General features: G+C 69.1%; 48 protein-coding genes and 7 pseudogenes. 23 read left to right on the top strand and 32 right to left on the bottom strand.

Translation table 11 applies throughout. The annotated features are described in order from the left end of the window. Positions 1-74: 74 nt before the first annotated feature. Positions 75-317, top strand: coding sequence for a hypothetical protein (locus ACFY30_RS37395; RefSeq protein ID WP_390849603.1), 243 nt, complete (start codon positions 75-77; stop codon positions 315-317). 418 nt (positions 318-735) lie between these two features. On the opposite strand, the gene ACFY30_RS37390 is transcribed toward ACFY30_RS37395, so the two are convergent. Further along, on the bottom strand, positions 736-1,779 hold the full coding sequence (locus ACFY30_RS37390) for a PP2C family protein-serine/threonine phosphatase (RefSeq protein ID WP_390849602.1): 1,044 nt from the start codon (positions 1,777-1,779) through the stop codon (positions 736-738). 352 nt (positions 1,780-2,131) lie between these two features. Here ACFY30_RS37390 and ACFY30_RS37385 point away from each other — a divergent pair, with 352 nt between their 5' ends. The 7 genes and pseudogenes from ACFY30_RS37385 to ACFY30_RS37355 form a co-directional block, all read left to right on the top strand. Further along, positions 2,132-4,930 carry a SpoIIE family protein phosphatase gene (locus ACFY30_RS37385; protein ID WP_390849601.1) on the top strand — a complete coding sequence of 933 codons (2,799 nt, stop codon included), beginning with the start codon at positions 2,132-2,134 and terminating at the stop codon, positions 4,928-4,930. A 470-nt stretch (positions 4,931-5,400) separates the two neighbouring features. Beyond that, positions 5,401-5,631, top strand: coding sequence for a hypothetical protein (locus ACFY30_RS37380; RefSeq protein ID WP_390849600.1), 231 nt, complete (start codon positions 5,401-5,403; stop codon positions 5,629-5,631). 512 nt (positions 5,632-6,143) lie between these two features. Beyond that, complete coding sequence (locus tag ACFY30_RS37375) at positions 6,144-6,596, top strand: DUF5707 domain-containing protein (protein WP_390849599.1); 453 nt, start codon at positions 6,144-6,146, stop codon at positions 6,594-6,596. Between the two features lie 910 nt (positions 6,597-7,506). Then, positions 7,507-7,791: an amidohydrolase family protein gene (locus ACFY30_RS37370; protein WP_390849598.1), complete on the top strand. Its 285-nt coding sequence runs from the start codon at positions 7,507-7,509 to the stop codon at positions 7,789-7,791. 90 nt (positions 7,792-7,881) lie between these two features. Further along, on the top strand, positions 7,882-8,721 hold the full coding sequence (locus ACFY30_RS37365) for a polysaccharide deacetylase family protein (RefSeq protein WP_390849597.1): 840 nt from the start codon (positions 7,882-7,884) through the stop codon (positions 8,719-8,721). A 220-nt stretch (positions 8,722-8,941) separates the two neighbouring features. Beyond that, positions 8,942-9,250: a transposase gene (locus ACFY30_RS37360; RefSeq protein WP_390849595.1), complete on the top strand. Its 309-nt coding sequence runs from the start codon at positions 8,942-8,944 to the stop codon at positions 9,248-9,250. Positions 9,251-9,381: 131 nt separating this feature from the next. Then, a pseudogene (locus ACFY30_RS37355) lies at positions 9,382-10,119 on the top strand (IS3 family transposase); the annotation flags it as partial. Positions 10,120-10,478: 359 nt separating this feature from the next. Here the strand turns inward: ACFY30_RS37355 and ACFY30_RS37350 are convergent. The 9 genes from ACFY30_RS37350 to ACFY30_RS37310 all read right to left on the bottom strand — a co-directional run bounded on the left by ACFY30_RS37350 (position 10,479) and on the right by ACFY30_RS37310 (position 20,139). Next, complete coding sequence (locus tag ACFY30_RS37350) at positions 10,479-11,552, bottom strand: histidinol-phosphate transaminase (RefSeq protein WP_390849593.1); 1,074 nt, start codon at positions 11,550-11,552, stop codon at positions 10,479-10,481. A 3-nt stretch (positions 11,553-11,555) separates the two neighbouring features. After that, positions 11,556-12,575, bottom strand: a complete 1,020-nt coding sequence (locus tag ACFY30_RS37345; RefSeq protein WP_390849592.1) for a 3-oxoacyl-ACP synthase III family protein — start codon at positions 12,573-12,575, stop codon at positions 11,556-11,558. Continuing rightward, positions 12,572-13,204 (bottom strand): SRPBCC family protein, encoded by a 633-nt coding sequence (locus ACFY30_RS37340; protein WP_390849591.1) that lies wholly within the window; start codon positions 13,202-13,204, stop codon positions 12,572-12,574. The genes ACFY30_RS37345 and ACFY30_RS37340 overlap by 4 nt, the downstream gene beginning before the upstream one ends. Further along, complete coding sequence (locus ACFY30_RS37335; protein WP_390849590.1) at positions 13,197-14,969, bottom strand: thiamine pyrophosphate-binding protein; 1,773 nt, start codon at positions 14,967-14,969, stop codon at positions 13,197-13,199. The genes ACFY30_RS37340 and ACFY30_RS37335 overlap by 8 nt, the downstream gene beginning before the upstream one ends. Continuing rightward, complete coding sequence (locus ACFY30_RS37330; protein WP_390849649.1) at positions 14,966-15,961, bottom strand: GlxA family transcriptional regulator; 996 nt, start codon at positions 15,959-15,961, stop codon at positions 14,966-14,968. The genes ACFY30_RS37335 and ACFY30_RS37330 overlap by 4 nt, the downstream gene beginning before the upstream one ends. A gap of 863 nt (positions 15,962-16,824) precedes the next feature. Continuing rightward, positions 16,825-17,394: a DUF6434 domain-containing protein gene (locus ACFY30_RS37325; protein WP_390849589.1), complete on the bottom strand. Its 570-nt coding sequence runs from the start codon at positions 17,392-17,394 to the stop codon at positions 16,825-16,827. A 405-nt stretch (positions 17,395-17,799) separates the two neighbouring features. Next, positions 17,800-18,444, bottom strand: coding sequence for a GAP family protein (locus ACFY30_RS37320; protein WP_390849588.1), 645 nt, complete (start codon positions 18,442-18,444; stop codon positions 17,800-17,802). Between the two features lie 225 nt (positions 18,445-18,669). Beyond that, complete coding sequence (locus ACFY30_RS37315) at positions 18,670-19,608, bottom strand: alpha/beta hydrolase family esterase (RefSeq protein ID WP_390849587.1); 939 nt, start codon at positions 19,606-19,608, stop codon at positions 18,670-18,672. A gap of 171 nt (positions 19,609-19,779) precedes the next feature. Next, the gene (locus tag ACFY30_RS37310; protein WP_390849586.1) at positions 19,780-20,139 is read right to left on the bottom strand and encodes an arabinofuranosidase catalytic domain-containing protein; all 360 of its coding nucleotides are present in this window, start codon (positions 20,137-20,139) and stop codon (positions 19,780-19,782) included. An 896-nt stretch (positions 20,140-21,035) separates the two neighbouring features. Here ACFY30_RS37310 and ACFY30_RS37305 point away from each other — a divergent pair. Beyond that, on the top strand, positions 21,036-21,260 hold the full coding sequence (locus tag ACFY30_RS37305; RefSeq protein WP_390849585.1) for a hypothetical protein: 225 nt from the start codon (positions 21,036-21,038) through the stop codon (positions 21,258-21,260). A gap of 307 nt (positions 21,261-21,567) precedes the next feature. Next, a complete protein-coding gene (locus ACFY30_RS37300; RefSeq protein ID WP_390849584.1) occupies positions 21,568-21,771 on the top strand; it encodes a hypothetical protein in 204 nt (67 codons plus the stop codon). A gap of 132 nt (positions 21,772-21,903) precedes the next feature. Here ACFY30_RS37300 and ACFY30_RS37295 read toward each other — a convergent pair whose 3' ends face one another. From ACFY30_RS37295 to ACFY30_RS37285, 3 genes are all read right to left on the bottom strand, one after another. Continuing rightward, a complete protein-coding gene (locus ACFY30_RS37295; protein ID WP_390849583.1) occupies positions 21,904-22,293 on the bottom strand; it encodes a DUF4440 domain-containing protein in 390 nt (129 codons plus the stop codon). Positions 22,294-23,796: 1,503 nt separating this feature from the next. After that, complete coding sequence (locus ACFY30_RS37290) at positions 23,797-24,147, bottom strand: hypothetical protein (RefSeq protein ID WP_390849582.1); 351 nt, start codon at positions 24,145-24,147, stop codon at positions 23,797-23,799. 1,255 nt (positions 24,148-25,402) lie between these two features. Further along, entirely contained in the window at positions 25,403-26,842 is a 1,440-nt protein-coding gene (locus ACFY30_RS37285) for a carboxylesterase/lipase family protein (RefSeq protein ID WP_390849581.1), read from the bottom strand. 1,397 nt (positions 26,843-28,239) lie between these two features. On the opposite strand from ACFY30_RS37285, the gene ACFY30_RS37280 reads away from it, so the two are divergent. Further along, positions 28,240-30,000, top strand: a complete 1,761-nt coding sequence (locus ACFY30_RS37280; RefSeq protein WP_390849580.1) for a S8 family serine peptidase — start codon at positions 28,240-28,242, stop codon at positions 29,998-30,000. A gap of 2,002 nt (positions 30,001-32,002) precedes the next feature. Here the strand turns inward: ACFY30_RS37280 and ACFY30_RS37275 are convergent. The 8 genes and pseudogenes from ACFY30_RS37275 to ACFY30_RS37240 form a co-directional block, all read right to left on the bottom strand. Next, the gene (locus ACFY30_RS37275) at positions 32,003-32,410 is read right to left on the bottom strand and encodes a hypothetical protein (RefSeq protein WP_390849579.1); all 408 of its coding nucleotides are present in this window, start codon (positions 32,408-32,410) and stop codon (positions 32,003-32,005) included. Positions 32,411-32,816: 406 nt separating this feature from the next. Further along, entirely contained in the window at positions 32,817-33,032 is a 216-nt protein-coding gene (locus tag ACFY30_RS37270) for a hypothetical protein (RefSeq protein ID WP_390849578.1), read from the bottom strand. A gap of 499 nt (positions 33,033-33,531) precedes the next feature. Further along, positions 33,532-33,903: a Mu transposase C-terminal domain-containing protein gene (locus ACFY30_RS37265; RefSeq protein ID WP_390849577.1), complete on the bottom strand. Its 372-nt coding sequence runs from the start codon at positions 33,901-33,903 to the stop codon at positions 33,532-33,534. Positions 33,904-33,993: 90 nt separating this feature from the next. Next, a complete protein-coding gene (locus ACFY30_RS37260; protein WP_390849576.1) occupies positions 33,994-34,929 on the bottom strand; it encodes a hypothetical protein in 936 nt (311 codons plus the stop codon). A 68-nt stretch (positions 34,930-34,997) separates the two neighbouring features. Next, positions 34,998-35,489, bottom strand: a pseudogene (locus ACFY30_RS37255) (replication initiator); the annotation flags it as partial. Positions 35,490-35,638: 149 nt separating this feature from the next. Continuing rightward, positions 35,639-36,076, bottom strand: coding sequence for a transposase (locus ACFY30_RS37250; RefSeq protein ID WP_390849575.1), 438 nt, complete (start codon positions 36,074-36,076; stop codon positions 35,639-35,641). A gap of 27 nt (positions 36,077-36,103) precedes the next feature. Beyond that, positions 36,104-36,631: a transposase gene (locus ACFY30_RS37245; protein WP_390849574.1), complete on the bottom strand. Its 528-nt coding sequence runs from the start codon at positions 36,629-36,631 to the stop codon at positions 36,104-36,106. Positions 36,632-36,683: 52 nt separating this feature from the next. After that, the gene (locus tag ACFY30_RS37240; protein ID WP_390849573.1) at positions 36,684-37,235 is read right to left on the bottom strand and encodes a DUF3995 domain-containing protein; all 552 of its coding nucleotides are present in this window, start codon (positions 37,233-37,235) and stop codon (positions 36,684-36,686) included. Between the two features lie 97 nt (positions 37,236-37,332). On the opposite strand from ACFY30_RS37240, the gene ACFY30_RS37235 reads away from it, so the two are divergent. After that, positions 37,333-37,914 (top strand): TetR/AcrR family transcriptional regulator, encoded by a 582-nt coding sequence (locus ACFY30_RS37235; protein ID WP_390849572.1) that lies wholly within the window; start codon positions 37,333-37,335, stop codon positions 37,912-37,914. 294 nt (positions 37,915-38,208) lie between these two features. On the opposite strand, the gene ACFY30_RS37230 is transcribed toward ACFY30_RS37235, so the two are convergent. From ACFY30_RS37230 to ACFY30_RS37190, 9 genes and pseudogenes are all read right to left on the bottom strand, one after another. Further along, the gene (locus ACFY30_RS37230) at positions 38,209-38,751 is read right to left on the bottom strand and encodes a hypothetical protein (RefSeq protein WP_390849571.1); all 543 of its coding nucleotides are present in this window, start codon (positions 38,749-38,751) and stop codon (positions 38,209-38,211) included. A 286-nt stretch (positions 38,752-39,037) separates the two neighbouring features. After that, a complete protein-coding gene (locus tag ACFY30_RS37225; protein WP_390849570.1) occupies positions 39,038-39,388 on the bottom strand; it encodes an STAS domain-containing protein in 351 nt (116 codons plus the stop codon). A gap of 453 nt (positions 39,389-39,841) precedes the next feature. After that, positions 39,842-39,976 (bottom strand): annotated as a pseudogene (locus ACFY30_RS37220) (metallophosphoesterase); the annotation flags it as partial. Next, positions 39,915-40,226: an alpha/beta fold hydrolase gene (locus ACFY30_RS37215; protein WP_390849655.1), complete on the bottom strand. Its 312-nt coding sequence runs from the start codon at positions 40,224-40,226 to the stop codon at positions 39,915-39,917. The pseudogene ACFY30_RS37220 and the gene ACFY30_RS37215, both read right to left, overlap by 62 nt. A 204-nt stretch (positions 40,227-40,430) precedes the next feature. Then, positions 40,431-40,750: pseudogene (locus ACFY30_RS37210) on the bottom strand (NAD(P)-dependent oxidoreductase); the annotation flags it as partial. A 166-nt stretch (positions 40,751-40,916) separates the two neighbouring features. Next, entirely contained in the window at positions 40,917-41,786 is an 870-nt protein-coding gene (locus ACFY30_RS37205) for an IS701 family transposase (RefSeq protein ID WP_390849569.1), read from the bottom strand. Positions 41,787-41,974: 188 nt separating this feature from the next. Beyond that, complete coding sequence (locus ACFY30_RS37200; RefSeq protein WP_390849648.1) at positions 41,975-42,715, bottom strand: SDR family NAD(P)-dependent oxidoreductase; 741 nt, start codon at positions 42,713-42,715, stop codon at positions 41,975-41,977. 222 nt (positions 42,716-42,937) lie between these two features. Beyond that, positions 42,938-43,600, bottom strand: a pseudogene (locus ACFY30_RS37195) (alcohol dehydrogenase catalytic domain-containing protein); the annotation flags it as partial. Positions 43,601-43,845: 245 nt separating this feature from the next. Continuing rightward, the gene (locus tag ACFY30_RS37190) at positions 43,846-44,052 is read right to left on the bottom strand and encodes a TetR family transcriptional regulator C-terminal domain-containing protein (RefSeq protein WP_390849568.1); all 207 of its coding nucleotides are present in this window, start codon (positions 44,050-44,052) and stop codon (positions 43,846-43,848) included. A 213-nt stretch (positions 44,053-44,265) separates the two neighbouring features. Here ACFY30_RS37190 and ACFY30_RS37185 point away from each other — a divergent pair, with 213 nt between their 5' ends. The 4 genes from ACFY30_RS37185 to ACFY30_RS37170 all read left to right on the top strand — a co-directional run bounded on the left by ACFY30_RS37185 (position 44,266) and on the right by ACFY30_RS37170 (position 48,087). Further along, on the top strand, positions 44,266-44,523 hold the full coding sequence (locus tag ACFY30_RS37185) for a hypothetical protein (RefSeq protein ID WP_390849567.1): 258 nt from the start codon (positions 44,266-44,268) through the stop codon (positions 44,521-44,523). Between the two features lie 330 nt (positions 44,524-44,853). Then, positions 44,854-45,894 carry a 2-hydroxyacid dehydrogenase gene (locus tag ACFY30_RS37180; protein ID WP_390849647.1) on the top strand — a complete coding sequence of 347 codons (1,041 nt, stop codon included), beginning with the start codon at positions 44,854-44,856 and terminating at the stop codon, positions 45,892-45,894. A gap of 3 nt (positions 45,895-45,897) precedes the next feature. Then, positions 45,898-47,409 carry an FGGY-family carbohydrate kinase gene (locus ACFY30_RS37175; RefSeq protein ID WP_390849566.1) on the top strand — a complete coding sequence of 504 codons (1,512 nt, stop codon included), beginning with the start codon at positions 45,898-45,900 and terminating at the stop codon, positions 47,407-47,409. Positions 47,410-47,583: 174 nt separating this feature from the next. Further along, positions 47,584-48,087 (top strand): ATP-binding protein, encoded by a 504-nt coding sequence (locus ACFY30_RS37170; protein WP_390661678.1) that lies wholly within the window; start codon positions 47,584-47,586, stop codon positions 48,085-48,087. Positions 48,088-48,144: 57 nt separating this feature from the next. Here the strand turns inward: ACFY30_RS37170 and ACFY30_RS37165 are convergent, their stop codons facing one another. Beyond that, a complete protein-coding gene (locus tag ACFY30_RS37165) occupies positions 48,145-49,140 on the bottom strand; it encodes a carbohydrate kinase (protein ID WP_390849565.1) in 996 nt (331 codons plus the stop codon). Positions 49,141-49,511: 371 nt separating this feature from the next. Here ACFY30_RS37165 and ACFY30_RS37160 point away from each other — a divergent pair, with 371 nt between their 5' ends. The 7 genes and pseudogenes from ACFY30_RS37160 to ACFY30_RS37130 form a co-directional block, all read left to right on the top strand. Then, the gene (locus ACFY30_RS37160) at positions 49,512-50,879 is read left to right on the top strand and encodes an ABC transporter substrate-binding protein (RefSeq protein WP_390849564.1); all 1,368 of its coding nucleotides are present in this window, start codon (positions 49,512-49,514) and stop codon (positions 50,877-50,879) included. Positions 50,880-50,960: 81 nt separating this feature from the next. After that, on the top strand, positions 50,961-51,923 hold the full coding sequence (locus tag ACFY30_RS37155; RefSeq protein WP_390824352.1) for a carbohydrate ABC transporter permease: 963 nt from the start codon (positions 50,961-50,963) through the stop codon (positions 51,921-51,923). Continuing rightward, complete coding sequence (locus tag ACFY30_RS37150) at positions 51,920-52,816, top strand: carbohydrate ABC transporter permease (protein ID WP_390661682.1); 897 nt, start codon at positions 51,920-51,922, stop codon at positions 52,814-52,816. Before ACFY30_RS37155 ends, ACFY30_RS37150 begins: the two co-directional genes overlap by 4 nt. Positions 52,817-53,030: 214 nt before the next feature. Then, the gene (locus ACFY30_RS37145; RefSeq protein ID WP_390849563.1) at positions 53,031-54,065 is read left to right on the top strand and encodes a zinc-binding dehydrogenase; all 1,035 of its coding nucleotides are present in this window, start codon (positions 53,031-53,033) and stop codon (positions 54,063-54,065) included. Between the two features lie 228 nt (positions 54,066-54,293). Further along, the gene (locus tag ACFY30_RS37140; protein ID WP_390849562.1) at positions 54,294-55,103 is read left to right on the top strand and encodes a DeoR/GlpR family DNA-binding transcription regulator; all 810 of its coding nucleotides are present in this window, start codon (positions 54,294-54,296) and stop codon (positions 55,101-55,103) included. A gap of 53 nt (positions 55,104-55,156) precedes the next feature. Then, complete coding sequence (locus ACFY30_RS37135) at positions 55,157-55,867, top strand: HAD family hydrolase (protein ID WP_390661685.1); 711 nt, start codon at positions 55,157-55,159, stop codon at positions 55,865-55,867. Between the two features lie 20 nt (positions 55,868-55,887). Then, a pseudogene (locus ACFY30_RS37130) lies at positions 55,888-56,140 on the top strand (transposase); the annotation flags it as partial. A 236-nt stretch (positions 56,141-56,376) separates the two neighbouring features. On the opposite strand, the pseudogene ACFY30_RS37125 reads toward ACFY30_RS37130, so the two are convergent. Continuing rightward, positions 56,377-57,107 (bottom strand): annotated as a pseudogene (locus ACFY30_RS37125) (TniB family NTP-binding protein); the annotation flags it as partial.

The following is a 57,107-nucleotide window of genomic DNA, read 5'->3' as shown; positions in this document are numbered from 1 at the left end:
CGTCGACGAGACGTAGCCCTCGAGCCGCTGGCTTCCACTCGTGCCGCCGCTGTGTCCCGGCCGACGACCGGCCGGTGGCCGCGCAACGGCGGCACGAGGACGCCGCCGTCAACGGCATCGACGCAGCTTCGTCCAGCCTGGGCCGCTTCCTCGGCCGTCCCATCTCCGGGCCGTCCTTCTTCACCAAGTTCCTGTACTTCGGCGGCACCGCTCTGCCGCCCGCCCACGGCCTGCGGCCGCTGCCTGTGCCCGGGTGGGGGCAGGCTTCCCTGGAGGGCGCGCCGCCCCGCGTTGATCGCAGGCCACGAAGTGCCTGAACGAGGGGGTTCGACGCTCGGCCAGAAGGCCACGATCACCGCGTGTGGCGAGCCCACCGCTTGTGTGCGGAGCCTCCGCCTCCGTATGTAACGGGCCTGGAAATCAATCGCGTTCACTGCCCGGGCGACGACCCTCAGGGTGGACAGCTGACGGACCGGAAGAAGGAGATGTTCCTCTGTTGGGACGGGCCTGGCGCACAGGTCCGACGCGGCGCGTCCGCCAACCGGGCCGGGCGGAACGGCATCGTGCCAGCGCCCGAAGGTGGGCTGTGGCCGGACGCTGGTGGCCCGAGTCGGGCAGGAGAGACCAGGGACGACCGCAGCTGACCAGGCGCCCACGGCTCCGTGAGCAGCCGTCGTCCCTCGCAGCAACGCGTCACCCGTCGCCCTCCAGGCCGGTTCGCCGCCCCGGCCCCGCCTACAGGCGGTCCTCCCTGGCCCAGGCGTCCGGGCAGCGCACGACAAGGGCGGCGACGTCGTCGTCGAGCTTTCCGCCGCTGTAGTGGAGCAGGGCCGCGTGAAGCCGGTCGAGCAGCTCGCGGGGCGGCGTCGGGCCCTGCAGCTGAGTCCAGTCCGGCAGGGGGAAGAACGTGCCGGTGCGGTCCCGGGCCTCCGTCACCCCGTCGGTGTACAGGAGCAGCTGGTCACCGGGGGTGAAGTCGAAGGTGTCCACGCGGTGGTGCTCGCCGACGAGCGTCGTCAGGTTGAGCGGCGGCGAGGGGGTGGTGGCCTCCAGCAGCCGGGTCTTCCCCTGGTGGACGAGCAGGGGAGGTGGGTGCCCGCAGTTGAGGAGTCTGACCTGGCCGCCGGCCTGGGGGATCTCGGTGATGAGGGCCGTGGCGAAGTGCTCCGGCCGGTCCGGGGCGGGGAACGCGGCACCGTGACGGGTGATGGTGATCTCCAGGCGATGAATGATGCCGCTGAGATCGGGCTCGTCGTACGCGGCCTCCCTGAAGCAGCTGATCAGCGCGGAGGCCGCTCCCACTGCGGACAGGCCCTTGCCGCGCACGTCGCCGATGAGCAGCCGGATCCCGTACGGCGTGTCGGCCGCCTCGTAGAAGTCGCCACCGATCCGGGCCTCCTCCTGGGCCGCCAGGTACAGCGCCTCGATCTCGATGTTGTTCATGCGGCGCGGCAGGGGGCGCAGCAGCACCTCCTGGGCGGCCTCGGCGACAAGCCGGACGTGGAACAGCGTCTCCTCGCGCTGCAGCCGGATATGGCTGGCGTAGGCGGCCGCCAGGGTGACCGCGGCAATGGCTGCCGACGTGTAGGGCGTTCCCAGGTCGGTGTAGACGAAGCTGAGGCTGATCATGACCAGGAGGCAGAACAGTCCGAGCAGGAGCGTGGGAAGCATGGGCCACATGGCGGCGGCAAGGGCGGGAGCGGTGGGAAGGAGGCGGCTGATGGCGATCTCCCGTGGGGTGGAGAACGCCAGAACGGCGATGAGGACGGTGAGGATCACCGGTGACAGCGTGGCCGCTTCCCACCGGCCGCCGCGGAGAGGATGCCGATGCCACGGCCGCCCAGTCCCGATCACAAAATGCATCATAACGATAGAAACCAGGCATCGAGCTCGGATGGAAGACGCGGCTCATTCTTGGTGATCAGACACGTGCGGCAAGGATGCGTCGCCATCCGGCCGACGGGAGCCGCGCGCCGGGCCCGGCCGGGGTCGCCGGCACTCCTCACCCGGCCGGCCGCTCGGGCCGTCCCCCGTCACGGCGCTCCGGCTGCTTGTCCCGCCCCGGGTTCGCCCTCTTCGGACAGGCGTCGTAAGTCGTCCCAGGTCTGCGCAGAGGTGTTATCAAGGGTGTATGGAGGGATATCTCCGCAGATTGCGGACCCCACGGCCTCCACCCGCCGGTGGCCGGCGGACCCGGCGCCTGTCCGGGCTGAGCCCGCGCAGCGCGGCGGGGCAGGTGTTCCTCGTCCAGAGCGTGATCGTGGTGCTGCTGGTGGTCGCCGCGGTGGCGAGCATCATGCTGCAGGCGGCGCGCGACGCACTGCGGCAGGGGCGCCGGGAGTCGGTGGTGGCCGCCCAGTCGTTCGCCAGCGCCCCCGGTGTGAGCCTGGCGCTGCGCAGCCCAGACCCGACCGCAGTGCTGCAACCGCGAGCCGAGGAGGCGCGCAAGCGGGCGGGCGTGGACTTCATCGTCGTCATGAGCACGGACGGAATCCGGTACACGTATCCCTACCCATCGGAGATCGGGAAGAAATTCGTCGGCGCCATCGAGCCGGCGCTCGAAGGCCGTACCGTCGTCGAGCAGGCGGGCGGTCCGCCTCTGCCGGCGGGCAAGGGGACGGCCATCCAGGCGGTCGTCCCGGTGACCGACGCGCGCGGCACGGTCGTCGGCCTGGTCTCCGCCGGGATCACCGTCAGGAATGTGTCGCGACTGTGGATGCCGCAGCTGCCGATCGTCCTGGGCACCGGCGCGACCATGCTGGTGCTGGCCGCGGCGGGGACGACAGCAGTGTCCCGGCGACTGCTGCGGCAGACCCACGGGCTGGCCCCGACGGAGCTGGCGCGGCTGTACGAGCACCACCAGGCCGTGCTGCACGCGGTGCGGGAGGGGGTACTGATCATCGGCGAGGACCGACGGCTGCTGCTGGCCAACGACGAGGCGAAGCGGCTGCTGGGTCTGCCGGCGGACACACAGGGGCGGCACGTGCGGGAGCTGGGGCTTCCCGAGCAGATGGCGCGCGTGCTCGCATCCCCGGAAAGGGTCACCGACGAGGTGTACCTCGCCAACGACCGGTTGCTGGCGGTGAACAAGCGGCCCACGTTCCCGGAGAGCGACCACGCGGGCAGCGTGGTGACGCTGCGGGACACCACGGAGCTGGCGGTGGTGTCGGGGCGGGCCGAAGTGGCGCTCGGGCAGCTGAAGCTGCTGTACGAGGCGGGGATGCGGATCGGGACCACGCTGGATGTGGAGCGCACGGCCGAGGAGCTGGCCGACGTGGCGGTGCCCCGTTTCGCCGACGTCGTCGCGGTGGATCTGCTGGACTCGGTCGTGCGCGGCTCGGAGCCGACGACGGAGGGCTGGCGCCATCTGCGGCGGACTGCGATCAGCGGAGATCAGCGGATGCTGCCGGTCTACCGGCTGGGTGAAGTGATCACGTTCTCGCCGGAGACTCCGCAGATGCTGGCGCTGGAACAGAGCCGGGGTGTCCTGGAGGCAGACCTGCGGCAGGCCCACGGCTGGCAGGAACAGGATCCGGAACGGGCTCGACGGGCGCTGGAGCTTGGGTTGCACTCCCTGGTGACCATGCCGCTGCGGGCGCGGGGGGTGCCCCTGGGCCTCGCGCACTTCTACCGGAGGGAGGGCTCGCCCGCGTTCGAGCCGGAGGACGTGGCCTTCGCGGAAGAGCTGGGCGCGCGGGCGGCGGTGGCCATCGACAACGCCCGGAGGTTCACCCGCGAGCACGCGATGGCGGTGACGCTGCAGCGCAGTCTGCTGCCGCGGGGCCAGCCGGAGCAGGACGCCCTGGAAGTGGCTTGGCGGTACCTGCCGTCGGAGGCTGGAGTGGGCGGGGACTGGTTCGACGTCATTCCGCTGCCGGGCGGACGTGTGGCTCTGGTGATGGGCGACGTCGTCGGCCACGGGCTGCACGCCTCGGCGACGATGGGGCGACTGCGCACCGCTGTGCACAACTTCGCCACGCTGGACCTCCCCGTCGACGAGGTCCTCGGCAAGCTGGACGATCTGGTCGTCCGCCTGGACGACGAGGACGACTCCGGCGGTACCCCCGACGGCCAGGAGGGGGTGGGGGTGACCGGCGCGACGTGCCTGTATGCGATCTACGACCCGGTGGAGGGGATCTGCACGATGGCCCGTGCGGGGCATCCCGGCCCCGTGGTGGTGAACCCGGACGGGACGGTCGTCTGCCCCGAGGTGCCGGCCTCGCCCCCGTTCGGCCTCGGAGGCTACCCCTTCGAAACCGCCGACGTGCACCTGGCGGAGGGTTCCCAGCTGATCCTGTACACCGACGGGCTGGTCAAGAACTCCGCCCGCGACATCGACTCCGGTCTCGACGGGCTGCGCCGGGCGCTGGGCGGGGCCGGGGAGCGCACCCCGGAGGAGACCTGCCGGGCGGTGATCGGGGCGTTGAAGCCGGCCCAGCTCTTGGACGACATCGCACTGCTGGCAGCGCGGACCCGGCGGGTCCCGTCCTCGTCGGTGGCCGAGTGGGATGTGCCCTCGGACACGGCGGTGGTGCCCTCGGTGCGGGCCGAGTGCAGGACGGTGCTGAGCGGGTGGGGGCTGGAAGAGACCGCGTTCACCACGGAGCTGATCCTCAGCGAGCTGGTCACGAACGCGATCCGGTACGGATCGCCACCCGTGAAGGTGCGCCTGCTGCACGGACGCTGTCTGATCTGTGAGGTGTCGGACGGTTCCAGCACCTCTCCGCGACTGCGGCGGGCGGCGACCACGGACGAGGGCGGGCGGGGGCTGTTCCTCGTGGCGCAGTTCGCCCAGCGGTGGGGGACGCGGTACACGTCCCGCGGCAAGGTCATCTGGGCGGAGCAGATCCTGCATGACGGCACGTCCGGTCCCGCGGACCACACCCCGATCGACGTTCTCCTCGAACAGTTCGGGGATCCCCTGATGTGAGGAGGCGCCGGTGCCGGTGCCTCGGGACGATTTTCGATCGAGGTCGAACCGGAGGAAATCAGGCGATTGGGGTGGTGTCGAGGCATGCCCGCGGGGGGATGCGCCGGCGGGAGCACAGCAAGCGCGACCATGAGGCTCCCCCCGGTCGGAGTGGTGATCGCGGGAGCGTGGTACCGGAACTACTGCTCCAACCCGCTTCGAAGGGAGGAGTACCGCCTGTGCGAAGAGAGAGCACGTAGGCCGTTCGTGTGGCTTACGGCCCGGCCACCCGACAACCTCACGGCTGATCGTTGTCGTTGTCCAGATCGTCTGCGGCCGGGCCGCACAGCCGACCCCGGGCCACCGCCGGACGGGACGCAGGCGGGAGCCATGGCAACCCGGGTAGTTGAGATTCGCGTGTTTGAGCGGCACGCTCCAGGCCGTGCGGTGACGCTCGACCGTAGGCAGCACCAGCGCCCTTCTCGCCAGTGGTGACAGGTCGCAGCCAGGTCGTGAAGGGGGCGACCGCCTTCAGGCCGGCCGTCGAACGTTTCCTGGCCTGGATCATGCACCCCTGCCGCGACACATGGGACTACGAACAGCCCCTCCAGCCCTCCGAGTCGCTGATCGACTGGACCGCGCTCACTCACATGACCCGGCGCATCACCCCGCCGAAGCTTCCGCAAGCCGAGCCGGACCCGGGCGGAGCCCAACGGGACTGATCGTCTGCAAGGGGATCGTCATGACCTTGGCTTGGAACGGCCCGAACTGCGGCCCGGGCACAGTTCTTCCACCGCATTGCTCAGTATGGCGGCCGATCAGTCCGATGCTCCAAGGCCTTCGAGGGGAAAACAAGGATCATCTGCCAGGACAGGACGGTTACCAAACCCAGCGGTTTCCAGTCCCACGCCGACGAGGACCGCAACCGCTCTGGTGCACGCATGTCACGCTGTGCAAAGCGCACAACCCAGCGCGGTCACGGCGTCGTAGACCAAGCGCTCTGGCTCAAGGGAACGTCTCCCTGCTCACGCGCGTGTCTCCATCGCTCTCACGTGGCTGATCGCCGAAGGAGCCTGTCGGGCTGGGACGTGGGTGCATGGGTGCAACGGCCGCTACTCAGGCTGCAGTTGAGTACGCGTGCTCATACCCGGCGGGTGCAGCGCGGCCAGTATGGGAACGCGGCGCCGCCGAGAGCGCCGGTGGGATCCAGCTGAGCCTGTCAGGAGAACTTCTCATGTCGCGTCGTATCACCGTGTCCGTTGCCGCCGGTGCCGTCGTTCTCGCGGGCGCTGGTGCGGCCGCTCTCGCCTATGCCGGGGACCAGCCCCCGGCGCTGGCGCACAGCACGGCCCGCTACACCGCTCCCGCCGCGGACCGCGACGGCTCGCTGGCCTTTACCACCGACGTCACGGCGCCCTCCGAGGTCAAGAGTGTGAAGGTGCTGGCCTGGCCGGCGAACTCGTCCTTCGCGACGAAGGGGCTGACGGCCAAGGACATGGCCGGTGCGGAGTCGGCCGTCTGCACGCCTTCGGGCGGGGACAAGCAGCGGTGCACCTACAACGTGGCTGTCACCCGCACTGACGCCGAAGGCTCCCCGAAGGGTCTGTGGCACCTGGCCGTCCTGGTCACTGCCAAGGACGGTGACACAACCCTTGACACCAAGGCGGCCGACTTCACGGTGGTCTGATCCGAACGATCTGAACCGCTCCGGGTCTGATGCAGGCTCGGGAGTGCCCCGAGTCAGGTGGAGCCGACGGCCTGCGCCGCGTTGCGTGGAGTCGGGCCAGCTGATTTCACGCTACAGGTGTTGTGCGCAGCTCGTACTCCACGGGAGTGAGGATCTCCAGCGCGGAGCGGAACGCCTCGCCGAAATCGAGCCGACCTTTGGCTGCGACGCTTCTCATGATCTCGCTGTCGACCCGGTCGAGCAGGAATCGAGCTCGGGCCAGAGTGAAATGCTCATAGCAGTGATCTTCGTAGCCGGGCGGCCGCCTCCCGTCCCGCGATCCGCGTCCGGCTCACCCGCACGGTCGGTAAGAGCACCGCAACATCGTGGAACGGGTGCTTCAACCGCCTCAAGCAGTTGCGCGGGACAGCCACCCGGTACGACAAGACTGCGCTGTCCTACGAAGCAGCCGTCACCCTCGCCCCACTCTTGATGTGGACCTGACGGCACCGCCCCAGAAGGGCGGCTCCTGGGAGTACCCGTTCTCGCGAGGAACGGATTCGGTCTTTGCTTCGGCGGCCTGCTGTTTGGCGGCGCGCTGCTCGGCCACGGTGGGGTGGGCGGCTATGGCCTCGGCGGCCCGTCCTTGCCGGAGCAGGACCTCGAACAGGGCTTCACGTGCCTTGATCGTGTCGAGGTCCTGCAGTTCGATGGCGGCGGCAGCGAGGTGGCCGGCGGTGCTGAGGAGGCCGGCTCGGACGATGCGGGAATCGGCCGGGGGTCCGGGTGGGCTGCGACCACGGCGATCGCGTCCTCGGCGCGGCCGAGACTGGCGAGGGCGAAGGCCCGCCACCGGTGCTGGAACTCCACGTGGCCGTGGTGGGGGACGGTGAGGGGATGGTCCAGGAGGTAGAGCAGTTCCTGAGCTCCTGTGCTGCGCGCTCCGCCCAGAACCACTCGCCGCGCTCTTCCGCCGCTCGGATCACGGAAAGAAACGAGCGGCCCCGAACAGCGCGTGACGCTCGCCGACGCTCTGCGTGCCTATACGCCCGCGTGGCAGGACTTCGCCGGCGACTGGAAGGGCACGATCGAGCCGGGCGGGGCAGCGGACCTGTGCGTTCTGGACCGCCCACTTCTGGACCTCGACCCGCACGACATCACCGGCGTCCAGGTCGACCTCACCGTCTTCGATGGCCGCGTCGTCCACGAACACTGAATCCTCGATCCCCCGTTCGGAACCGCTGACAACCGTTCGCCATCAAGCAGGTGGACAGGCTGTGGCGCACGGATGGCATGGGGGAACCCGATGGACAGGCGGATCAGGGGAGCGGCCTTGGCCTGCGCCCTTCTATCGGCAGGCTGCACGGTCGGGCCCTCGGCCGACCCTCGCCCCGCTGCGCCGTCTGGCTCTGCGGTGTCCGCACAGCCTTCCCACGGTGCCTCGGATGCGAGCGCGGCCGTCGAGGCCGCCTACCGCAAGTGGGGCCTGAAGCCGCTGGCCGCTCCGCCCGCACCACCCGCTGCCAAGCCGGTGCAACTCCGGGCCGGCGGCGGCCAGGTGCCGGTGATCAGCGAGATACCCACCGACAAGAAGATCGTTTTTCTCACCTTCGACGACGGGGCGGAGAAGGACCCGCGGTTCGTGACGATGATGCGGGAGCTGAAGATCCCCTTCACGATGTTCCTCACGGACTCCGCCATACGCTCCGACTACGGCTACTTCAAGAAGCTCCAGGCCCTCGGCAACGGCGTCCAGAACCACACGCTGACGCACCCGAACCTGCGCACCCTGGGCGCGTCTGCTCAGAAACAGGAAGTCTGTGGCCAGCAGAGCAAGCTGAAAGACCATTACGGGACCATGCCGCGTCTGATGCGTCCGCCCTACGGCAACTGGAACGAGGACACCCGCGCCGCCGCCGCGTCTTGCGACATCCAGGCGATCGTCCTGTGGCGCGAGTCCATGCAGATCACGAACATGCAGTACCAGCGCCCCGGCAGGAAGCTCCACCCGGGCGACATCATCCTTGCCCACTTCCGCGGACCGTCCGAACTCAAGGGCACGACGATGACCGAGATGACGGCCAACCTGCTGCGTCACATCCAGGAACAGGGTTACACGGTCGCCCGTCTGGAGAACTACCTGTAATCCCGGTGCCCCACACCGAACGGCCGAGGGCACGGGGCCTCTCTGGCTCGGCAGTTCCCGTCGGCGGTGGCGTTCACGGAGCCGACATGTTGCCTCGGGTGGCCTTGAAGTAGGGGCAGATCCGGTGGGTGGCGGCGGCCAGTTCCGTGGCTGTCTCTGGGCTTGATCCGCTTTGGCGGACATCCGAGATCAGGGGTTCGGCCCCGGGAGGATGTCCATCATGGAGAGCATGGGGAAGAAGAAGCCTCGCCCTCGTCGCTCGTTCACGCCGGAGTTCAAGGCGGAGATCGTCGCGCTGTGCCGACGCGGTGACCGCTCGGTCGGTCAGATCGCCAAGGACTTCGATCTGACCGAAACCGCGGTGCGTGACTGGGTGAAGCAGGCCGAGGTCGATGCGGGCGAGCGGGACGGCCTGACCAGCAGCGAACGCGAGGAACTGGCCGCACTGCGGCGGGAGAACCGCCGTCTGCGCGAGGACGTCGACATCCTCAAGCGGGCCACGGCTTTCTTCGCGAAGGAGACCCGGTGACGGTGCACCCGTTCATCGAGGCGGAGAAGCGTGCAGGTCACAGCGTCAAACCGGCGTGTGAGCTGCTGTAGGTCTCCCGGACCGCCTTCTATGCCCGCCGCGCTGCGAAGCCCCGCCCCCGCGCGGTCCGTGACGCCGAACTGGCGGAACAGATCGCCGACGTCCACACGAGATCGCGGGGAACCTACGGCGCCCCACGCGTCCATGCCGTACTCAAGCGGGCAGGCGCCGGATGCGGCCGCCGACGTGTCGCGCGGCTGATGCGGACTGCCGGCCTGCAGGGCCGACACCGCAGACGACGACACCAGACGACGGTCCCCGATCCACGAGCTGCCCTGCGGCCCGATCTCGTCGCGCGGGACTTCCAGCCCGACCCCGCGAGCCTGGATGCCCGCTGGTGCGGCGACATCACCTACATCGCCACGGAAGAGGGCCGGCTCCATCTGGCCACCGTCATCGACATCGCTTCCCGTCGCGTGGTCGGCTGGGCGACGGCCGACCACCTGCGGACTGATCTGGTCGCCGATGCCCTCACGGCCGCCTGCCGCAAACGCCGCCCCACCCGTCCGGTGATCTTTCACTCGGACCGTGGCTGTCAGTACACCAGCCAGCAATTCGCCGTGCTGGCAGACCAGTTGGGGGTATGTCTGTCGGTCGGCCGCACCGGACAGTGCTGGGACAACGCACTCGCCGAGTCGTTCTTCGCCACCATCAAGAGGGAGTTGCTCAGCACCGGCCCCTGGCCCAGCCGGGTCGCCGCCCGCACCGCGATCTTCGACTTCATCGAGGGCTGGTACAACTTGCACCGTCTGCACAGCAGCCTGGGCTACCGCAGTCCCGCCGAATACGAGACCGCACTCGCAGCCTGACCACCACACCAATGGTGTCCGTCGAAGCGGAACAAGCTCACCACCCCAGACCTCCGCGGTGGCCCGGGGATCGCCTGCGGTCAGACGTGTCTCAAGGTGCTCGGCCTGGTGAGCGGGGTCGTCTGCGGAGATCGGGAGCGCCATCCCGGATTGGAGCCAGGGTCGGTCCGCCTCGCTCCGGATACGGGGATGCACCTGGACGAGGTGGATCCGATCGGGTTCCGTGCGGGAGGCCCAGACGCCTTCCAACTCCTCCCACTTGGCCCGCCAGTCCACGCGTCCCCTCAGCCTCGCCTCAAGCAGCCCTGCGACCGGTCCGGCCGGACCAGGCGCCGTCAGGATCGGTGCATCTGTGCTCTCTACCCGCTCACCCGCAGATACGCGGAGACCGCCTCGTCCGCCGGTGCGTTCGGCGCACGTCTGTCTGACGCCTCGGGACGTCCCACGCTCGCCAGCGCCGCGACCACGGCGTCGTTGGCCTCCCGGCTGCCGATGGTGACCCGGAGTCCCTCGCCGGGGTAGTGGCGTGCCTGAACGCCGGCCGCGGTGAGTGCCATGGCGCCCTCGTCGACCGGATCGGGCGCGTGGAGCCAGAGGGAGTTGGCGTGGCTCGGGTGTACGCGCCAGCCGAGGTCGAGGAGTCCGTGCCGCAGCCGTTCGCGTTCGGCGACGACAGCGTCCACGCGCCGGCGCAGCTCGCTGCCGGCCCGTAGCGAGGCCTTGACCGCAGCCGTTGCCACCGCGTTGATCCCGAAGGGCAGCTGTTGTCGGCGGATCCGCGCCACCAGGTCGGGGACGCCGAGTCCGTAGCCGACCCGGAGGGCTGCGAGGCCGTAAGCCTTGGAGAAGGTGCGCAGGACGAGCAGGTTGGGGTGCGAGTCCAAGAGGGCGTGCGTGTCCGGCAGAGCGGAGTGGCGGGCGAACTCCACGTATGCCTCGTCGAGCAGCACGGTGACGTGTCGCGGCACCTGCCGCAGGAATGCCGACAGGATGTCCGCGGTGATGAGGCTTCCGGTGGGGTTGTGGGGATTGCACAGCACCACGACGCGGGTGCGGTGGTCGAGCGCCGCGAGCAGGGCGCCCAGGTCCTGGTGTCCGTCCGGTGACAGGGGCACGGGGACAGGGTGCGCGCCGACCATCGTGGCCAGGAGGGGATAGGCGTCGAACGTGCGCCAGCCGTAGGCCACTGCGTCGCCGGGTCGGACCACTGTCCGGAGCAACTGCAGGGCCACGCCCACCGATCCGCTGCCGACCATGACGCGGTCGGAGGTCACCTGGCACCATGCGGCGATCCGCTCGGTGAGGTCGTCGGGATGGAACTGCGGGTAGCGGTGGGCCTGTGCGACGGCTCGTTGCATCGCCCTGCGTACCGAGGGCAGTGGGGGATACGGGCTCTCGTTCAGGGCAAGTCGGTGCAGCACCGGGATGTCCATCGCTCAGCCCCGTCCGCCGTGCCAGCGGACGGCAACGGCACCGGCGAAGTCGCCCGCGTGGGCGAATCCTCCGAGCACCATCAGGTTGCCGTCCTCGACCTGCCGGGAACTGATCGCGCGGTCCAGGGTGATCGGGATCGCCGCGCCGAACAGATTCCCGTACTCGTCGAAGGTGTTCAGGTGCCGTTCGGCCGGCAGTTGCAGCGCCTCCCGCCAGTTCCGCAGAAAGGTGCGGTTGGGCTGGTTGGTGATGAGGACGTCGATGTCGGTCGTCGCCACGCCGAGCCGCCGGCACAGGTCCGCGACCACCTCGGGAACCAGACGGTTCCCGCGAGCGAGGACCTTGGCGACGCTGGCGTCGGTGAAGCCGATTCGCAGTTGGGACTCTCCCGGTTCCCAGTACTTGCGGCCGTCGTCGAGCGCTACGGTCATGTCTCCGGCATACTCCCCGATGTGCCGGGTCTCCACGTCGAGGATCGGCGCGTCGGACGACGTCGTCACATACCCCACACCGCAGCCGTCGCCCGGGATCGCCGCCTGTGCGAGCCTGCGCACCTGAGACTGGGTGAAACACTGGCCCGCGGCGCTTTGGGCATTGCAGATCAGGGCGGTCTTCGCATCGGTGGTGGTGAGGAGCTGTCGGGCCAGCTTCAGCATGTACACGAAAGATGCGCAGCCCGCGTTGCCAACGTCGACGAGCCACTCCGGCGTGAGGCCCAGTCGACGCGCCACCTCGGTGCCGGCGCCCACGAACGGCAGGTCCGGCAGCTGGCTGTGCACCAACAGCACGTCGACGCCTCGGATCTCGTCCCTGCCGTGCCGTTCGATCAGAGGCTGCACGGCGCGTTCGATCATGTCCGCGTTGGTCTCGTCCGCGGCCACGTGGTGCCGTAACGGCGGGACCTTGAACATGGGGTGGTTGCGGAGCTTGTCCTCGGCTCCGGGGTACTCGGTGTAGAACTCCGCGGGGACCGGCTCGCCGGGAAGGTAGCTCGCGACGTCGGTCAGGCTGGCCGTCGTCACTGCTCCACCGCCCGTGCCGGAGCCACGCTGACCGGCAGGCCGTTGCGGTGGCGGTGTTCCAGGATCGCCTTGAGGTTGTTCATCTCCACGGTGTGCCCTGCGTAGAAGAGGTCCCAGTAGTCGCCGACCCAGGGCCGGTCCGGGCGGGGTGCCTTCTCGGGATGTGGGTTGGCGTCGTAGTAGGGGTGCCGGCAGTTGGTCCAGGTGATCACAGAACCCGGCTTGTCCAGCACCAGACGGGCCGGGACGACGCGCATCAGGTAGATCATCCACAGCTTTTCGCCCTGGTCCCAGGAGCAGTGGTAGTCCACGGTCATGGTCTCGGGGCTGGCGACCACCTTGCAATAGATCCTGGTGTCGTCCTCAAGCCGGTCGTGGCCGATCCACAGCCCCGGCGTGCCGGAGGGTGCGAAGTCCCTCAGGCTGCAGGTCCACTCCTCCAGGTGGTGCCCCTGGCGCAGATAGTCGTAGGCCGACTCCGGGGGGCAGTCGACGTACGTGTGGATGGTGCAGTACTGCCCGTAGACCTGATGGTGTGGGTAGACGGAATGGGTGAGCTCCATGCAATGGGCGGTCAGTTCGTCCTTGCCGGGGTTCTCGATCCGCATCAGACCTGGGATGTCAGCCAACGTGGGCGCTTCCTCGCTCATTTGAACTCTCCCTGCTCTCGGTGTTGTTGGTGCTCTCGCTGATTTCGGTGAAGGACTGGAAGGGAAGGAACGGCGGAATCTCCCGCGGGTCGCAGTTCACCGCGACGAACGCCGGGCCGCTGCCCGCATTGCCGCGCAGCAGCGCCGTGCGCAGTTGCGCGGCGTCGCGGGCCCCTGTGGCGTAGAGGGACGGGAAGGCGGCGGCCACACCGGCGGCGAGGTCGGTCCGTGCGAAGAGGTCGTCGTTGCGGACGCCGCCCTGGAAGAACTCCTCACGCAGCGCGCACATGGCGTGGGCGTTGTTGTTGAAGATCACGAAGGTCACGGGTGCGGCGTACTCCACGGCGGTGTGCACCTCCATCCCGTGCATGAAGAAGGCCCCGTCTCCCGCGACGACGTAGGTGCGTCGGCCGGTGGCGAGCGCGGCGCCGAGGCCGGCACCGAAGGTGTAGCCCATCCCGCCCATGCCGACCGCCACCACGAAGCGGCCGTGGCGCGGTGCCGGGAGCAGATGGACGGCGCTGGCGCCTGCGTTGCCGGCGTCCACGAAGACGTGCGCGTCCTGGGGGAGTGCCGCCTCTACCGCGGCGACCGCCTGGACATAGGGGATGGTTTGCCCACGGGCCTGCGAAAGCCGGCTCGGCACGGAGGCGGGAAGGGGACCAGCGTGCGGCGGACAGGGACGCGGCCCGGGCGGTAGGCGGCCGGTCACCGCACGCAGCGCGTCCCGCAGGTTCCCGCCCAGCGCGGTGCCTGCCACGAACGGCGGTTCGGGGCCGAGGCAGACGACGTCGGTGGTGGCCAGGGCCCGCTCGAGACCACCGCGCGCCAGGAGCGGCAGTCGGGTACCGACCAGCAGGCATACGTCGGCTTGCCGCAGACAGTCTTCGACGTTGGCGTGGCCCATCACTCCGGCCACGCCTGCGAATCGGGGATCACGGTTGTCGAAGACGTCCTTGGCGTCCGGAGTGACCGCCACCCATGCCCCCAGGCGCCGGGCCAGTTCGGCCAGCTCCGTACCCGCGTCGGCGGCGGCCACATCTTCACCGGCGACGACGAGAACGCGGCCGGCCTTGCGAAGGGTGTCCGACACGGTGGTGAGGGTGGCTCCGTCGAGCCGCGCCGCCGGTGTCGTCGGCGTCGGCACGCACGGCTTCGAGCCCGCTCCGCGTCCGGGCATCTGGATCTGTGCCCGCTGCACATCTTTGGGCAGTAACAACACGGCCGGCCCGCGTGGATCGGCCTGGGCCGCCGCCACTGCCCGGGGCAGCAACTCCGCGAGCGAGTCGGCGTCATCCACTCGGGCGCAGAACCGGGAGACAGGTGCGAAAACCTCCCGAGCATCGAAGGAGCCCGCCTTGCCGCTGGAGTCCTGGAACGCCCCGTGGCCTTCCTGGCCGGTCGGCGGCTGGCCCACGAGAGCCAGCACGGGCACGCGCGAGGCATGGGCCTCCGCCAGACCCGGTACGAGATTCATCGCCCCACCGCCGGAGGTGGCGGCAACAACGCCGATGCGCCTGGTGGTACGTGCGTATCCGTCAGCCATCGTGACGGCGGAGAACTCGTGTTTGGCGACGATACCACGGACGGTGCCGCAGCGGTGCACGGCGTCATACAGGTCCTCGATGTTCGCGCCGCCGACGCCGAACACGTGGGTGACGCCGGCCCTGGCGAGTTCCGCGACCAGATAGTCGACCAGGCGTACGGTTTCGGCCTCGTGCAAGTTCGAGGTCGTGCTGGTCATACGGGGCTCCTCTCTTCCTGGTGGTTCCGGTCGATGAGGCCGGATGGCGAGATGACCTGGAAGCGGTGCCGGTATTCCTTGGGAGTGAGTCCCAGGGTTCTTCCGAAGGAGCGGAAGAACGTCTCGGTCGCGGTGAATCCGCAACGGCCGGCTATCTGGCTGATCGCCAGATCGGTGGTCTCCAGCAGCTCGCGGGCGCGGGCGATGCGTGTCCGCTCGACGTACTGGCCGGGTGTCGTGCCCACCTCGCGCCGGAAAACACGGGCAAAGTTGCGCTGACTCATGTTGGCCTGCCGCGCGATCTCGGCCACGGGCAGCGGGTGGTCCAGGTTCCCCAGAATCCACTCCTGTGCTGCCCGGATCGGCGGGTGGTCGGCCAACTGGGCATCGAGTACGGCGCTGTACTGGGACTGTCCTCCGTGGCGCTTGAGAAACAGCACCAGAAACCGTGCCGTCTCCAGCGCGAGCGCCGCACCGTGATCGGCCTCCACCAGAGCAAGCGCCATGTCGATACCCGTCGACACGCCCGCGGAGGTCACGAAGGGGCCGTCCCAGACGAAGATCGGCTCGGCGTCCACCGTCACATCCGGATAGCGGCACGCCATCGCCTCGCTGTACGCCCAGTGCGTGGTGGCGCGTCTGCCGTCGAGAAGGCCCGCCTCGGCCAGCAGAAAGGATCCGCCGCATACGGAGGCGATTCTGCGCGACCGGGCTGCTGCCCCGCCGATCCAGGAGATCAGCCCCCGGTCCCGAAGCGCGTTGTGCAGACTCCAGCCGCCGGGCACGAGGAGCGTGTCGATCGGCCCCTGCCCCGCCTCCAGAGGGGAGGCTCCCACCACCACTCCTGAACTCGTCCGCACCAGTGGTGCGTCGGCGGAGACGCAGTCGATGCGATAAGGGGCGCCCGACGAATCGAGGAGCCGGTTGGCGGTATCGAACACTTCAATCGGTCCGGTGATGTCCAGGGCCATCGCGCCCTCGTACACCACCACAACAACACGTCGCTCCAACACAGTCACAGCCTGTATCGATCGTCGCACTGGCTGCAATGACAGATTACTGACGGATCCTGCCAACGAGCGGTCGGTAGACGGGGGAGAGGGGTGCTGGCCAGGCGGTTCGTATGTCCGGCCGCCCAGCGCTGCGTGAGGCAGCTCACAGAGCGTCGGTGCAGTGGGGCCGCCGCGCCCACGCACGGCGCCGTAGGGAGACGCGTGCCACCCACGAGTTCCACTGTGTGTGCTGAGCCGACCTCGGACCACGGCCGCGGCCGTCGACCTGGTCGGCGGAGGGTGGTGGTGTTCGCTCACCCGGCTGCGGTCAACGGTCGGCCCGGGGCGGATGACATGCCCGCTTCCTGACCGAACCCTCCCGCATCCGCGCCGTGTGGCCTGCCGGTGGACCCGTGTGCTGACCCCTGTGGTCTCGTGCGCGGGACAAGCACGAGACCTGTCATGGATGGATCAGGACCAGGCACTCACCCCCGATCACTACGAGGCCTGGCTCGACCACACCACCAAGACCCCGGGCAGCTAGGCGCTCTGCTCGATCGGCACTCAGGCCACCACCTGGACGCCAGACCCATCCCCCGGCCGTCAACAACGTCCGCTACAAAGGCCCTCAGCGTCTCGAAGAGGTCGCTCTGTAGCCCTCCCAGAGGCCGATGCGACGCCCGACACCGCCATCGATGTTTCACCGCGATGCTCTTGTCCTGAGCATCGATGGGGCTGCACGCTCCAGTGCCCGCGAGATGCGGTCCGGTGACATTCTCAGACGAGTTGGCCTTCACGGAAGGAATCGCACGACTGGGATCCGGCTCCCAGGCACTCGGCGCCCTGGCATGGCTGTGGGTCGGTCACCCCGCGGCCGGACCACGAGGCCGGTCGCGGTGAGCACGCCAGGCAGCGAGCGCTTCGGTCCTGCGGCCGGCCGGATGCTCGGCATGCCAGTCACGCAGGAAGCGGTTGAGTTCGAACTGCGATCCGATCTCCTGAAGCTGCGCAGCGGCCTGGCGTGTGGTGCGCCAGTGGGCAACGGCGTCGGCCAGGGTGCGCCCCGCGCCTTCGGCTACGAACGTCCGCATGTGGGCGTCGAAATGGAAGCCCGGGCCGATCTCGCGGCGGAAGTACTCGCGCAGCACCTGACTGCACCGCTGGCCCTCGGGAATCACGGTGGACGCGCTCACTGGCGCGGTGAGCTGGCGGCCGGCGCTGCGGGTCCGGGGCGGCGCAGACGGCGGGGCGACACCGTCCAATGCCGCCCGTAGCCGCTCCGTCAGCGCCGCTTTCCGGCCGCCCCGCGGCACCCCGAGCTCCCGGGCAAGCACGGTCAGTTCGGCCAGTGTCCAATACCAGCGGGCCAACTCGTCACCGCTCAACGCGGCACTCAGCTCTGGTCGCACCTCAGCACCTGAATTCGAACCCATGTTCCCATAATAGGAGGGGCGGTAAGCTCAACGCTCGGCGAGACGAACCGGCGGCCAGCCGCGGCGCAGTGAGAATCTGGCAGCTCGCATGAGGCCGAGCGAGAATCCGACAGCTTCACTGCGACAGGACGGGGCAGGGGTGCCGCTAGCGAACGGCGAACCAAGTGCCATGCAGCTCAATGTGGTGCTCACCGAGTGGATCGTAGCTTCGACCTTGGCGGGAGGGCGGTAGTGGCTGTCGGATCCGCCTGTCGCTCCCGCGTTCAGGAGACGTGTCGGACCGGTTCTGCTCCGGTTTGGATCAAGAAGTCGGTGATTACTTGGGCTGCTTCCGCCGCCCCCTGATCGGGAGGGCTCGCCCTGCAGGGCCTCCCTTTCCTTCCGGCCCGGGGTGGGGTGGCCCTGTCAGGCGGTCAGCTCGAAGATGCTCCGAGCCGTGAGCCACAGGCCGACAAGCAGGGAAAGCGTGACAATCAGCTGTTCCTGGCGCTGCGCGAGTCCGCTCCGCAGGGCGTTGAGCCGGGCGTTCGCGACGGCGGGCGCCCGGAGCATGTACAGCTGCATGACGATGAGACTGGCAGTGGCCAGGAGACAGTAGCCGGCCAAAGTGATCCAGGCGGCAGCGGTGGAGAGGTTCGCGTCGACGGCGGTCGCCGCGCCCGCGGCGACCAGCGCCCAGGGCTGCAGCATCCACGCCAGTCCGGCCGCAGCGGCCGGGGAGGCGTTGTCGATCCGGGCGGTCCACCGCGGCGGCCCGTGAGGGCGGGGAGGACGCCGGTGACGGTGAGCGCCGTACACGACCAGTGCAAGGCCAATGGCGAGTTTCGCGGCGATCACGGCGGTGGAGGGCACCGTGTGGAGGGCTGGGGGCTGACCACCCGTCAGGAGCAACACACAGGCGATGACCACGATCAGGTTGGCCAGCCATGACAGCAGGAACGCCGCCCCCTGCCGAACGCCGTGCCGCGTGGAGAGCAGCAGGATGAAGGCGCTGTTGTGCAAAGGCCCCAGGGTGACGGCCGTACCGATCACCAGCAGGTCGAGGACCATCGGGTCAGCCGCTCCACGGCGTCGGGGCCGTCAGCCGCCTGTGGAGGGGCGAGCCGGCCGGCAGGGTGAGGCGGTGCTGCGGTGTCACACCTCGACTCTGTCGGCGGTGAACCGCCTGGTCAAGCAAGCCACACCCGCTCGGCGGCACCGGCTGGAGGGGCCCGGGGTCACCGAAGGTCCACTCCAGCCGGGCGTCAGGTTTGCCTGACTCCGTCGCTGCGACGGTCAGATCAGACCCATGAACTGCAGGGCCAGCGGTTGCATGCCGCTCTGCGGCAGGCCGTGGCCCACGCCCTGGACGCTGATTGCTTCGACCGGTGCGGTGGTGCCGGTGCCGCCGTACCGGGTTCGGGTCCAGTTCGACTTCGGGTGGTCGGTGAGGGCGGGCGTCTGGTTCACCCCGAGGACGTTGGTCCACTGCTTGATCTCTTCACCGAACTCGACGTAGCTCAGTGTGGTGTCCTGCGTGCCGTGCCACACCTGCATGCGCGGGCGGGGCCCGGTGTAGCCCGGATAGGCGGTGCGCACGAGGTCGCCCCACTGCTGGGGCGTTTTGGTGATCCTTCCGCCGGAGCAGTCGCTGTTCCACTCCGAGCCGTTCGTGGTGGCGAAGCAGCCGAAGGGCACGCCGGAGAACGCCGAGCCGGCCTTGAACACGTCGGGGTAGTCGCCGAGCAGGACGTTCGTCTCCATCGCTCCGGAGGAGAAGCCGGTGGCGTAGACCCGGTTCGGGTCGGCGCCCCGGTGCTGCTCTTCCCACCGCACCATCGACACGATGCCTGCGGGGTCACTGCTGCCGTTGTGGGTCAGGGCGCGTGGTGACGACACGTCGAAGCACTTGCTGCTGCGGGTGACCGACGGGTACACGACGATGAACCCGTGCTGGTTGGCCAGCGAGGCGAACTCGCTGCCCGAGTACATGGCCGGTCCGGAGCCTCCGCAGTAGTGGTTGGCGACAAGGAGCGCCGGGTGCGCACCGGCGTTCTGCGGCACGTATTCGTACATCCTCAGGCTGGACGGGTTGTAGCCGAAGCCGGTGACTTCGGTCAGCGTTCCCGCTGCCGGCGTCGCCGCTGAAGCCGGCACCGGTGCCGGCAGCGCACCTGTTGCCACCGCCAGGCACGTGGCGAGGAGCCCGATCAGCGTCGGAAGTAACCTCTTCATGGGTGGGATGTCTCCGTTTCTGTGGGGGGTCCGTTGCCCCGGGCCGCGCGTTCCGGCGGCGCCTTGGGAGCTCGGCGGTGTGTGCCGCACGGGTCGCAGCCGTGAGCGCGTCGCTCATCAGTGAGCTTGCTCGGCGGTGAGCGGTCGTCTCACCCGCTGCGGGAAGGGGCTTCAGAACTGTGTGAAGAGTTCCCAGACCTCGTCCGGCACCCAGGTCCTGGAGCCGCTGTCACCGGCGGCGCCGTCCTGGGGTGCGGCGATGTGGCCTTCGTCGAATGCGGCCCACCTCACGGGGTGCCCGGCGGAGCATCCTGAGTAGGAGGTGACGCGGTGGGTCCGGCTGCCCTGTGCGGGCTCGGGTGGGTTCTGGGCGGAGCAGCCGGTGGAGGCGTACAGGGCGCGCACGGTGCTGTGCGCCGCGACGCACGGTGTCCCACCGGCGGCGTAGAGGTCACAGGGGCCCGAGGCGTCCGCCGACGCCGGGCCCGGCGGGATCAGGGCGGCAAGCAGCGTGGCCGGGAGAGTCGCCACACACGCGGCTGCCTTGGCCGCCGAATGACGGGCGCTGGGTGCGCGACTCGGTGGGGGGACGACGAAAAGGGGCGGGAAGGAGCGTTGGGCTGCTGGGGGCATGCCGGACTCCAGGGTGTGGTGAGCGGCTTCGCTCCCACACCGAGGGCTGATCCGTACTCACCGGCGAGGAGCAGAAGGGCCGTACCGGAAGGGGCGGTGCTGGTGCAGCGGGAGCTGTCGCGCGTGCGCCGTACGGGATCCGGAGGTGTCGACACCGGTCCCGGCTCAGTTGTCCGAAAAATCGAACGCCGCTCGGTGTTTCGGACTCTTTGGATGATAGGCATCCGATCGCAATCGTCAATGGCCGTCGCCTGATTTCGCGACGGCACAGTGGCGGACATCAGCCACTGCGGTGACGTGCCCCTCTTGACCTGTCCGGCATCCGGCTCGCTTCACCCTGATACATGTGATGACTTCCTGTGGCGCAATCAAGCCCATCTCCGCCGTCCCTGTCATTACGGGATCGGTTCAGATGTCCGGTCCGGTCGCTTGCCGCAGGCCCGCCGTGCACCCGACGTTCCCCGTAGACACCGAACCATCGTTCGGTCGATGCGGCGCTCAGTACTGGAGGCGAGTCCGGGACAATGCCTGGGCATCGCGTCGAGGACCGCCTCGGGCGGCATCGGCAAAGTGTTCGTGGCCAAGCTGGCCGGACCGAAGCCAAGGCGTGCGTTCATGGACGCGGCACGGCCAACGCCCCCTCCCCACGACACAACGGTGGGACTCGTGCTCAGTTCTTCCTCAAATGATCTCCCGAACGGTCGGCTGCACGGCGATGATCGAACAGAAGCCGAGCAGGAGCGACGGAGTGGCGACGGCCCAGCCACGGTGCTGGGCAAGGCAAGGGGGATGCGATGGCCAAAGCGGTGCGAGCCTCACTGGGCGAGATGTGGATCACGTGTCAGGTCTGCAAGAGCGATCTCTTCCGCGAACGAGGGGTAAAGCTCAACAGCACGGGCGGGGAGTTGTTCAATCTGGCCTGGGCAGATGAGACCGCCACGGGGCTGATCTGTCTGCGTTGCGGTTTCGTGCACCTCTTCGTCAATCGGCAGATACAACTGCACCGCGCCAAGGCCTAGGAGGGCGGTTCGTGAGGTGATGGCGGTCGTAATGCGGGATGTCGTGCTTTTGTTTCGGCCCGAGACCGTCATCCAGCCCATCGGCCCACCGCTGCTGACCACCCGGGGGAGCTGGGACCTGCTCGGCTCCGCGCGGCTGTACCGGCCGGCCGCAGTAAGGACGACAAGGTCCTCGTCGATCCGAAGTGGGCCGACATCCTCACCGACGCGGACCGGCGGGCGGTGTCCCCCTACGGCCGGTTCGAGCTCGACATGAACGGCCGCCTCGACCTGCACCTGACCACCGGTGTTCGCGGAGTTCCACCGCGTGCCGGCTCCAGGCGGCCACCTGCTGATCGCCTTCAAGGCCGGTGACGAACTCCGACGTCTGGATAAGGCATACGGGCATGAGCTGTGCCTCGACGTCTACTGGGTCTCTCCCGACCGCATCGCCGAGCTGCTGAGTCAGACCGGGCTGGCGGTGGACGCCCGGCTGATCCGCGAGCCGAATGAGCAGGAGAAGCCCCGGTGAGGTCGGCAGGCGTACTCCTGGCCCGAAAGCTGGTGTGGACGGGAACAAGAGCCGGCGACTGCGTCGGGGGTAGGAGCCCGCGCCACCCTCCGCCTCCCCCGGCCGAACACCCCGTCACAGCAGGGGTGTTCATCACTCGGGGACGGGGGTGCCCTGGTGGTAGTAGAGCCGCCATCCGGTGTCGCTCTCGCCCTTGCGCCACAGGGAGCTGCGGCGGGCCCGGCGGCCGGCGATGACGCTCTCGTACGTCAGGTGCACGAGGTCCGGGGCGAGGAGCACCCCGCGCATGCCGGAGACCTCGATGCGCGGGCCGTCCGCTCCGCCGTGCAGGGTGGGCAGGGCCGCGACCATCTCCTCGTACGTCCAGCGTCGCCCGGAGGCGCCGATCTCGATGAACTCGGGGTCGAACAGCCGGACGCCGACCGCGGAAGCCCGGACGGCGGGGTCGTGGAGGCGCAGTTCGCCGTCCTTCGCTGCGGCGATCGCGGCCTGTTCCTCGGAGTTCCCATTCGTGTCGATCATGGACGCATCCTCTCCCGCTCCGGAGCCCTCGGCAAAGGGGCGTCGGGTCCCTGTCCGTTGACCGAAGTGGAGGACATGGCATTCCGGGCCGCAGCGTGCCTGGTCGCTTCTGCAGTTGCGTCACGGAGTTGAACCGGGGGGATACGCCGAGGTGAGCCCGGAAGCCGCCACTATTTGATCTTGAAGCCTCTCGCGGGCAGCCGCCGAGGCAGCCCGGTTCAACCCCGTCGGCGGGCAGAGGGTCCCGCTCGGCGACATGTCGGGCGGCTGCGTCGCCGCGGGGCGGGCGTACCGCTCCAGCCAGCGCACGGAGGCGTGGCGGGAGCGGGCCGGCAGCATCGGTGTGGAGGGGCCGCCCTCCGCGTCGTGCGTGAGCGCGGAGTGCCGCAGCCGTTACAGGGTCCAGCCGTCCAGGTCCTCGATGCCCTCGGGTGAGGCGAGCGGGTTGGCCAGCAGTCGGGAGTTCTCCTCGAAAATCTTCTCGGCCCACCGGTAGGAGAGCCGGGCCCGGCCGGTCCCGGGGCCTACGTCGAGCGTCGGCGTTCCGGCGGGAGCTTTGCGGTCGGTGAGGAACAGCGGGCCGCTGATGCGGCGGGCGATCAGTCGGGGTAGCAGCTGGGCGGTGCCGGGCTGCCAGTGAATCCAGCGCGCCGCCCCTGGCAGTGATCCAGCCGCGTTTGTCCTGCTGGTGTAGGTCTTTCACGATCAGGCACAGCACCTCGTCGGCCCGAGCGGCGGAATCGTAGAGTATTTCCAGAACGTCTTCTCCCGTAGGGCGACGTCCAGGCGCCATAGGGTGGCGATCTGATCTTCCGCCAGGGCCTTGGTGCGGTCTGGGTGCCGGCCGCCGCTCGATGCCGATTGTCGGACCACCTTCGATCCAGCCCTGGCGCTGCTACCAGCCGATCGCCTTGCGCGCGATGGACAGTTCCCGGTTGACGGTGTCGGCGTCCATCTCGCCCGCCCGCCCGCCCGCGCCGCCGCCAGTTCGGCCGGCACCTCCGGCAACGCCGGGCCGTGGATCGCCGTGACGGGGAAGACAGGCGGCTTCGCGCCCCGGCGGGCGGGTCCGGTCGGGGCCGCTCCGCCGACGAACATCCAGCCCCACGTTGCCACTGAGATCCGGTAGAACCGCGCGGAGGACTTCGCGATGCCCGCGCCGGTGAGGGAGCGCTCGACCGCCGCGGTGTACGACGCGGGAGGGGTGGACAGGGGTACCACTCGGAGCGGAGTTGCCGCCACCGCCAATCGCTGTAACGCCGGCCCTCGCCGCACCGGGGCCGGCCTAACCTAGCCCCGAGCATCACCCTGCGCGACATGTCTGTTCGCCGTAGCCATACGAGAACGGGGCCTACGAAGGGCGCACCGCGCTGCCCACCAGCCAGCGCGAGAGCGATCCCGCGCACCCCCCGGCTGGTCTTCCCCATCGAGTCGGGGCTGCCTGCATCCGCGCACCGGTGTCGGGTACTTGGGTGTGGTCCCTCGGCTGCCCGACGGTCGTGCTCAGACTGACTTCGTTGGCTGGCTCCGTTGGAGGCGCCGGCAGCCTAGTTCCACTGGATGTCGGCGAGGCTTCCAGCGGCGCCCGATCGGCCACGGCTTCGGGACGGCCAGGGTGTCGCCCTTGTGCAGTGCGGCCGGGAAGAGGAGCTGGGTGCGCTTCTCGAGTTCGCCGAGGGTGACCTGGAAGACGCGGAACTCGTCGAGGTCGAGGGCTTCGAGCTGGTCCAGGTTCTGGGTGAGCAGGAATGCTTTGGCCTTCAGGGTGCCCTGCTCGGTGAAGGTGATGACTGACGGACGCCGGTTGCATCGCCGAGGGCCCGCGCATGGGGCGAAGACTTCATGATGGCCCACGGTGCGATCACTCCTCGGGGGCGACAGAGTGTTTCTGCTGCCGGGTGACCGCGTGTCCGACCCGCCGTCGGCAAGCCGCCGAGCATCACCGAGGTGCATTCCTCAGTCGTCTTTGCGTTGGGCATCGTGGGCGCACTGGTTCCGGAGATCGCCCGGCTTTACGGAATCGTCGATTCGTATCTGAACGGGTTGTAGCGTGAACCCCGGCGCGGTACGAGACCCGGATCGGTGTCGGCGACACGGTAGTGGTCTGCCGACCCCATCAGCTGCGTGAGACGGCGATCTTGGTTTCCTGCCTGCCGACCGCCTGCCGCTTGTCGTCACCCTCGAGGCGCCGCCGATGCCGGAGGCGGGAGATGACCGCGTGTGAGGCGATCGCGCACACGCTGCTACGGGCCGGGATCGAACGCTCCTACCTGTACTTGGGAACCACCGCCGGGCGGCTGGACTCGTCGCGCGGCCGGGCTGTTCCCAACGGTGAGACCGCACTGGCCGCCTGCTCGATGCTCGCTGACGCCGCTGTCGACTCCGACCACGAAGTGGCGCGCGTGCTGCTCCAGGAGATCACGGTGCTTCGGCGGGTCGCCGAGGGCACTGCGTACGGCACACGGCAGCGTATGTGGACGCCTTGCTCGGCGAGTTGGGAACGCTCGCCATGCACCCACACGGCGGTCGGCGGCATAGGCGGTGGTGGCGTCGGCGGGGATAGGCCCTCTGATGCTTGGAGGGGGCCTGGTGGTGTACAAGGCTGTCGAGGTGGCCGATGAGGTCGGCTTCGCCGGATGCTGAGCGTGGCCTTGCGTGGGTGATGTGGTGGCCCTCGAGGAAGCGGTGGAGGCCGAGGTTGTAGACCTCTTCGCCGTTGAAGAGGTTCGCCTTGAAGCGGGTGTAGAGCTCGTCGCGGTCGAACCACTCGATGCGGGTGCGGTAGCGCTCGAGGGTGGGATGCTGCTTTCTGCGCCGACGCGTTCGCTGAGGTGGTCGAAGAGGGCTGGAGGATGTCTTCGGCGCACTTCCGCCAGCTGCCGTGGAAGTTCCTCTTGTTGCTGTATCCGCTCGCGATGCGCCGGCTGGATGGCTTAGTTGATCTCTGGGGCCGGCGTTTGTTGGCCGGTTCCGGAGGTAGTTCGTGATCACCGGTTTCATGAATGTCGAGGAGACGTGACGGCACTGGCTGGGGGTGTTGCTGAGCGGGGTCTCAAGCTGCCGTCGGTTGGTCTTGGAGTGGGCCGGCGACTTCAGAAGTCCTCAACCGCTACTGGTCGGCGGCAGATGGCTGTGTCTGGCTCCAGATGCGGCGGGAGTCCGATAGGGGGTATGCGGTGTCGGTGGGGGCGGTGTTCCAGATGCGTGTGGTGAGGAGGTGGGCGTCGAAGGGTGCCCACCCGGGGTCGCCGGTGGCAGCGAAGGAGGTCCATGCGGTGCGGATCTGGTGGGACAGGGCGGCAAAGTCGGCAGGGGTGGGGGTGCCGAGGAAGCGAGTGGCATAACGGGTCTGGGGCAGGCCGAAGATGAACGGGATGTCGATTCCGTGGGCGGCGCCGATCGGTCCCTGCCAGGCGAAGTCGTAGAGCCAGGTGCGACCGCCGGTCTGGGCGTGTGCTTCTGCGGTGAGGGTGGTCGGCATGCGGACCAGGCCGTCGGACATGAGGGTGGTGAACAATTCGGCGGTGGTGCTGTCGGGATAGGCCGCTCGGTAGGCGGGTGCGGCGTCGGGAGCGAGGCCGAAGTGGGTGGCGGTGGCTCCGAGATCGATCCGGGCCGGGTCGGCAGTGGGCGGGAAGCCACGGTATTCGTCGTGAGTGAAGCCGCAGAGCAGATCGATATGGCGGGCGGCCCGTCCGTCGGCGAGGGCCTGCCAAGGAGCGGCGGTGACCAGCTCTGTGTCGATGACCGGGGCGAAGGCACTACCGGGGCGTCCGCCGGTCAGCTGCCTGTCCGGCACATCCAGGAGAGCTTCAGGGGGCAGTGCGGCCAGGCCGTCCCGGGTGGGCGTGGTGCCGACGGCTGCTGCGAGCCGTTCGGTGACCTGCTGGGCGGTGGGCGCGCTGAGGTGGCCGGTGGGAAGGCTTTGCACGATGCACCGTCGGAACAGGCCGGCGGCTGCTGGCGCGGCGGCGAGCAGGGCTGCGGAGGCGCCGCCTGCGGACTGGCCGAAGACGGTGACGTTGCCGGGGTCGCCTCCGAAGGCGGCGATGTTGTCCTGAACCCAGGCCAGTGCGGCGAGCTGGTCCAGCAGGCCGCGATTGTCGGGGGTGCCGGGCAGGTGGCCGAAGCCCTCGAAGCCGGTGCGATAGTTGAAGGTCACGATGACCACGCCGGATCTGGCAAGAACGGAGCCGTCGTAGTGCGGCATGGATGAGGCGCCGTACGTCCACTGACCGCCGTAGATCCACACCATCACGGGCAGGCGCGCGGTTCCGGGGGATGGGGTCCAGACGTTCACCGTCAGGCAGTCCAGGCCGTCGCCGGACTGCCACACGGCCGGAACTCCTGGGGCCGGCGGTTGTTGCGGCGGCGCGCTGCCGAAGGCGTCGGCTTCCCGAGCTCCGTCCCAGGCATCTGCGGGCTGGGGCGGCAGGAAACGCCGGGCACCGTCGGGGGCGGCAGCGTACGGGATGCCCTTGAACGAGGCGATGCCGTCGTGGGTGCGGCCGCGGACCAGGCCTTGCTGGGTCTTGACCGTGTCGTGCATGTGTTTCCTTTCGGGGAGAGCCCTCGCGTGACCTGCCCTGGCAGCGAGTGTGGCGTTGTCAGGGTGTTTCGCGTCAGCTCAGGGACTGCCGACGACGCGGCGTGCGAAGCGCAGCATTTCCAGACGAGACGGCGACTCATCGTTCACGCGTTCGATTCTAGGGGATGGGCTCCCTGCACCGCCGACCCGGCCCCGCCCGGCCCGACGTGTGCCGACTGGCTCGCACGCATCGACATCCACTCGCCCGACCGCCGCCGCTGCTGCTACGGGGTGCTCGCGGTCACGACACGAGTCGTCGACCCTCCCGCCCTGGGGCGACGATGCCACGGCCAGTGCCGGGACCGAGTGATCGCCGGACTCCGGCAGAACTGGGAGGCCGGCCGATCCAGGCAGCGCCGTTACCGGGTCACCCTGTGGGCAGAAGGCCGGCCGATGCTGAAAGGCTGGTGTGACGCCCCGGCCGCCGCGGAGGACAAAACAACGCGGCGGATCGGTGCGTGCGGAGGCCGGGACGGAGCCCGCATCACCCTCGACCACGAGGCGACGGGCACCCGGCTGATGAGCTGGCCGCCATATTCCCTTTGTCCTTGGCCCGGCGGCTGCCGAGCGCGGGTCATGCGCCGGCGTCCGGGCGCAGGTCGATGAAGCCGGCGCAGCCGCACGTTCCGGGCGGATCGACTGGGAGTATGGGGGTGCCGACTCGACACTCGCCCCGTGGACGAATACTGCAGCTCTCGATTACCACTACTCCACCAGTGGCATGTCGACACGTGGACATGGAGATCGTGGCGATCGCGGGCTCCCCGGCCCGCCCCGCTTACCTCGTCGTCCGGCTCCCGGACGGCACCCTCGCCCAGGCCGCGCAGCTGGACAGCAGACAGCGCGCCGCCGTCGGCCGGGCGCTCGCCGCCGGCGTCCGGGAGGGGGCCTTGAACGAAAGTCTGTTTCGGCAGCTCAGAGGGTACGGCGAGATGGCTCCCGAAACGCTTCACCCCAGGTCCGGGAGCGCCGTCCGTTTGCTCGGTGCTTCGACCGGCACGAGAGGGTAGTACGTCGCCGACGGCCACCAGGCCGCGGGCGGTGTCGGTCGCCGCGCGGGTCCGGCGCTCCGGTGCGGGCAGCACGGCCGGCACCGGGCCGGCGGCGTACGCCAGGGCGCGGTCGGTGTCGCCGAGCTCTCGGTGGATCCCGACCCTCGATGCCCGGAGCACGTCTGTTTTCAGCCATGCCTCTATGACGTCCCTGCGCGGAAAGGTACTTCCGCCCTGGAGCATGCACCTGACATCTTGCATCCACCACTCGTTTCGTACGGCCCGGCCGGTGCCCTCAGCGCGGACGGGCCGTCTCCGGAGGACGCATTGATACCCCACATATCCAGCCGCCCTAGACGTACGCTGGTGCTGGCGGCCACGCTCGGCGCCGCCCTCGCGTTCGGCGCCCCGGGAGCCCTCGCGGGCACGCTCCCCGTCGTCCCCTCTACCGCGCCGGCCGCCAAGGCCCACGCTCCGGCCGCCGCGCCGGCTTCCCAGAGTGCGACCTGGGTGGCCGGGACGCGTGCCTACCTCGTGATCACCGCCCCCGGTGACAGTTCGGCGGTCCGCTCCGCGATCGCGTCCAACGGCGGCACCGTCTTCTCGAACTTCGACGCCATCGGCGTGATCGTCGCCCACTCGGCGTCCAGCGGATTCGCCGCCACCATGCGCGGCGTCGCCGGCGTGCAGCAGGTCGGCGCCACGCGCACCTCGGACGTCCCGGCCGACGCCTACAACCCGGCAGTCCCTGCCAGTCCGTCCCAGGCCTCGACCCCGGCCGGAGAACCGGTCCGGGCCGACATGAGCCAGATCAAGGCCGACCAGGCCTGGGCCGTGAACCCAGGCTCCGCCTCCGTCAAGGTCGGCATCCTGGACACCGGTGTGGACGACCAGCACCAGGACCTGGCGCCCAACTTCGACGCGGCCGACTCGGTCTCCTGCGCCTACGGCAAGCCCGACACCCGTGCCGGCGCCTGGCGGGACGTCGACACGCACGGCACCCACGTAGCGGGCACCATCGCCGCGGCCAGGAACGGCAAGGGCGTCGTCGGCGTGGCACCAGGGGTGAAGATCGCCGCGGTCCGGGTCGCCGAGCCGGGTAACTCCTTCTTCTTCGCCGAGAACACCATCTGCGGCTTCGTCTGGGCCGGTGACCACGGCTTCAAGGTCACCAACAACAGCTATTACACGGACCCGTGGCAGTTCAACTGCCCGGACAACATCGACCAGGCCGCCATCGTCGAGGGCGTCAAGCGCGCCCAGGAGTACGCCGAGGGCAAGGGCTCCCTCCAGATCGCCGCCGCGGGCAACGAGAACTACGACCTCGCCCACAAGACGACCGACTCCGCGAGCCCGAACGACTCGACGCCGGTCACCCGCACCATCACCAACGCCTGCCTCGACATCCCGACCGAGCTGCCGGGCGTGGTCACGGTCGCGGCCAACGGCACAGGCGTCACCAAGGCCTCGTTCTCCAACTACGGGCAGGGCGTCATCGACGTCGCGGCGCCCGGCAGCAACGTGTACTCCACCGTCCCCGGCGGCGGCTACGGCAGTAAGAGCGGTACCTCGATGGCCACCCCGCACGTGGCCGGCGTGGCGGCACTCATCGCCAGCGCCAACCCGGGCATCACCCCGGCGCAACTCCGCGCCAAGCTGGCCGAGCAGGCCAACGACATCGCCTGCCCCTCGGACAGCCGCTGCACGGGCACGACGGCCAACAACTCGTTCTTCGGCGAAGGACAGGTCGACGCCCTCAAGGCCGTCGGGACCACCCCGCCGACCGGCAAGTACTTCGAGAACCTCGCGGACTTCGCCATCAACGACAACGCGACCGTGGAGAGCCCGATCGCCGTAACCGGTGTGACCGGCAACGCCCCGGCCACCCTCAAGGTGGGTGTGGACATCAAGCACACCTACATCGGTGACCTGAAGGTCGACCTGGTGGCACCGGACGGCACCGTCTACACGCTGCACAACCACGCCGGCAGCAGCGCCGACAACATCACCCAGACCTACACCGTGAACGCCTCCTCGGAGGTCGCGAGCGGCACCTGGAAGCTGCGCGTCAACGACAACGCCGCCTCCGACACAGGCAAGATCGACGCCTGGAACCTGACCTTCTAGCGCAGGGCCCGCAACGCCCGCGTACGGCACGCACAGCGCCGACGACAGCTCCCCGCCCGCGGCCGCGGACAAGGCAGGCTGCGGTCTGTTCGGCCAGGGCTGCGAACTGCTGGGCGGCACAGGGCATATGAGCCCCGACGGCGGTGTACGCCGCGGTCGGGGCCACCATGCCCGAGGCGTCCAGGAAGGCCGCGGACGGCCTGGAGTCGGTGTCCAGCTCACCGTGCGCCTCACCGACGAGCTGCAGGGCTGTGTCCGCGCTGCCCGTACAGGCAGCGCGGACACGGCCCCGAGGAGTGCCGGCCGGCTCGAGCGGCGGGCCACCGTCCCGGCCCGGACCGCGGAGGCGGCCTTGCCGCGGGAGGCCTACGCCTTGCGCACCGACTCCTGCTAAGCGCCCGCGAGTGACCCTGCGCGCGGCATCATCCTCACCACGCATGGTTCGGGAGGACTCCAGTGCCGCTGTAAGCACGGCACAAAAACGCCGCCCAGGACGCCACCGGCAAGGAGGCCGAATGCGAGGGAGGCGGGGCACCGAGTTCCGCACACGGTTTCGACCAAGCCCCGGCGAAGGGGGGTTTGTCTCGGAGCAGGGCCCAGAGGACGTCGACGCGTCGGCGGGCGAGGCACGAGCCGTGCCGCGCGGCCGGCCCAGGTGTGCCGGCCGGACGGGCGCGCCGGAGCCGCAGCAGGACGGACCATGGCGCTGCGGGGCCTGCGCACCGGGATACCCCCCGACCCGGCGCGCAGGCCCTGCTTGAGGGAGTGGCGCATGAGAGATCACCGAACGGTGCGGGCGGGTTCTGCAATCTCAAGGCGGGAGCGGGTTTCACCACGGTACTCACGAACCGCGTCACGTCCTGCCGCTCACCACCGCGGTAGTTCGTCGCCGGTCCCGGATCGTGTACGTCTCGACCGCAGAAGCGTTAGCCACCGAACACCGCCTTGAAGTCCTCCGGGTCATAGCCCGGCGCGGCGCAAAACTCCGCTCAACACGGGGCCGGTTGTAGTGGGCCTGCAGAGCATCAAAGAGTTCCTCGACCCGGGCGTTGAGGTAGCGGCCAGTGGTCGCCAAATCGCTGTGCCTCAAGATCACGCGCACCTGCGGCAAGGTGAGGGCCGGATCGTTCGCCATGCGGTTCGCGGCTGTGTGCCGGATGTCGTGGAGGGTCCAGTTGGTGCCCAGTCACTCGTCTGCGCGCTGGATCACCCGCCGCATCGCCCAACAGGACAGCGGCTTCTCCGGCCCCGACGTGTCCGGAAGACGGCTCGTGGGCAGGCGGACGGCCAGCCCTGTCCAGATTGGAGGCCAAAACCACGAGGGACTGCGGGCTGACCGGCACAGGCTCGCGTTCCTGGCTTCTTTCAGTCACCACGTAGATCAGCTGACGGGACCGGTCGATGTCGGCCGGAGTGACGCTCAGCTACTCACCAGCCCGGGCGCCGCGGGAGACGTAGAGGAGCACCGCAGCTCGGTCCCGGTCGTGGCTCGGTACTCGGGACCTGTTGACGAAGGCGTGACCGTCTGAGCACAGGGGCAGCGTCTGGATCCCGGTGAGCCAGGACGTGCCGCAGTGCGGACGCCTCGGGAACCGGGTTGACCACCGGGCCACGTCCGTGGTGCCCGTGGAAGGCGTAGAAGCTGCTGATCACCGTGAGGTTGTGGTTGATCGTCCTCGGTGTGAAGCCGACCCGGAGGTAGCTCGTGCCAGTCCGGCCGTTCATCGATCCCGGCGACGGGCGCCAGGGTTGAGCCGGCGCCGCTGCGGGTTCGCGGCGACACGGAGCCAGCCCACCAGGGCGCCGGTCTCTGCCTCTGTCGCCCTGTGCCAGGGAACCTCGTGCAACCAGAGCACACGGAACCAACGCAGCAGATCGAACAGCACCACGGTTCCGCAGCCCCGGGGCGGCGTTCAGCCTGGTGGTCGAGGTCCACGAGGCACACCGGCAGGCCCTGCAGGGCCAAGGCGGGCCGGGCTCAGCGCCCGGCCCGCTGGCGATGCTAGGAAATGCCCTCGCAGGTGGAGGGCCGGCCGACCTCGCACAGGAAGATTCGGACGTCGGCGACCTTGGTTTCGGACCCCGAAGCAGCGATCTTGTGGTACCTCCCGTCATTGATCCAGGCGCTGCCGTTCCACTTGCTGTACTTCCTGTAGAGGCTCACGGCGTAACCGTTGGTGGAGCACAGGTCCCTGAGGTCGAAATCCCAGTTGGTCCTGAAGGATTCCTTGCCGTTGTAGACGGTGCTGTCGTACCAGTGGTAGGTGCCGCTGGTAGAGCCGCAGCCGTCATCGAGAAGGGCGCTGTAAGTGCCGCCGCCGGGTTCCGCCTGGGCGGAGCCGGCAAGGGACAGGACGAGGCCGGCGCCGGCGGCAGCGACGGCGATCGTACGGGCAAGTCTGGATGCCACGACAAACTCCTTGTCGATCAAGGTACGGGAACGCGACGAGTATCTCGGCGCGGAACGGATTTCTGAGCAGCCCAATTCCTGATCAAGTTCCTGGGCTTTCCCCGCCACCAACGTCACACAGCCGCCTTGGAATAGCCTTCGACGTTTCTTGAATACCCAGCTCAAGGCGGACTTTTGGCCCAGGCCGCCGAAGAGGAAACGGCCCTGGATATGGAGGACCGTGAGCAACTCCGCGACACGAGCGCGCTCCTGCTGGGCGACATGCTGGTGATCGGCCGGCTGGTGTCGCTGAGGCGGGGGGTAGTTGGTGTGTGGGGTGGTGTGTGGGCGTTGTGTCAGAGGCGGTCGTCGGTGAGGAAATAGGGGCCGTTGCTGATCTGCCATCCTTCGCGTTCTGCGGCTTTGGCTACCTCGGTGATGGCTTGGGTCCGTGTTCTTCGGAGATGCCGGGGAGGATCTTGTCGTAGACGGCAGGGTCGTCGAGGAGGCGGACGAGGATGGGCCCGGAGCGGTGGGCGTACAGGCCGCAGAAGCTCGGGCAGAACTGCGAGCGATTGGGTTTCGCGGCGTGGGCGGTGACGCAGTACACGGCGTCGAACTGGCAGATGCTGTCCAGCAGCACGTCGTCTGTGCCGGGCTGCTCGGCGGTGCCGCAGGCGGAGTCGTCAGGGTGGTCCAGGCGCAGCGCGTCCAGGCGGTGTGTGACGGCGTTCCTCGCGGCTGCGGGGCGTTTGGCCGGGCTGGGGCGGGGCTGGTGGCGAAGTGCTGCCAGCCCTGCCAGGTGGTCACTGGCCTGGAGGGCCCCGTCGTGTCTGCCAGGTTGGTGGTGTGTGAGCGGTCGTGGCTGCTCGCTCCGGGGGCGCCTTGGGTGTTCACCACTTCAGCGCCTCTGCCTGTGCGTCGTAGAGCCCGAGCCCGGTGCAGGGGACGGCCGGCATGCCGGCGTCGCCTTCCTCGGCGTCCTGGTCGAGCGTTTGGGGCTCGTCGGGGTGTCGTCGAGATGGTCGAGGCGTCGGTGCCCGCCGCGGGAGCCGGCGTGGGCGTGGGCGGTTCCTGCTCTGTATGGCCGTGTTCCGAGCGCGGTGGCGGCAGAGGTGTTCTGGTAGGTGCGGTGCGGGTGATCAGACGGTGCTCAGCCTTGGTGGCATGACCGGTGCGGGCGCGGCGCATGAGCTGGTCGAGGGCGTCGGCGAGGTCGGCCTCGAGGCTGTCGGGGTCGGTGTGGCCGGTGATGGTGGTGCGGATGTGCTGCCAGGTCTGTTCGTTGAACGGCCGGTGCCGTGGGCGCGGTGGATCCATGGGATCTCGGCCAGTTGTCCGTCGGGCAGGCGCAGCCAGATCTGGCGGGCGTCGTGGGGGTTGGTGTGGACCTCCCACTTCCCGCCGCGCGTGGTGACGGGCGAGGGCTGTCCGCGGTACGGGCCCAGCAGCTTGCAGTCGTAGGTGCGGTGGTTCAGGCGGATGCCGCGTTCGGTGATGGCCTGCCAGCGCACCGGCAGCAGTTCGAGGTAGTCGTCCCTGGTCAGGGCGCACGGGTACGTAGCCGATGACCGAGATGAGGGCGGCCCACATCTGGTTAGGTGTCAGCGCTGCCCTGGGCAGGACGGGATGGCGCAGCCCTTCGTGGGGGCGGTGGTGGTAGTGGACGAGCCATTCGTCGAGCAGGTCCTGCAGTTGCGCGACGGTGAAGCACGCTTCGTGTTCGGCATCTTTGCCGCGGCGGGTGATGTCGGAGCCTGTGTAGCCGGGCAGGCGCTGGCAGAACAGCGCATTGATCGAGCCGAAGGTGCGCTCGACGATGCCTTTGGCGGTGGGGGAGTAGGGCGGGGCGGGCTGCACACTGATGCCGAGGCTCTCACAGGCGGCGGTGAACGTCCTGGACAGGAAGATTTTGCCCCGGTCGACGATGAGTGTCTCAGGATCACGACGGGGCGTGCGGCGGCTTGCTCGAGGCGTTCGTCCAGGGTCAGCAGCCGCTTGTGGGCGGGCAGTTGGGTGTGGGTGAAGCGCAGGGCGTCGGGCCAGGTGGGGCGGGCCGGGTGAGGCACGGCCATCTCGGCCAGGAGCAGGGCCGCGTCCACGGCCTGCGTGCCGCCCGGGCACAGCACAGCGGCCAGGATCGCGCGCGTCGCGACATCCACCGCGATGGTCATCTCGGGCCGGCCGAGGGTCCCGTCGTCGAACAGAGCGAGGGCGTCCAGGCGGGTGGTGTCGATCTGCACCTGCTCCCCGGGCCGCAGCGCAACGGTGGGGGTGTGGCCGCGTCCGTCCTCGGTGATGGGCGGGGTACGGGCGGGGTGTGCGGGATGGTCGGCGGGCCCGGCGAGCTGGCGGACGAGCCGGTAGAAGGTCGCCTGGGCCGGCATGGGCACGCTGGTGCCGTACCGGTCCTGAAGGACCTGCGCGACGCGTGGCATCAGCGCGCTGACGGTGCCCTTGGAGCGGCCCCGCTGCCGGCGCAGCACGTCTTTGACCGCGGCGACCACCTCGGTCGACGTCGCCTCCGGCCAGACGGTCACCCGCCGGGCATTCAAGCCCTACGGCGAGGTCCGCGGCGCCAAGCCCACAGCCTGGCCGAACAAGCGCGGAAGGATCGAGCGCGGCCGTTGACCCCGGGCCCGTCGAGGTGGGCGCGGGTGGCCGCGAGCCGGATGGCATCGGCGAGGAGTTCAGGGGTGGCCCATGCGGGTGGTGGGGTGTGGCTGCCTGCGGGGCCGTCGAGGCGGATCACGGCGTGGAAGTGGATCAGTCCACGCTGTTGGTACTCGGCGACCTTGGCGTACGAGACCCGGGCGACGCTGTGGAGCAGGCGCTGGGGGATGCCGGCTGCGGCGGCGACGGTGCGGCGCAGGTGGAGCATGAAGCGGGCCCACAGGCCCGGGGCATGGACGTTTCACAGCACGGCGCCGGTGTAGTCGTACCGCTCGGGGGCGAGCGGGGTGGCGAGACGCGGGTCGCCCTTGGCGTGGGTGCGCCCGCAGCCGCAGCGCGCGGACCCGCTGGTACGTCGGCCGTGGACCGGTCCATATGAGGGCGCGGTGAGGGTGGCGGAGACGCGGGGGTGAGTGGCGACCTGGTCGGTGTGAGTGGGCGGTGGGGGAGCAGCGGGTGGGCGTCAGCGGGATCGCGGTGTGGTGGCCTGGTAGCGGCCCTGGACAGGGCGTTGGTTGCTGTCGTGGGTGACCAAGCAGCTGTTGTGGGGCGGTTAGGGCGCGTATCGAGTCGTGATCAATGGGCGGTCCGGGTGAGGTCTTTGATCCAGATCATCGAGGCGCGCAGGTGGAGGCCGGCGAGGTAGCTGTCTGGGGTCTTGTCGTATCGGGTGGCGACGCCTCGCCAGGCCTTGAGCTTGTTGATCAGGCGCTCGACGGTGTTTCTCTCTTTGTAGAGGCCGGTGTCGTGGCTGACGGGCCGACCGCCCCCGGAGCCCTTCTTCCTCCGGTTGGCGGCCTGGTCCTTCTTCTCCGGAATGACTGCCTTGATGCCGCGTCTGCGCAGGTGGGCTCGGTTGCTGCGGGACGAGTAGGCCTTGTCCCCGGCGACCGCGTCCGGCCGGGTGCGGGCGCGGCCGACGGGGCCGCGGACCCGTATCTTCCCCAGCACGGGGATGAACTGCGGGCTCTCCGCAGCGGGCCCGCGGTCAACACGAACGCCAGCGGGCGGCATTTGCGGTCGGCGGCGAGGTGGACCTTGCTAGTCTGACCGCCCCTGGAGCGGCCGAGGAGAGCGCCCTTCAGCCGGAGTTTTCGCCGACGCCGGATGCGTCGGCTCTCCTCCCGCTCGGGCCCGGTCTCTGCGTCCTGCCCGTTCCGTTCTTCGAGGCTGCCCCTTTTGACCTGGCTTTCTCCGCCTCGGCGGCAGCCTTCTCCAGGTCGGTGAGGACGTCCTCGCCCAGGTGCTCCCGGCAGCGTCGTGGTGAGCGCGCGCGGTGGTGGAGTCGACGCTGACCAGGGACAGGTCTACCTCACCCCGCTTCGCGGCTTCCGTGATCAGGCCCTCCAGCAGGGCCTCGAAGACGCCGGCGTCACGCCACTGCCGCAAGCGGTTGTGGACGGTTGACCAGGCGCCGAACTCCTGCGGCATCTCCCGCCACTGTCCGCCGGTCCTGAACCGCCAGATCACACCCGCGAACTGCTGCCGCAGCCGCTCGAGATACGGGCCGTACTCGCCGATTGGCAGGTACGGCCCGATGAAATCCCACTCCTCGTCAGTCAGTTGCATTCGCGTCACGCAAGAAGATCTACCAATCCAGGTGCTGCCGAGAGGGCGAATTTCAGCTTGAACGATCCTCAGTGGGGCAGTTGCGACGGTGGCGGGTGCGCAAGGCCAGATAGGCGGTCAGGCTGGCCAGGGTCACGCACAGGGGTGAGTACAGGGCCAGGTCCCAGTGCCGGAATGCGTGCGGGACGTTGCCCAGGGCGAGGCCGGAGGCCGCGAGGCCGCCGAGACCGCGTACGGCCAGCACGCCGCTCACCGTCCACAGGCCGATACGGACCAGCCGTGAGGCGCCGATCGGGCTTGCCGGCCGGGTTGCGGTGATGACCAGCCAGGCGGCCGTGCAGAGCAACGCCGCAACCGCGAAGGTAGCCGGTTTCGAGGGCAGTTGGGACTCCTCGACGCCGACCACGACGGTGGCGAACTCGGCCCGCGAGGCCAGCGGCCACGGGGTGAACACCCACACGCCATGGAGAAGCCCCGCAGCCAGTAGACCGCTCGCCGACAACACCCCCGCCACCCGGGCCCCCGCGGAGGCGCCCTCGGTACCGCCCCCGCCCTCAGCAGTCCTGCCCGCGGGTGCGCCGAGCAGCCAGTTCGTGGCGTTCATCCCCGTCCTCCCCTTCCCTGCGCCCTGTCGCGGGCACACGTGAGGTGCCTCATCCGTACAGTGCTGTATGGATGTTCCGTACAGTACTGTACGGAACGTGGCGAGGAGCAAAGTCAGCAAAGACGAGTGGACGATGGCCGCGCTCCGCGCGCTGGCCCGGGGCGGGGTATCCGCGGTGGCGGTGGACCAGCTCGCCCGGGAACTGGGCGTCACCCGCGGCAGCTTCTACTGGCACTTTGAGAATCGCGACGCCCTGCTCGTCGCCGCTCTGGAGACCTGGGAGGCACGCGCCACCACCGACGTCATCGCCGCACTAGGCAAGCTAACGGACGCCCGGGTCCGCGCGAGAGCACTGTTCGACGAGGCGCTCGGCAGCGAGGAGATCGGCGGGCTGGAACCCGCCCTGGTCGCCCAGACAATGCACCCCGCCGTCGCCGAGGTCGTCGCCCGGGTCAATCGGACCCGGATCGCCTACCTCACCGACATCTTCACCGACGTCGGCTTCGGGACAGACGATGCCCGGAATCGGGCCCTGTCCGCATACGCCGCCTATCTGGGCTGGCTGGAGCTGCGCCGGATCGCCTTCGACAGCGCCCCCGAGACGCGGCTCACCGACCCGCGCTCCGCCGCAGCGCTCGAGCACCTCATTGCCATGATCCTCACCCCTGCGGGGTCATAGGCACTCGCGAGGTGGTGCGGGCCGCCCAGGTGCTGTGGTCAGGGCAGATCGGACCCACCGGGGAGGCTGTAGATGCCGGCCGACCAGGGCGGGGGAGTCCTGCATCGTCGTCCTCGACGAAAGGGAACTCCTCGGGCGGTTCACGGACGTGTCCAGGCCCAGCCGCGAGAGCGAATCCATAGATTGATCACGACTCGATACGCGCCCTAGGGGCCCAGCGGGGTCCGCCACGAGTGCCGCGCGCCGCCCCTCCCGGCCGGTCGACAGGCCGACGGGGCGGGCCGGGGCGGGTGGTCAGGGGTTGTGGGACATGGTCATCGGGAGGGCCATGAGCTGCACGGCGGCGTTGCCCGGGTCGCCGACGGGTGCGAAGTCGACCGGCTGTTGCAGCTGGTAGACGGCGCCCTGCGGGGGGAACACGGTGAGGCCGTCGTTCAGGGTGGTCATCGTCTTGGTGTTGGACAGCACCGTCGGCTCACCGGTGCCGGGGTACTTCTCGATGGTGAGGGTGAAGTCGTGGAACAGGGTGCTCCTGAACGTCGGCGGCAGGTTCTTGACGACTTCCAGCAGGCTGAGGGGCGTGGTGTCGATGTCGGCTTGCGCGAGCGTGACCCTGCCGAGGGTCGGATGGTCGGCGCTGTACTCCTCGCCGATGATCCTCATCTTCACTCCGCCGAGACCGCCGTTGAGGTTCGCCTCGATGCGCACCTTGATGCCGCCCTTGAAGTCGAGCTCGACCATACCGATCGCGTCGATCTTCAACGGCACGTTCACGGCGTAGCCGGAGCAGGGGATCTCCAGCCCGACCGGGGGTAGCAGGCCGCCAATACTCACCATCGGGACACCTCCAGAGCAGGGGGCCGCGCCGGGCGACGCGGACATGCCGTGCGAATGACGGCTTTCCGCACGCTACCGATCACCACAGGGCCGGGCCTGCTCACGCACCGGGAGACCACGAAAGGATGAATCCGGTGCGACGGCCCAGGCCCAAGCCGTCGGAAGCCCGATCCTGCGCGACGCTGACCGCCCGTGCGAAGAGGGCCAGAGTTCGACGCCCGAGGCCGGCAGGGCACGTGAGGGAATCCTTGCGACGCATGCACTCTTGGGCGCCTGGCCGGTTACTTCAGAAGGGGAGGGCGGCCTGGAGCGTGGCATACATCGGCATGAGGTCGTCCAGGCCGACGAGGTGCAGGAGCCGTTGCACGGGTGCGGGAACGTTGGCCAGGCGGAGCCAGCCGTCGCTGTCCTGCGCGGCACGGTGGGCGTAGACGAGGAAGGAGATGCCGCTGCAGTCCATGAACGTGACGTGCTCGAAGTCGATGACCGTGCGGGGTGCGCATTTCTCGCCTGCGCCGCTGTCGAACGCCCAGCCCACGAAGGGCACGCTGCTGCGGTCGATCTCCCCGCTCAGTGTCAGGACGTGCACGCCGGCAGGGGTGGTGTGCTGGGAGACGGCCAGGGGGGATACGTCCATGGGACCACCTCGTTCTTCCTCCGGAGATCCATGCAACGGAGTCGGTGTCCTCCCCCACGCAAGCGCATGAGCGGTTGCAGAGTCAACAAAAGCCGGGTTCGTATACCGCACCACTTCATGGGACGGCGCGCGCTGGTGGCGGGGGCAATCTGCACCTCCAACCACCGGACCCCAGCCACACCACACCCGCACCTCACACCGGCCGGCTGCACTCGATCGAGCACGCGTCCCATCACGAGGCGCGGTCGATGACGCCGGGGCGGGCCTTGCCGGGGGCGCGGTCGACGGCTGCTTCGGCCACAGGCGGGTTACACGTTCGCGGGCGCGGGGCGGTGTGGCATGAGGGGGCGTGTACGGATACGGCACCGGCCCCTTCCCTGGAGGAAGGGGCCGGTGGCTTTGGCAGCGGGGACAGGATTTGAACCTGCGACCTCTGGGTTATGAGCCCGTCGGGCGAATGTCGGTGTCAAGCCCGCTGAGGACTTCTCGCCAACGGTCGAGGCGTGAGTCGACCAGAACGACCTCTTCATCGTCCCGAGGGGTGGCGTGACAGAACAGCACCTTTCCCAGGCCGTGTACTGGCAGAGAGCGCCGCCGCGTCATCGGCCTGCGCTTCCACGGTGTCCGGGGTCTGGCCACTGGAGCTTGCGACGCCTGTGTTGTCGAACAGAATGACCGGACGGTTCGCGGCCAGTCCGTCCGTCACCGCAGGATCCCAGTGATCCATGCCGCCACGGAAATGCTGCAGGAACACCAGCGGTGTGCCGGTCTCGGCGCGGAAGCGCCGGCAGGCGTACCGAATTCCGTTCGCCGTGACGAACCGCGTCGGAGCCGTCACATGGGAGAGAGGCGGTGTGTGAGTCGGTCGGGTCGTCGTCTTCGGCTCCTACTTCATCACCCGCACGGGAGAACCCGCCTGGAACGCGGCGACGTCCTCGACGGAGTCCTGATAGAAGGTCTCGTACAAGTCGCGGTTCACGTATCCGACGTGCCCCGTGAGCAGCGTGTTCAGCAGCGCCCGCAACGGGTGGTCCGCGGGTAGCGGCTCGGTGTCGTACACGTCGAGGGCGGCTGCTCGGATCGCGCCTCACGCAGGACGTCGATCAGGGCGACCTCGTCGACGACCGGTCCGCGTGAGGTGTTCACCAGGACGGCCGAGGGCTTCATCGACCGGAGTTCCGCCGCGCCGACCAGCCCGCGTGTTCGCTTGCTGAGCGGTACGTGGATCGAGAGCACATCGCTTTCGGTGAAGAGTCGCTCCTTCGTCACCGCCCGCACGCCGTGCTCGGCGGCGGTTTCGGGGGTCAGGTTCCGACTCCATGCGATGGTGTCCATTCCGAAGGCCTGTCCGATCCGTGCCACTCCGGAGCCGACGCGACCGAGGCCCAGAATGCCGAGAGTCCTGCCGTGCAGCCCCTCGCCGACCGATACCTACCAGCCGCCGGCGCGCATCGACTCCGCCTCGACGACCAGGTTTCTCGTGGCACCGAGGATCAGCGCCCAGGTGTGCTCGATGGTGGCGTGGGACTCATAGCGGGTCCCGCACACCGTGATGCCGGAGTCCGACCTGGCTCTTGGCGGCCTGGAAGCACTCCTCGATACTCCAGCGGATACCGGCGACACGGATTAGCTGGGACAGGGGCACTTCGGTGGGGGACCAGCACAGGTAGAAGGCGAGTTCGCCGGTGGAGCGGTTGCGTCGGACGAGCAGGTGCCGGTTGCTGCCGGTGTCGGTATGGATCCACGCCCAGTCGTAGTAGCGCGGACCTTTCGCGCCGTTCCCGGCGCTGTGCTGCTGCCAGGCCGTGGCGGGCAGGCGGCCGGCGATGGTGTCCGCGCGTACGAGGGTGCGGCCGTGGTTGATTCTCACCCGAGTCGAGCAGGCAACGGCCAGAACGTAGCCGATGCCGCGTGCCTCAAGGGCACCGCGCAGGTGGGGATCTTGCCCGTAGGCTTCGTCGCCGGTCACCCAGGGGACAGTGATCCCGGCATCCATCGCGGCCTCGATCATCTCCTGGGCCAGACGGGGCTTGGTGGCGAAGTGCACGGTGTCGGGTATCCCGGCCGTGTCACGGCGTTCGGGATCATTGGACCAGGAGTGATCCGGGAGGTAGAGCCGTCGGTCGATCAGGGCCCGTCCCCGGCTGGTGGCCAGGGCGAGGAATACGCCGATCTGCGAGTTCTCGATGCGCCCAGCGGTGCCGGTGTACTGCCTTTGCACGCCAGCCGAAGACCCGCCCTTCTTCAGGAAGCCGGTCTCGTCGACGACGAGGACGCCGTCATCTGTGCCGAGGTGTTCGGCGGTGTAGGCGCGTACGTCGTCGCGGACCGCCTCGGTGTCCCAGCGGGCGTTGCGCAGCAGGCGCTGCATCGGCCCGGGCCGCGGCCCGGGGCTCAACTCGTCCGAACCTGCCCGCGATCCGGGCCATGACCTGGTCGAACATCGCCTGCCAGCGGGCAGGGTCTACGCTATGGCCTGCGGCCACCACACGATCTTCAGGAGTCCACACAACCCCCGATGATCACGCGATGGCCGTCCCTTTTGCCGGCTGGGCCTCAGCGTGGTTGCGAAGTCGAGTTCGCGTGTCAGACGGTGAAGCCGCCATCGACATGGATCGAGGCTCCGGTGATGTACGAGCCGTCCGCACTTGCCAGGTGCGCGACGGTGGCCGCGATCTCGGCCGCTTCCGCATAGCGGCCCACAGCCGTGAAGCCAGCGATCACCTCGGCGTTCGGCCCGTCAGCGGGGTTGGTATCGGTGTCGGTGGGGCCGGGATGCACCAGATTGACGGTGACACCACGCGGACCGAGTTCTCGGGCCAGGCCCTTCGTCATCCCGACCAGAGCCGTCTTGCTCATCGAGTACAGCGCCAGTCCGGGGAAGACCGCCCGCTCGGCGACATTGCTGCCGATGCTGATGATGCGGCCGCCCTGGCCCATGTGACGCACTGCCGCCTGGGACGCCGCGAACGGCGCTCGGACGTTCACCGCCAGGGTGCGATCGATCTCTGGCGCCCCCAGCTCTTCGAGTGGGCCAACGAGGAAGATGCCAGCGTTATTGACCAGGATGTCGAGTCTGCCGAACATCGCGGCGGTCTCGTCCACCGCGGCGGTGAGCGCCTCAGGGATGGCGCTGTCGGCCTGGATGGCCAATGCCCGGCACCCTGCGGCCTTGATCTGCTCCACCACCTGGGTGGCGCGTTCCGCGCTGTTCTCATAGGTCAGGACGACATCGGCGCCTTCTTCGGCCAGCCGTAACGCCACCGCGGCACCGATGCCTCGGCTTCCGCCCGTGACCAACGCTACGTTTCCTTCAAGTCGTTTCATGACGTTGAGCATTGCTGGCAGCTGCGCCGGAAGCTGGCGGGAATCCGACCTGGCGTTCGGCCTCCAGGAAGGCAACACCGTCCTGATCACGAAACCACACTGGTGTACTAGCGCAACGAACAGGGCTCCGCTCGCGACCAGGGGCGCGGCCTCGCGGATGACGGGGAGCACCTTTGTCGCGTAGTCGAAATGGCCGGCGAAGAATCCGTGTACCGTCGCGCGCTTGCCGATCAGGGTCAGTGCGTCGACGGACATCGGCTGCCCGGTCGCCGAGGCGTAGCTGACGAGCGCACCGCCCTCGGACAGCAGGTCGAGCAGGCGGGCGGGAGCGTCGCCGCCCACCGAGTCGACGGCGAGCCCGACCCGGGCATCGCCGATCGCCTTGCGAACCTCTTCGACCGCCGTCGCGCCGTCGAGGCGGACGATGTCCGCGCCGGCCGCGGTCAGTTCGGCGAACACGGACTCGTCCCGGACGAAGTTGATCGTCCGGAATCCGCGGGCCTTCGCCAGGGCGATCAGGGAACGTCCGACGCCGGAGTTCGCGGCGTTCTGCACGATCCAGTCCCCGGGCCTCAGGTCGGCGTACTCGCTCAGGATCAGACCGGCCGTGGGCGGATTGCTGCCCAGCATCGAGAACTGCTCGACGCTGCCTTCCGGCAGCCGGAACAGCCCGTCGGCGGGCAGCAGCCGCTCGCGCCAGGCACCGGCGAACAGCGGCAGAACCACCAGGTCGCCCGCCGCGAGCGTGTCGACGCCGGGGCCGTCCTCGACAACCCGGCCGACACCCTCGTTGCCGAGGACCAGCGGGAGCGGTGGCCGCCCGAGCTCGCCACTGACGACCTTGAGGTCGTGCAGGTTCAGCGGTGAGAACTCGACCGCGACCATACCTCGCCGGCGCCGGGAGCGTTCGGCTCCTGGAGATCGACGACGCGTACGACGTCCTCCGACTTTCCGAACTGGGTGATCTGGATGGCACGCATAGCTACTCCCCGTGAGAGGCGGCGAGCTCTTCGCCACAGTCAAACTGCACATTTTGCCTATGTCCGCCGCGGCATGTCCGTCGTCGGACGAGAGGGGGAATGTCAGTGCCGCACGTACGGTGCGTCCGCCCTGGGGATCAGCTCCAGCGCCTACCGGGCCGTCTGCCGGAGCGTCGCGGCGTCGACACCCGCCTTGGCCATGCAGTCGATGCCCCTGACCACGCTCAGCAGCAGATATCCCAGGGCCGTGGCGTCGACGTGCTCGGCCACTTCTCCCGCGTCCTGGGCGTCGCGTATCGCGGACGCGAGGGCGCCGGCGAGATCCTCGAACGCGCGACGGGCCGTGCCCGCCACCATGTCGTCCTCTCCGGCGCGGTCCGCGGTGACCTTGCTGAGGAAGCATCCCCGGCGGGGCGGAACTGGGCGAACTGGATCAGGGTGGGCGGACGGCCCTTCGCGGCCACGAACTGGTGGTGGGCGCGGGCGACGTCTTCCAGGGCGGTGCGCCAGCGCTGCTGCAGGTAGGTGTCGAGGTACTGCTCGGCCCAGGCACGGCGATGGCGGGTGACGATGTCTCGGACCCGCTCGAAGCCTTCGCGGCGGCTGCCGCTGCTGTGGCTCATGGTCAGGGTGAAGGAGTGGCCGGCGATGTCGTACTCGGCAGCCCGCTGGTACAGCTCCGCCTTGCTCAGCTGCCGCAGCTCACTCTTGGCGGTGCTGCGCTGGGTGCGGGATGCAGCCGACGCGCGGGCCGTCTTCGGCCGCGCCTTCCCGGCAGGCTTCCGTGCCGCTCTGCGGGCCGGGGACGGCTTCTGCGGCTGCGGCTGACTCTCTGTGTTACGTCGCCACGGGTCTGGTCGATGCTGCCCTGCAGAACCGTCATCAAGTCGATGACGTCGGTGGCCGCCGACGCCGCCTCGGCCGGCGACCGCCGCCTCGACAACGGCCGCGCTGGGACCCGCGGGCGTCCGCGCCAAGCGGCGGCATGGCGCTCCGTGACGGAGCCCGCGCTCCGCCCTCAGGGGATTTGCATGTCGACCGTGCGGGGCCCTGGCGCGGTGTACGAGGCCCGGCGACGGCGGCGGGCGCTCCGCAGGCGTGCGTGGGACGATTGCGGAAGACCGGAAGGGGCACCTCCTGGAGGCCTCGTTGCACGTTGTGATCGTCGGCGATCGTTTCATTCCTGCCGAGTTCTACGTCGACGCCCTGGCGGAGGCCTGCGGCCCGGGCTTCGGACCGGTGCGCGGCGTGGAGTGGCCCGGAACCAAGGCGGAACAGCACGCGGCGCAGCAGACCATGGAGTGGCACGGTCCGGAGGCTCAGCCGGTGCCCGATGAGATCTTGCAGGCCGTGGGAGAGGCCGAGGTGTTGGCTCTGCACTTCGCACCGGTGTCCCGTGCGGTGCTCCGGGCCGCCCCGGCGCTGAGGGCTGTCTGCGTGGCACGTAGGGGGCTGGAAAACGTCGATGTCGCTGCCGCGACCGCCCTTGGAGTAGGGGTCGTGCCGGTGTTCGGCCGCAACGCCACGGCCGTGGCCGAGCTCGCGGTCGGTCTGATGCTGACGGAAGCCCGGGACATTGCCCGGGTGGATGCCTCGGTGAAGGCCGGTGGCTGGCGCGAGACCCTCAGTCGTCCTGGCCGCGAGCTCGGTGACAGCACGGTCGGGATGGTCGGCTTCGGCCATGTGGGGCGCGCGTTCGCCAGGGTGCTGCGCGGCTTCGGCGCACGGCTGATCGCCTACGATCCGTACGTGTCCGACGCCGTGATGGCCGAGTACTCCGTCGCACGGGCCGACGGGCTGGACACGGTGTTCCGGGAGTCCGACTTCGTCCAGGTCTTCGCACGGTTGACGGGTGAGACCGAGCGCTTCATCCGCTCGCACCACTTCGCATTGATGAATCCGACCGCCTACTTCGTGAACACCGCGCGCAGCCGCCTGGTCGACACCGCCGCTCTCTACGACGTCCTGGCGGCCCATCGCATCGCCGGGGCCGCGCTCGACGTCCACGACCAGGAACCCCTCCCCGCGGACAGTCCCTGGCGCCGACTGGACAATGTCACGATCACCACGCACTTTGCCGGTGACACGACGACCACGAGCATGCGTTCGGCACGGCTGGTCGCCGAGGCCATAGCGGAATTGTCCGCCACGGGGCGGTGTGTCTGCGCCGTGAATGCCCGTGAGCTGGGCTGGGTGTGAGCGGTGGCCGGCGATCTGGTGCTCGGCATCGATGCCGGGCATACCGTGACCAAGGCCGTGCTCTTCGACTCCGCCGGCCGACAGGTGGCGCAGGGCGCCGGCACGGTCCCGCTCGACACCCTGCGTCCCCACTGGGTCGAGCGGGACATGGACGACGTGTGGCGAACCACCCACCGGGCCATCAGAACCTCCCTCGCCGCAGCGGGCGTGGACGGGCGGGCCGTCGCCGCCGTGGGGCTGGCCGGACACGGCGACGGCCTGTACGCAGTTGACGAGTACGGCAGGCCGGTGCGGGCCGCGATCGTCGCCATGGACACGCGTGCCGAGCCTGTACTGGCCGAGTGGCGTGACACTCCGGTCTGGGACCGTGCCCTCATCCTGTCCGGCACGGTCCCCTTCGCGGGCTCTCCGGCCGCTCTGCTGGCGTGGCTCGAACGTCACGAGCCGGCTGTGCTGGAGCGGGCCCGCTGGTTGCTTTCGTGCAAGGACTGGTTGCGCTGGCATCTGACGGGCGTGGTGGCCACCGATCCGACGGACGCCAGCGCCTCGTTCACCGACATGCGCCGGGACGGCTACTCGCAGGAGCTGCTCGACTTGTTCGGCCTGGGACGGCTCGTCGACAAGCTGCCGCCCGTGCGGGCCTGCGACGCGGTGTGCGGAACGGTGACCCGGGAGGCCGCGGCCCTCACAGGGCTCGGCGTCGGCACACCCGTCATCACCGGCGCTCATGATGTCGATGCGGCGGCGCTGGGCATCGGTGCCACGGAGGTGGGTGAACTGTGCCTGATCGCAGGGACGTTCAGCATCAACCAGGTGGTCTGGGATCGCCCGGTCACCGACCTCCGGTGGCAGTGCCGCAGATTTCTCCGCCCCGGGCATTGGATGATCATGTCCACCTCGCCCGCCTCGGTGGCGAACCTCGGCTGGTTCCTGCCGGTCATCGGTGCACCAGCCGGACACCGTGAGGACATCTACGGAGCCATCGGCCAGGAGGTGGACGAACATCTGCAGGGCCCTTCCGAGGTGCTGTTCCATCCCTTCGTCTACGGTTCCCCCCACCCAGGTCCGGCCTCGGGTACCTTCCTCGGCCTGCGCGGGTGGCACGGCCGTGGGCACCTGCTGCGGGCGGTGCTGGAAGGTGTCGTCCTCAACCACCGGTGGCACGTCGACGTCCTCGGCTCCCATCTGCCCATCACCGGGCCGGCCAGACTGACCGGTGGTGCCGCGCGCAGCGTCGTCTGGAGCCAGATGTTCGCCGACGCGCTGCGGCGACCGGTCCTGGTGACGGACGTCGAGGAGAGCGCCGCCCGGGGAGCCGCTCTGCTCGCCGCAGGCGCCGTCGGACTGATCGGCGGCGGGCCGGACCCGGTTACCGACCCTCCGGTCATCAGGCGCCACGAACCGGCCCCGGACCGGGTCGCGGTACTGGAGGAGGCTTACCAGATCTACCGGGAAGCCCAGGAAGCCCTCTGGCCCGTCTGGGGCCGCCTCGGCTCGGCGAGTACGTCGGAGTGACCAGACCGATCCCTGGTTATCGCATTTTCTGTGATTTTGTCTGAGTTTCTATTGCAAATGAGTTAAGTCGGGCGTAGACAGGCAGGAAGGACAAATCCCCGACCCGGCTCTCTGGGCCGGCCCCCGCCATCCGACGGAACACCGACTCCCGATGTCAGCCCGAAAGCAACGGCCATGCCTTCCGAGACCGCCCCGCCGATTGATCACGGCGCCCCGCTCGCGACTTCGTGGAGCGGCATCCCTTCCTCTGGCCCCCGCTCCTCGCCCCCGCACCACCCGGCCAAGGCTCGTTTCACGCTTCCGGCGCACAAGGCACTCGTCGGCTGCCTGCGACGTGCCGCCGGAACCGTGCTCAAGCGCTGGCAACTGTCCGACGAGGAACAGGACTCGGCTCTTCTGATCGTGGGGGAACTGGCTGCGAACGCGGCCGTCCACGGGCGCAGCGAGATGTCGCTCCATCTGGTGCTCGCCCGAGGCACTCTCGGCATCATCGTGGGTGATCACGGTGACCCCGCTCCGTCGCGCCGGCGCGACGCAGACGAGGATCCGGACGAACACGGCCGCGGTCTCGACATAGTCCACACCCTGGCGGCCCGGGTCGACCTGCACCACGACGACCGCGGGACGTGGATTCTGGCCTGCCTCGCCGTTCCGGCCCTCCGTCCGGGGGCGGACTGAGACCGGCGATGCCCGATGAACGGAAGGCAGGCAGAGCCCGAAGCGCTGATCGGCGCGCTACGGCTGCCGCGAAGGGGTGGGCATGCCGTCGCGAAGGAACGGCGGCTGGGCGCCCGCCCGCGTGCAGGTGTCAGCCGCGACCCCGACGGCGTGAGCGAGCAGCCCGGTGAGTTCCTCCGCGCCCAGTGTGGCGACGCCTTCCCTGCTGAGACGCCCGGTCCGGTGCAGATGGGCGAGCGCGCCCGCAGTGAATGCGTCCCCTGCCCCGACCGTGTCGACGACCTTCACCGCCGGTGCGGGCATGTGGGTGCGAGCAATGCGCCCCACCGCGCAGGCTCCTCGGGAACCCAGTGTGACGAGGACGAGCGACACCCCGGCAGCCAGCCAGCGCTCTGCCACCAGTTCGTACGGCTCACCGGGGCAGAGCCAGGCCAGATCCTCCTCACTCGCCTTCACGACGTCGGCGAGCGCCACCCACTCGGTGAAGCGCCGGAGACAGTGGGCGCGGTCGGTCACCAGTCCCGGTCGCACGTTCGGATCGAGGGACACCACCCTGTGCCGCGCCTCCCGGCGCAGCAGTCCGTCGAGCGTCGAGGCGAGGGGCTCCAGGACCAGTCCCAGCGAGCCGAGGTGCAGCGCCGCCCCCCGGGGCAGGCGGCCGGCATCCGGCAGGGTGGCGAGATGCTCGGGCCGCAGACCGCGGTCCGCCGCACCGTTCGCATGGAAGGAGTAGGCGGCCGAACCGTCATCGCTGAGCCGGACGGCGGCAAGGGCGGTCGGGTCGGAGGTCGGCACCACATAAGTGAGCTGCGTGCCGGATTCCTCGAGGTGTGCGCGCAGCAGGTCGCCGAACGGGTCGTCGGAGATGCGCGCCAGAAGGCCGGCCGGCACGCCGAGGCGTCCGAGGCCCGCCGCGACATTGAGGCAGGAGCCCCCGGGCCGCGGCTGGTAGGCGATGTCGCCGGTGACTGTCCGGACGGGCGTGAGATCCACCAGGGCATCTCCCGCCACGACGACCGCGGGGGCTGCTGGGGGATTCGGGCTGGCTCTCATGCGGGATTCCTCGGGGCTGGGGGCAGGGCGGGGGAGTGGAAGGCGGGTCCGGAGCTTCGGCGAGTGTGCCGCCGACGGCTGCGTCGGCGACCGTCGGACGCGAGGCGCCGGAGCCTCACGCTTGCGAGACGAGCAGACGATAGATCTCATAAGTTCTTCTCGCAAGATGTGTTAACAATGCCGCGCTTTAGTGCTATTAATTGCGGCATCGATGCCCCGCCCACACCCAGGGAGGCATCCGTCTTCCTCAGCCGAGCCTCGGTCGACGTCTCGGAGAGAGCCCCGGCTGAGCCGTTGAACCAACGAGCCGTGCCGCCACGAGTGCCTCACAGGCCGTTTTCCCCGACCCACCCGCACGAGAGGTCCCCGTCATGCGTCCGACAAGCGTCACCCGATCGACGAGATATGCCCTGATGGCCTGCGCCGCCACCACCGCCCTGCTCGCCACTGCCTGCTCCGGAGCCGGAGCCGGAGGCTCCTCGTCGGACGGCGACAGCATCAACGTCCTGATGGTCGGCAATCCGCAGATGGAGGACATCGCCAAGCTCACCAAGGACACCTTCACGAAGGACACCGGCATCAAGGTGAACTTCACGGTCCTTCCCGAGAACGAGCTGCGCGACAAGGTCACGCAGGACGTCGCCACCAAGGCCGGGCAGTACGACGTCGCCACCATCGGCGCCTACGAGGTACCCATCTGGCACAAGAACGGCTGGCTGCACGAACTCGGCTCCTACGCCGACAAGGACAAGGGCTTCGACACGGGCGACCTGCTCAAGCCGATGGTCCAGTCGCTGTCCGGCTCGGACGGCAAGCTCTACGCCCTGCCGTTCTACGGCGAGTCGTCCTTCCTCATGTACCGCAAGGACGTGTTCGCCGAGAAGGGCCTGAAGATGCCGGAGCATCCGACCTGGCAGCAGGTGGCCGACCTGGCGGCGAAGGTCGACGGTGCACAGCCGGGGATGAGGGGCATCTGCCTGCGCGGCCTGGCGGGCTGGGGGGAACTCGGGGCGCCGTTGACCAGCATGGTCAACACCTTCGGCGGTACGTGGTTCACCAAGGACTGGAAGGCGCAGGTCAACAGCGGCGGCTTCAAGGATGCCACCAAGTTCTACGTCGATCTGGTCCGCGAGCACGGTGAGGCAGGCGCCGCACAGGCCGGATTCACCGAGTGCCTGAACGCGATGAGCCAGGGCAAGGTCGCCATGTGGTACGACGCCACCAGCGCGGCCGGCTCTCTGGAGGACCCGAGCACCAGCAAGGCCGCCGGCAAGATCGGTTACGTCTACGCTCCCGTGGAGAAGACCAAGAGCAGCGGCTGGCTGTGGGCTTGGGCGTGGGCGATGCCGAAGACCACCAAGAATGCCGACGCCGCCTCGAAGTTCATGCTCTGGGCCTCCAGCAAGGAGTACGAGAAGCTGGTCGGAGAGAAGCTCGGCTGGTCGCGGGTGCCCGCGGGCAAGCGGGCCAGCACCTACCAGGTCCCTGAGTACCAGAAGGCTTCCGCCTCGTTCGGTGACATCACCCTGAAGTCCATCCAGCAGGCCGACCCCGCGAACCCCGGCGTCCAGCCGCGGCCCACGGTGGGCATCCAGTTCGTCGCCATCCCCGAGTTCCAGGACCTCGGGACCAAGACGACGCAGGAGATCTCCGCCGCCATCGCCGGCAAGACCAGTGTGGACACAGCACTCGACGACGGCCAGAAGCAGGCCGAGGACGTCGCCAAGAACTACAACTGAGTCACTTGCTCCGGCCGGTCCCGAGCCGGCCGGAGCCGCCCTCCCAGTCCCCACCGCTCCGCCGCGGAAGAAAGTCATTCCATGATCACGCTAGACCGGCCCCCCACGAAGCGCCTGCGGCCACCCGTCCGACCGCTCAAGCCCCAGGGTGAACGCGCGTGGCGGCGTCGCCTTCCGCTGCTGCCCGCACTGATCTTCACCATCGCCGTCACGCAGCTGCCCTTCGTGGCCACGCTCGTCATCTCCACGTTCCAGTGGAACATCCTGCGGCCGGACGACCGCCACTTCACCGGTCTGTCCAACTACGCCTTCGTCTTCACCGACGAACGGTTGCGCAACGCAGTCCTGAACACCGTCGTCCTCACCGCGTCCGTCGTCGTCCTCAGCGTGGTACTGGGCCTGGGCCTGGCCCTGCTGCTCGACCGCCACTTCTTCGGCCGCGGCCTCGCCCGCACCCTTCTCATCGCGCCGTTCCTGGTCATGCCCGTCGCTGCCGCCCTGGTGTGGAAGCACGCCATCTACAACCCCGACTACGGGCTCCTCAACGGCACACTGAACGCCGTCTACCGGCTGTTCGGGGCGGCGAACGGCCCCACCGTGGACTGGGTTTCGTCCTTCCCCATGCCGTCGCTGGTGGTCGCGCTCGTGTGGCAGTGGACGCCGTTCATGATGCTCATCCTGCTGGCCGGCCTGCAGGCGCAGCCCGGAGACGTGCTGGAGGCCGCCGAGGTCGACGGGGCCTCGGCGCTGCAGACCTTCCGCCTCATCACGCTGCCGCACCTGCGCCAGTACATCGAGCTGGGCGTCGTCCTCGGCAGCATCTTCGTGGTGCAGACCTTCGACGCCGTCTACACCATCACCCAGGGCGGCCCCGGCTCCCAGACCACGAATCTGCCCTATGAGATCTACCTGACCATGTTCCGCAAGTTCGAGTACGGCCAAGCCGCAGCCGCGGGTGTCGTCGTGGTGATCGGCTCGATCGTCATCGCGACGTTCGCCCTGCGCGTGGTCGCCTCCCTGTTCCGTGAAGAGGTGTCCCGATGACCGGCACGATCGCGGCCGCCCGCACCCCGTCCAGTCCCGTCATGCGCCGCCTCCGTCGTCGGCGTCACAACGACCCCGGGCAGTCGCCGCGGCTGTCACCCCTGTGGACCTTCGTCGCGTGGCTGGCCACCCTGGCCTTCTTCGCGCCGGTGGCCTGGATGGTTCTCACGTCCTTTCATCAGGAGTCCGACGCGGCGACCAACCCCCCCAGCCCCCTCGCGCCGCTGACGCTGGACCAGTACAGGCTGCTGCTGGGCCGTGACATCACCCCGTTCCTGCTCAACTCGGCCATGGCCGCCGTCTTCTCCACCCTGCTGGTCCTCGCCCTGGCACTCCCCGCGGCGTACGCGCTGTCCATCAAGCCGGTCAAGAAGTGGACCGACGTGATGTTCTTCTTCCTGTCCACGAAGTTCCTGCCGCTCATCGCGGCACTTCTGCCGATCTACATGATCGTCAAAGACATCGGCATGCTGGACAACATCTGGACCCTCGTCGTCCTCTACACCGCCATGAACCTGCCGATCGCGGTCTGGATGATGCGGTCGTTCCTCGCCGAAGTACCCAGGGAGATCCTGGAGGCGGCAGAGGTCGACGGCGCGGGACTGCCCACGGTACTGCTGCGGATCGTTGCCCCCGTCGCCATGCCGGGGATCGCCGCCACCTCGCTGATCTGCTTCATCTTCAGCTGGAACGAGTTCATGTTCGCCGTGAACCTCACCGCCACCCAGGCGTCCACCGCGCCGGTCTTCCTGGTGGGGTTCATCACCAACGAAGGCCTGTTCCTGGCCAGGCTGTGCGCGGCGGCCACCCTGGTCTCCCTGCCTGTCCTGATCGCCGGTTTCGCCGCCCAGGACAAGCTGGTGCGCGGGCTGTCCCTGGGAGCCGTCAAGTGAGGCCCGCCGCGCGTGAGGCCCTGCGGCCCCCCGGGGTGATCACTGATGCCGCGGACAGCGTCTTGGGAGCGGTCGTCCGCCGCCACACCGTCCGTCCACCCTCGGCGGCACCGCACACCTGTGCCCGCCCCACAGCGAGCACCGTCGGCAAGCGCCACACCCCGTCCGGCCTCCTCACCCCGTGAACGCCCGAACCGAACGGAACCCCGTCACCATGACCCAGCTGATCCGCCGCGTACTGGTCCGCTCCCTCGACGAGATCGTCGTCGAGAAGGCGCCCGCCCCCGTCCCCGGGAACGACGAACTCCTGGTACGCACCTCGCTCGTCGGCGTGTGCGGATCCGACACCCATGCCGCCGCCGGACACCATCCGTTCATCGACCTTCCCTACCACCCCGGCCACGAGGCCGTGGGCGTCGTGGTGGCCACCGGCCCAGAGGCCGAGGACTTCGCCCCCGGCGACCGGGTGATCGTCGAACCCAACCTGTACTGCGGCCAGTGCGCCCAGTGCCGGTCCGGCCGCTACAACATCTGCCAGAAACTGAAGGTCTTCGGCTGCCAGACACCAGGCGCCCTCGCCGACCTGTTCACCATCCCGGCCGACCGCGTCCACCGCGTCCCCGATGGCATGCCCGACCTCCGGGCCGTCCTCGTCGAGCCCCTGGCCACCCCCGTGCACGCCGTGGCCAAGGCCGGCGACCTCACAGGCCGTACGGTGGCCGTCCTCGGCGCCGGCCCCATCGGACTGTTCACGCTCATGGCCGCCCGCCACGCCGGTGCCGACCGGATCGTCGTGACGGACCTGCAGCAGGGCAAACGGGGCAGAGCACTGCGCCTCGGCGCCGACGCGGCCCTGCCCGCCGACGCGCCCGCCCTGGTCTCCATGGCCCATGCCGCACTGGGCGGCCCTGCCGATGTCGTCTTCGACTGCGTCGCCCGGGAACAGTCCATAACCCAGGCCACCGACCTGGTCGCCAAGGGCGGTCACGTCCTGGTCGTGGGCGTGGGGGCCGCTGGTACCACGCCGGTCCGCCTCGACCTGGTCCAGGACCGGGAGATCCGCATCGAAGGCACCCTCATGTACACCACCGAGGACTATCGCGTCGCCCTTTCCCTCATCTCCTCGGACTCCTTCGACACCGCCGAGATCGTCACCGCCACCTATCCCCTGGAGGAAGCGGCTGCGGCCTTCCGCGCCTCCCTCGATCCGGAACACGTCAAGGTTCTGGTGACCATGGATGGTCCCTAGTGCTTCGGCACAAGCACACTCGGTCGGCGCCCGTGCCGCACCGCTCCCGCGGGGAGCACCGCACGGGGCCGAGGCACGGGCTCGGCTGGCCCCGCCCCATGTGCGAAACTGCGAGACTGGCGTCACCGACCGCCTCCACGTCGACAACGCCGCAATCGCAGCCGTGCGTGAGGGCGGCTTCCGTTCCCCGCCGCCGCACCAGCACAACCGAAGGGAAGGAGGGGCACTGTGGCCGCCCGCACGCGATCGTCCCATGCCGTCGTCGAGGAGCGGCGCAAGGCCGTCCTGCGTTACGTCGCCGAACACGGCGAGACCCGCATCGACGACCTCGCCGAGCAGTTCGGCGTGAGCCTGATGACGATGCACCGGGACCTGGACGACCTCGCCGGGCGTCACCTGCTGCGTAAGGAGCGCGGACGGGCCCTCGCTTTCCCCGCCCTCACCATGGAGATGGCCACCCGCTTCCGGGAGGGCAGCGCCCGCACGGCCAAGAACGCCCTGTGCGCTGCCGTCGCCGACCGGATCAAGCCGGGCACCACGGTCCTCATGGACGACTCGACCACCCTGTTCCCGCTGGTCCCCCTACTGGTCCGGCTGGACCAGCTGCATGTCGTCACCAACTCGATCGGCCTGGCACAGCGCCTCGGCTCCGAGTCCAGGGCGAACATCACGCTCCTGGGTGGCCGCTACCGTGGCGACTTCAACTCCTGCACCGGCCCCGCGGTGACCCGCGCGCTGTCCCGGATTCGCGCCGACATCGCCCTGATGTCCGCCACCGCGATCCTGGAGGGCCGGCTCTTCCACCCCATGAACGACTACGTCGAGGTCAAACTGGCCATGCTCGCCTCCGCCCAGCACGCCCTGCTTCTGGCAGACCACTCGAAATTCGGCAAGACCGCCACGTACGCCTACGGCACCGTGACCGACTACCAGGCGGTCATCACCGACACCCACACTCCCGAGGCCGAGCTCGCCGCCATCCGCGACCTGGGAGTGCCCGTGGAGACGGTCGCCCCCGAAGAACAGCCCCCCTCGTGATGATGCAGACACTGTTCGAAACACCAAGTGCCTACCGCCCCAGCGACGCCGAAATGGCCGCGCCAGTACCTGACGTGCAGGCCGTGCTGTTCGACTTCAGCAACACGCTCTTCCAGATGATCCCTCTGGAGACATGGCTGCGCCGAGTGGGACACGCGTCCGGCCGTCTTGCTCTGCTCGACGAACCCGGGGCCGAGGCCGAGATCTCCCGTCAACTGCGCACCGCCTTCCGACTGCCTTCGGTCGTCGCACTGCAGCAGGGCCGCGATCTGTCGCCCGAGCGGCACCGGCAGGCCATGCACGGGTGGTGGCGACATGTGGACTTCCTGCGCGACGCCGAGGAGATGGCCTACCGGGAACTCACCGCCCCCGACGCGTGGATCCCCTACCCCGACGCCGAACCCACTCTGCGTACGCTCCGCTCCCGCGGCCTGCGCATCGCGATCGTCAGCGACTTCGCCTGGGATCTGCGCGCCCACCTCGCCCGCCACCGGATGGACGGCCTGATCGACGGCTGCGTCATCTCCTACGAGCACGGTCGCGAGAAACCCGATCCGCACCTGTTCCTCCAGGCGTGTGCAGACCTCGGCACCGACCCCCGGGCCACGCTCATGGTGGGCGACAATCCGGTCCGTGACGGCGGTGCGACCGCCTGTGGCCTGCGGACGTACATCCTGCCGGCCGAGAACCGCACCGGCGAACGCGGCCTCACCGACATCCTTCGGCTGGTGCCGAACGGCAGCCGAACCGAGTCTTCGCTCTAATGAACGACTGGGCTCCGCACTGCCTGCCGGGGCGCCCCCGCGGACGACCCGAACGGGTCGTCGCCGACAAGGGTCATTCAGCCCGCTCCTTCCGTGTCCACCTGCGCAGACGCGGAATCAAGGAGACCATCCCCGAGTACGTCGACCAGCTCGCGGGCCGGGCGCGGCGCTGCGAGCGTCGGTGGCCGGGCCGTCTACCGGCGCCGCAACGTCGTCGAACGCTCCTTCCACCGCCTCAGGCAGAGGCGGCGCATCGCCACCCGCTACGACAAGGACCTAACGCTCGGAGGGGGGGCTTGTTGGTGTATCGCGGGCTTGCTGGGCTGGTGGGTTGTGGGTTCGTTGAGGGTGTCCGGGTGCGCGGTTCCAGCGGGTAGTTCGGGGGGTGAGCTGGGGTTGTGTCGTGTGCGCTGAGTGGGACCGGGCTTGTTGTGGGTTTCGCCAGTGTGTAAAGGCTCGGTTGGTGTTTGTGCTGGTCAGCGCTGTTTTGTCTGTTCGGTGGGTGGGGGTTAGCGGTTGCGGGTGGGGCGGTTGTGTTGTTCGGTGAGGTGGTCGAGTTGTACCGAGTCGAGGGCGGTTTTTGTGATGCGTTCGGTGCCGTCGGTGATGGCGTTGATGGCTGCTTGGCGGATGAGGCGGGTGAGGGATCCGATGCGGCCGGCGGTGCGCTGGTGGAGGTAGGGGGCGTGGCGGGGGAGGGTGCCGGGTTTGTGGTGGGTGAGGTCGAGGGCGTTGTCGATGTCGGTGAGGATGTCACGGAAGGGTTCGCGGGTGCCGTGGCGGGCGGGGAGGGGGCCGCAGGTGATGAGGGTGGCGCGGCCGGCGAGCTGGGCGCCGCGGGTGCCGCTGAACAGGGGTGTGTCGGTGACGTTGATGCCGGCGTAGACGAACGTCGCGGGGAGGCGTCGGTGAGGTCTTTGATCAGGTCGGCGGTTTGGGCGCCGGTGGTGGTGCGGGGGTTGAGGCGGTGGATCTCGTCGATGAGGACGAGTTGGACGCCGGCAGCGGTGTAGGTGTGGCAGACGGCGTCGGTGATCTGGGTCTGGGTCATGCGGGTGGTGACGGGGATGCCGAGGTAGCGGGCGAATTCGGTGATGAGGGTTTTCGCGGTGGCGCCGGGCGGGACGAGGACGTACGCCACGGGTGCCGTGGAGTGGGCTGATCCGGGCGGTGCGGGGTTTTTGCGCGTGTGGGCGAGGTGGCAGGCGCGGCCGACGTTCAGCAGGGCGGTGGTTTTCCC

The organism is Streptomyces sp. NPDC000345 (assembly GCF_042898825.1).
Taxonomy (GTDB): domain Bacteria; phylum Actinomycetota; class Actinomycetes; order Streptomycetales; family Streptomycetaceae; genus Streptomyces.
This window is presented reverse-complemented; position numbering and strand designations above follow the sequence as displayed.

What these genes read in the sequence shown, in the direction of transcription:
- ACFY30_RS37155 (WP_390824352.1), top strand. Translation starts at nt 50,961, where the DNA reads ATGATCACGCTAGACCGGCCCCCCACGAAGCGCCTGCGGCCACCCGTC.
- ACFY30_RS37200 (WP_390849648.1), bottom strand. Translation starts at nt 42,715, where the DNA reads ATGAAACGACTTGAAGGAAACGTAGCGTTGGTCACGGGCGGAAGCCGA.
- ACFY30_RS37135 (WP_390661685.1), top strand. Translation starts at nt 55,157, where the DNA reads ATGGCCGCGCCAGTACCTGACGTGCAGGCCGTGCTGTTCGACTTCAGC.
- ACFY30_RS37190 (WP_390849568.1), bottom strand. Translation starts at nt 44,052, where the DNA reads ATGGTGGCGGGCACGGCCCGTCGCGCGTTCGAGGATCTCGCCGGCGCC.
- ACFY30_RS37320 (WP_390849588.1), bottom strand. Translation starts at nt 18,444, where the DNA reads ATGGTCCTCGACCTGCTGGTGATCGGTACGGCCGTCACCCTGGGGCCT.
- ACFY30_RS37240 (WP_390849573.1), bottom strand. Translation starts at nt 37,235, where the DNA reads ATGAACGCCACGAACTGGCTGCTCGGCGCACCCGCGGGCAGGACTGCT.
- ACFY30_RS37360 (WP_390849595.1), top strand. Translation starts at nt 8,942, where the DNA reads ATGGAGAGCATGGGGAAGAAGAAGCCTCGCCCTCGTCGCTCGTTCACG.
- ACFY30_RS37145 (WP_390849563.1), top strand. Translation starts at nt 53,031, where the DNA reads ATGACCCAGCTGATCCGCCGCGTACTGGTCCGCTCCCTCGACGAGATC.
- ACFY30_RS37230 (WP_390849571.1), bottom strand. Translation starts at nt 38,751, where the DNA reads ATGGTGAGTATTGGCGGCCTGCTACCCCCGGTCGGGCTGGAGATCCCC.
- ACFY30_RS37150 (WP_390661682.1), top strand. Translation starts at nt 51,920, where the DNA reads ATGACCGGCACGATCGCGGCCGCCCGCACCCCGTCCAGTCCCGTCATG.
- ACFY30_RS37285 (WP_390849581.1), bottom strand. Translation starts at nt 26,842, where the DNA reads ATGCACGACACGGTCAAGACCCAGCAAGGCCTGGTCCGCGGCCGCACC.
- ACFY30_RS37305 (WP_390849585.1), top strand. Translation starts at nt 21,036, where the DNA reads ATGGCCAAAGCGGTGCGAGCCTCACTGGGCGAGATGTGGATCACGTGT.
- ACFY30_RS37245 (WP_390849574.1), bottom strand. Translation starts at nt 36,631, where the DNA reads ATGCAACTGACTGACGAGGAGTGGGATTTCATCGGGCCGTACCTGCCA.
- ACFY30_RS37250 (WP_390849575.1), bottom strand. Translation starts at nt 36,076, where the DNA reads ATGCCGCCCGCTGGCGTTCGTGTTGACCGCGGGCCCGCTGCGGAGAGC.
- ACFY30_RS37315 (WP_390849587.1), bottom strand. Translation starts at nt 19,608, where the DNA reads ATGAAGAGGTTACTTCCGACGCTGATCGGGCTCCTCGCCACGTGCCTG.
- ACFY30_RS37375 (WP_390849599.1), top strand. Translation starts at nt 6,144, where the DNA reads ATGTCGCGTCGTATCACCGTGTCCGTTGCCGCCGGTGCCGTCGTTCTC.
- ACFY30_RS37350 (WP_390849593.1), bottom strand. Translation starts at nt 11,552, where the DNA reads ATGGACATCCCGGTGCTGCACCGACTTGCCCTGAACGAGAGCCCGTAT.
- ACFY30_RS37165 (WP_390849565.1), bottom strand. Translation starts at nt 49,140, where the DNA reads ATGAGAGCCAGCCCGAATCCCCCAGCAGCCCCCGCGGTCGTCGTGGCG.
- ACFY30_RS37365 (WP_390849597.1), top strand. Translation starts at nt 7,882, where the DNA reads ATGGACAGGCGGATCAGGGGAGCGGCCTTGGCCTGCGCCCTTCTATCG.
- ACFY30_RS37185 (WP_390849567.1), top strand. Translation starts at nt 44,266, where the DNA reads ATGTCTCGGACCCGCTCGAAGCCTTCGCGGCGGCTGCCGCTGCTGTGG.
- ACFY30_RS37225 (WP_390849570.1), bottom strand. Translation starts at nt 39,388, where the DNA reads ATGGACGTATCCCCCCTGGCCGTCTCCCAGCACACCACCCCTGCCGGC.
- ACFY30_RS37170 (WP_390661678.1), top strand. Translation starts at nt 47,584, where the DNA reads ATGCCTTCCGAGACCGCCCCGCCGATTGATCACGGCGCCCCGCTCGCG.
- ACFY30_RS37385 (WP_390849601.1), top strand. Translation starts at nt 2,132, where the DNA reads ATGGAGGGATATCTCCGCAGATTGCGGACCCCACGGCCTCCACCCGCC.
- ACFY30_RS37295 (WP_390849583.1), bottom strand. Translation starts at nt 22,293, where the DNA reads ATGATCGACACGAATGGGAACTCCGAGGAACAGGCCGCGATCGCCGCA.
- ACFY30_RS37160 (WP_390849564.1), top strand. Translation starts at nt 49,512, where the DNA reads ATGCGTCCGACAAGCGTCACCCGATCGACGAGATATGCCCTGATGGCC.
- ACFY30_RS37335 (WP_390849590.1), bottom strand. Translation starts at nt 14,969, where the DNA reads ATGACCAGCACGACCTCGAACTTGCACGAGGCCGAAACCGTACGCCTG.
- ACFY30_RS37325 (WP_390849589.1), bottom strand. Translation starts at nt 17,394, where the DNA reads ATGGGTTCGAATTCAGGTGCTGAGGTGCGACCAGAGCTGAGTGCCGCG.